Source organism: Roseburia porci, from assembly GCF_009695765.1.
In the GTDB taxonomy this organism is placed as follows: domain Bacteria; phylum Bacillota; class Clostridia; order Lachnospirales; family Lachnospiraceae; genus Roseburia; species Roseburia porci.
Genome location: NZ_VUNI01000020.1, coordinates 1 through 57,193, shown reverse-complemented (window position 1 = coordinate 57,193; position 57,193 = coordinate 1). Strand labels below are relative to the sequence as shown.

Annotated in this window: 57 protein-coding genes and 2 tRNA genes (1 of these 59 cut by a window edge); 8 read left to right on the top strand and 51 right to left on the bottom strand. The window is 42.4% G+C overall.

The features are described 5' to 3' along the window. From FYJ75_RS11135 to FYJ75_RS11125, 3 genes are all read right to left on the bottom strand, one after another. On the bottom strand, window positions 1–71 hold the start of the coding sequence (locus FYJ75_RS11135) for a C40 family peptidase (protein ID WP_235907089.1). Its footprint begins 1,201 nt before the window's first position; 71 of the gene's 1,272 nt are visible here — the first part of the coding sequence; the start codon lies at window positions 69–71; the stop codon falls past the left edge of the window. 173 nt (window positions 72–244) lie between these two features. Beyond that, on the bottom strand, window positions 245–772 hold the full coding sequence (hpf, locus tag FYJ75_RS11130) for a ribosome hibernation-promoting factor, HPF/YfiA family (protein WP_154430523.1): 528 nt from the start codon (window positions 770–772) through the stop codon (window positions 245–247). Between the two features lie 121 nt (window positions 773–893). Next, window positions 894–1,286 (bottom strand): BlaI/MecI/CopY family transcriptional regulator, encoded by a 393-nt coding sequence (locus FYJ75_RS11125; RefSeq protein WP_154430522.1) that lies wholly within the window; start codon window positions 1,284–1,286, stop codon window positions 894–896. 225 nt (window positions 1,287–1,511) lie between these two features. On the opposite strand from FYJ75_RS11125, the gene FYJ75_RS11120 reads away from it, so the two are divergent. Further along, window positions 1,512–1,583 (top strand) — tRNA-Glu (locus FYJ75_RS11120). A gap of 196 nt (window positions 1,584–1,779) precedes the next feature. Here FYJ75_RS11120 and FYJ75_RS11115 read toward each other — a convergent pair. The 3 genes from FYJ75_RS11115 to FYJ75_RS11105 all read right to left on the bottom strand — a co-directional run bounded on the left by FYJ75_RS11115 (window position 1,780) and on the right by FYJ75_RS11105 (window position 5,869). Further along, on the bottom strand, window positions 1,780–3,762 hold the full coding sequence (locus FYJ75_RS11115) for an ABC-F family ATP-binding cassette domain-containing protein (protein WP_154430521.1): 1,983 nt from the start codon (window positions 3,760–3,762) through the stop codon (window positions 1,780–1,782). Between the two features lie 39 nt (window positions 3,763–3,801). Beyond that, window positions 3,802–5,109, bottom strand: a complete 1,308-nt coding sequence (locus tag FYJ75_RS11110) for an ATP-binding protein (RefSeq protein ID WP_154430520.1) — start codon at window positions 5,107–5,109, stop codon at window positions 3,802–3,804. Window positions 5,110–5,197: 88 nt separating this feature from the next. Further along, entirely contained in the window at window positions 5,198–5,869 is a 672-nt protein-coding gene (locus tag FYJ75_RS11105; protein ID WP_154430519.1) for a Crp/Fnr family transcriptional regulator, read from the bottom strand. A 132-nt stretch (window positions 5,870–6,001) separates the two neighbouring features. Here FYJ75_RS11105 and FYJ75_RS11100 point away from each other — a divergent pair, with 132 nt between their 5' ends. Continuing rightward, window positions 6,002–6,709, top strand: coding sequence for an ATP-binding protein (locus tag FYJ75_RS11100; protein WP_154430518.1), 708 nt, complete (start codon window positions 6,002–6,004; stop codon window positions 6,707–6,709). 15 nt (window positions 6,710–6,724) lie between these two features. On the opposite strand, the gene FYJ75_RS11095 is transcribed toward FYJ75_RS11100, so the two are convergent. The 12 genes from FYJ75_RS11095 to FYJ75_RS11040 all read right to left on the bottom strand — a co-directional run bounded on the left by FYJ75_RS11095 (window position 6,725) and on the right by FYJ75_RS11040 (window position 17,406). Continuing rightward, a complete protein-coding gene (locus tag FYJ75_RS11095) occupies window positions 6,725–7,696 on the bottom strand; it encodes a polysaccharide deacetylase family protein (protein WP_154430517.1) in 972 nt (323 codons plus the stop codon). Continuing rightward, window positions 7,693–8,490, bottom strand: a complete 798-nt coding sequence (locus FYJ75_RS11090; RefSeq protein WP_154430516.1) for an N-acetylmuramoyl-L-alanine amidase family protein — start codon at window positions 8,488–8,490, stop codon at window positions 7,693–7,695. Before FYJ75_RS11090 ends, FYJ75_RS11095 begins: the two co-directional genes overlap by 4 nt. Before the next feature lie 94 nt (window positions 8,491–8,584). Beyond that, a complete protein-coding gene (locus FYJ75_RS11085) occupies window positions 8,585–9,898 on the bottom strand; it encodes a sensor histidine kinase (protein WP_154430515.1) in 1,314 nt (437 codons plus the stop codon). A 60-nt stretch (window positions 9,899–9,958) separates the two neighbouring features. Next, the gene (locus FYJ75_RS11080; RefSeq protein WP_154430514.1) at window positions 9,959–10,627 is read right to left on the bottom strand and encodes a response regulator transcription factor; all 669 of its coding nucleotides are present in this window, start codon (window positions 10,625–10,627) and stop codon (window positions 9,959–9,961) included. Between the two features lie 17 nt (window positions 10,628–10,644). Then, a complete protein-coding gene (locus tag FYJ75_RS11075) occupies window positions 10,645–12,423 on the bottom strand; it encodes a Na/Pi cotransporter family protein (RefSeq protein WP_154430513.1) in 1,779 nt (592 codons plus the stop codon). Window positions 12,424–12,531: 108 nt separating this feature from the next. Continuing rightward, the gene (locus FYJ75_RS11070; RefSeq protein WP_154430512.1) at window positions 12,532–12,783 is read right to left on the bottom strand and encodes a hypothetical protein; all 252 of its coding nucleotides are present in this window, start codon (window positions 12,781–12,783) and stop codon (window positions 12,532–12,534) included. Window positions 12,784–12,785: 2 nt separating this feature from the next. Further along, complete coding sequence (gene phoU, locus FYJ75_RS11065) at window positions 12,786–13,433, bottom strand: phosphate signaling complex protein PhoU (protein ID WP_154430511.1); 648 nt, start codon at window positions 13,431–13,433, stop codon at window positions 12,786–12,788. Beyond that, window positions 13,433–14,194, bottom strand: coding sequence for a phosphate ABC transporter ATP-binding protein PstB (gene pstB, locus FYJ75_RS11060; RefSeq protein ID WP_154430510.1), 762 nt, complete (start codon window positions 14,192–14,194; stop codon window positions 13,433–13,435). Before pstB ends, phoU begins: the two co-directional genes overlap by 1 nt. A 12-nt stretch (window positions 14,195–14,206) precedes the next feature. Further along, on the bottom strand, window positions 14,207–15,118 hold the full coding sequence (gene pstA, locus FYJ75_RS11055; RefSeq protein WP_154430509.1) for a phosphate ABC transporter permease PstA: 912 nt from the start codon (window positions 15,116–15,118) through the stop codon (window positions 14,207–14,209). Next, entirely contained in the window at window positions 15,115–16,047 is a 933-nt protein-coding gene (pstC, locus tag FYJ75_RS11050; protein WP_154430508.1) for a phosphate ABC transporter permease subunit PstC, read from the bottom strand. The genes pstA and pstC overlap by 4 nt, the downstream gene beginning before the upstream one ends. 16 nt (window positions 16,048–16,063) lie before the next feature. Next, the gene (locus tag FYJ75_RS11045) at window positions 16,064–16,966 is read right to left on the bottom strand and encodes a phosphate ABC transporter substrate-binding protein (protein WP_154430507.1); all 903 of its coding nucleotides are present in this window, start codon (window positions 16,964–16,966) and stop codon (window positions 16,064–16,066) included. Between the two features lie 366 nt (window positions 16,967–17,332). Beyond that, a tRNA-Pro gene (locus tag FYJ75_RS11040) sits at window positions 17,333–17,406 on the bottom strand. A 147-nt stretch (window positions 17,407–17,553) separates the two neighbouring features. On the opposite strand from FYJ75_RS11040, the gene ymfI reads away from it, so the two are divergent. Both ymfI and FYJ75_RS11030 read left to right on the top strand, forming a co-directional pair. Continuing rightward, window positions 17,554–18,285: an elongation factor P 5-aminopentanone reductase gene (gene ymfI, locus FYJ75_RS11035; protein WP_154430506.1), complete on the top strand. Its 732-nt coding sequence runs from the start codon at window positions 17,554–17,556 to the stop codon at window positions 18,283–18,285. 85 nt (window positions 18,286–18,370) lie between these two features. After that, window positions 18,371–18,781 (top strand): helix-turn-helix domain-containing protein, encoded by a 411-nt coding sequence (locus FYJ75_RS11030; RefSeq protein WP_154430505.1) that lies wholly within the window; start codon window positions 18,371–18,373, stop codon window positions 18,779–18,781. Between the two features lie 3 nt (window positions 18,782–18,784). Here FYJ75_RS11030 and FYJ75_RS11025 read toward each other — a convergent pair whose 3' ends face one another. The 4 genes from FYJ75_RS11025 to FYJ75_RS11010 form a co-directional block, all read right to left on the bottom strand. Next, window positions 18,785–20,866 (bottom strand): glycogen debranching protein, encoded by a 2,082-nt coding sequence (locus tag FYJ75_RS11025; RefSeq protein WP_154430504.1) that lies wholly within the window; start codon window positions 20,864–20,866, stop codon window positions 18,785–18,787. Between the two features lie 86 nt (window positions 20,867–20,952). Next, entirely contained in the window at window positions 20,953–21,747 is a 795-nt protein-coding gene (locus tag FYJ75_RS11020; protein WP_328596929.1) for a methyltransferase domain-containing protein, read from the bottom strand. Window positions 21,748–21,772: 25 nt separating this feature from the next. Continuing rightward, a complete protein-coding gene (locus FYJ75_RS11015) occupies window positions 21,773–22,276 on the bottom strand; it encodes a DUF3887 domain-containing protein (RefSeq protein ID WP_154430503.1) in 504 nt (167 codons plus the stop codon). 3 nt (window positions 22,277–22,279) lie between these two features. Further along, on the bottom strand, window positions 22,280–22,903 hold the full coding sequence (locus FYJ75_RS11010) for a phosphoribosylanthranilate isomerase (RefSeq protein ID WP_154430502.1): 624 nt from the start codon (window positions 22,901–22,903) through the stop codon (window positions 22,280–22,282). 168 nt (window positions 22,904–23,071) lie between these two features. Here FYJ75_RS11010 and FYJ75_RS11005 point away from each other — a divergent pair, with 168 nt between their 5' ends. Continuing rightward, window positions 23,072–23,530 (top strand): subtilin biosynthesis sensor protein SpaK, encoded by a 459-nt coding sequence (locus FYJ75_RS11005; RefSeq protein WP_154430501.1) that lies wholly within the window; start codon window positions 23,072–23,074, stop codon window positions 23,528–23,530. A 95-nt stretch (window positions 23,531–23,625) separates the two neighbouring features. On the opposite strand, the gene FYJ75_RS11000 is transcribed toward FYJ75_RS11005, so the two are convergent. Both FYJ75_RS11000 and FYJ75_RS10995 read right to left on the bottom strand, forming a co-directional pair. Then, window positions 23,626–24,009, bottom strand: a complete 384-nt coding sequence (locus tag FYJ75_RS11000) for a hypothetical protein (protein ID WP_154430500.1) — start codon at window positions 24,007–24,009, stop codon at window positions 23,626–23,628. Window positions 24,010–24,034: 25 nt separating this feature from the next. Further along, window positions 24,035–25,786, bottom strand: a complete 1,752-nt coding sequence (locus FYJ75_RS10995) for an ABC-F family ATP-binding cassette domain-containing protein (protein ID WP_154430499.1) — start codon at window positions 25,784–25,786, stop codon at window positions 24,035–24,037. Window positions 25,787–25,942: 156 nt separating this feature from the next. Here FYJ75_RS10995 and FYJ75_RS10990 point away from each other — a divergent pair, with 156 nt between their 5' ends. Next, window positions 25,943–26,206 carry a DUF4321 domain-containing protein gene (locus FYJ75_RS10990; RefSeq protein WP_154430498.1) on the top strand — a complete coding sequence of 88 codons (264 nt, stop codon included), beginning with the start codon at window positions 25,943–25,945 and terminating at the stop codon, window positions 26,204–26,206. A gap of 52 nt (window positions 26,207–26,258) precedes the next feature. Here the strand turns inward: FYJ75_RS10990 and FYJ75_RS10985 are convergent, their stop codons facing one another. The 23 genes from FYJ75_RS10985 to FYJ75_RS10875 form a co-directional block, all read right to left on the bottom strand. Further along, complete coding sequence (locus FYJ75_RS10985) at window positions 26,259–26,519, bottom strand: heavy-metal-associated domain-containing protein (RefSeq protein WP_154430497.1); 261 nt, start codon at window positions 26,517–26,519, stop codon at window positions 26,259–26,261. 113 nt (window positions 26,520–26,632) lie between these two features. Beyond that, on the bottom strand, window positions 26,633–27,811 hold the full coding sequence (locus FYJ75_RS10980; RefSeq protein ID WP_154430496.1) for a M20 family metallopeptidase: 1,179 nt from the start codon (window positions 27,809–27,811) through the stop codon (window positions 26,633–26,635). A gap of 92 nt (window positions 27,812–27,903) precedes the next feature. Then, complete coding sequence (locus tag FYJ75_RS14895; protein ID WP_154430495.1) at window positions 27,904–28,041, bottom strand: DUF2268 domain-containing putative Zn-dependent protease; 138 nt, start codon at window positions 28,039–28,041, stop codon at window positions 27,904–27,906. 143 nt (window positions 28,042–28,184) lie between these two features. Beyond that, window positions 28,185–29,090 carry an Abi family protein gene (locus FYJ75_RS10970; RefSeq protein WP_154430494.1) on the bottom strand — a complete coding sequence of 302 codons (906 nt, stop codon included), beginning with the start codon at window positions 29,088–29,090 and terminating at the stop codon, window positions 28,185–28,187. Window positions 29,091–29,891: 801 nt separating this feature from the next. Further along, window positions 29,892–33,968 (bottom strand): InlB B-repeat-containing protein, encoded by a 4,077-nt coding sequence (locus tag FYJ75_RS10965; protein WP_154430493.1) that lies wholly within the window; start codon window positions 33,966–33,968, stop codon window positions 29,892–29,894. A 306-nt stretch (window positions 33,969–34,274) separates the two neighbouring features. Next, the gene (locus FYJ75_RS10960) at window positions 34,275–35,087 is read right to left on the bottom strand and encodes a response regulator (RefSeq protein WP_154430492.1); all 813 of its coding nucleotides are present in this window, start codon (window positions 35,085–35,087) and stop codon (window positions 34,275–34,277) included. Beyond that, window positions 35,084–36,910 carry a sensor histidine kinase gene (locus tag FYJ75_RS10955; protein ID WP_154430491.1) on the bottom strand — a complete coding sequence of 609 codons (1,827 nt, stop codon included), beginning with the start codon at window positions 36,908–36,910 and terminating at the stop codon, window positions 35,084–35,086. The genes FYJ75_RS10960 and FYJ75_RS10955 overlap by 4 nt, the downstream gene beginning before the upstream one ends. Window positions 36,911–38,148: 1,238 nt before the next feature. After that, window positions 38,149–38,706 (bottom strand): zeta toxin family protein, encoded by a 558-nt coding sequence (locus FYJ75_RS10950; protein ID WP_154430490.1) that lies wholly within the window; start codon window positions 38,704–38,706, stop codon window positions 38,149–38,151. Next, a complete protein-coding gene (locus FYJ75_RS10945) occupies window positions 38,703–38,852 on the bottom strand; it encodes a hypothetical protein (protein WP_154430489.1) in 150 nt (49 codons plus the stop codon). The genes FYJ75_RS10950 and FYJ75_RS10945 overlap by 4 nt, the downstream gene beginning before the upstream one ends. A gap of 338 nt (window positions 38,853–39,190) precedes the next feature. Further along, entirely contained in the window at window positions 39,191–39,538 is a 348-nt protein-coding gene (locus tag FYJ75_RS10940) for a HepT-like ribonuclease domain-containing protein (protein WP_154430488.1), read from the bottom strand. Further along, entirely contained in the window at window positions 39,528–39,818 is a 291-nt protein-coding gene (locus FYJ75_RS10935) for a nucleotidyltransferase family protein (protein WP_195838996.1), read from the bottom strand. Before FYJ75_RS10935 ends, FYJ75_RS10940 begins: the two co-directional genes overlap by 11 nt. A gap of 62 nt (window positions 39,819–39,880) precedes the next feature. Beyond that, a complete protein-coding gene (locus FYJ75_RS10930; protein WP_154430486.1) occupies window positions 39,881–41,272 on the bottom strand; it encodes an SMI1/KNR4 family protein in 1,392 nt (463 codons plus the stop codon). A gap of 244 nt (window positions 41,273–41,516) precedes the next feature. Beyond that, a complete protein-coding gene (gene rpsI, locus FYJ75_RS10925) occupies window positions 41,517–41,909 on the bottom strand; it encodes a 30S ribosomal protein S9 (RefSeq protein WP_154430485.1) in 393 nt (130 codons plus the stop codon). Between the two features lie 21 nt (window positions 41,910–41,930). Beyond that, window positions 41,931–42,359, bottom strand: coding sequence for a 50S ribosomal protein L13 (gene rplM / locus FYJ75_RS10920; RefSeq protein ID WP_154430484.1), 429 nt, complete (start codon window positions 42,357–42,359; stop codon window positions 41,931–41,933). Window positions 42,360–42,553: 194 nt separating this feature from the next. Next, a complete protein-coding gene (truA, locus tag FYJ75_RS10915; RefSeq protein WP_154430483.1) occupies window positions 42,554–43,300 on the bottom strand; it encodes a tRNA pseudouridine(38-40) synthase TruA in 747 nt (248 codons plus the stop codon). A gap of 48 nt (window positions 43,301–43,348) precedes the next feature. After that, window positions 43,349–44,164 carry an energy-coupling factor transporter transmembrane component T family protein gene (locus FYJ75_RS10910; RefSeq protein ID WP_154430482.1) on the bottom strand — a complete coding sequence of 272 codons (816 nt, stop codon included), beginning with the start codon at window positions 44,162–44,164 and terminating at the stop codon, window positions 43,349–43,351. A 37-nt stretch (window positions 44,165–44,201) separates the two neighbouring features. Further along, the gene (locus tag FYJ75_RS10905) at window positions 44,202–45,047 is read right to left on the bottom strand and encodes an energy-coupling factor transporter ATPase (RefSeq protein ID WP_154430481.1); all 846 of its coding nucleotides are present in this window, start codon (window positions 45,045–45,047) and stop codon (window positions 44,202–44,204) included. A gap of 29 nt (window positions 45,048–45,076) precedes the next feature. Next, window positions 45,077–45,937 (bottom strand): energy-coupling factor transporter ATPase, encoded by an 861-nt coding sequence (locus FYJ75_RS10900; protein WP_154430480.1) that lies wholly within the window; start codon window positions 45,935–45,937, stop codon window positions 45,077–45,079. A gap of 1 nt (window position 45,938) precedes the next feature. Next, entirely contained in the window at window positions 45,939–46,442 is a 504-nt protein-coding gene (locus FYJ75_RS10895; RefSeq protein WP_154430479.1) for a tRNA (cytidine(34)-2'-O)-methyltransferase, read from the bottom strand. Window positions 46,443–46,453: 11 nt separating this feature from the next. Then, on the bottom strand, window positions 46,454–47,641 hold the full coding sequence (locus FYJ75_RS10890; RefSeq protein ID WP_154430478.1) for a pyridoxal phosphate-dependent aminotransferase: 1,188 nt from the start codon (window positions 47,639–47,641) through the stop codon (window positions 46,454–46,456). Further along, window positions 47,641–48,120: an Lrp/AsnC family transcriptional regulator gene (locus FYJ75_RS10885; protein WP_154430477.1), complete on the bottom strand. Its 480-nt coding sequence runs from the start codon at window positions 48,118–48,120 to the stop codon at window positions 47,641–47,643. Before FYJ75_RS10885 ends, FYJ75_RS10890 begins: the two co-directional genes overlap by 1 nt. Continuing rightward, a complete protein-coding gene (locus FYJ75_RS10880) occupies window positions 48,117–49,118 on the bottom strand; it encodes an AIR synthase family protein (protein ID WP_195838995.1) in 1,002 nt (333 codons plus the stop codon). The genes FYJ75_RS10885 and FYJ75_RS10880 overlap by 4 nt, the downstream gene beginning before the upstream one ends. 171 nt (window positions 49,119–49,289) lie before the next feature. Continuing rightward, on the bottom strand, window positions 49,290–51,020 hold the full coding sequence (locus FYJ75_RS10875) for a VanW family protein (RefSeq protein ID WP_154430475.1): 1,731 nt from the start codon (window positions 51,018–51,020) through the stop codon (window positions 49,290–49,292). Between the two features lie 313 nt (window positions 51,021–51,333). Here FYJ75_RS10875 and FYJ75_RS10870 point away from each other — a divergent pair, with 313 nt between their 5' ends. Next, window positions 51,334–51,921 carry a hypothetical protein gene (locus FYJ75_RS10870; RefSeq protein ID WP_154430474.1) on the top strand — a complete coding sequence of 196 codons (588 nt, stop codon included), beginning with the start codon at window positions 51,334–51,336 and terminating at the stop codon, window positions 51,919–51,921. Here the strand turns inward: FYJ75_RS10870 and FYJ75_RS10865 are convergent. Both FYJ75_RS10865 and FYJ75_RS10860 read right to left on the bottom strand, forming a co-directional pair. Continuing rightward, complete coding sequence (locus tag FYJ75_RS10865; RefSeq protein ID WP_328596927.1) at window positions 51,914–52,660, bottom strand: 3'-5' exonuclease; 747 nt, start codon at window positions 52,658–52,660, stop codon at window positions 51,914–51,916. The genes FYJ75_RS10870 and FYJ75_RS10865 overlap by 8 nt on opposite strands. After that, on the bottom strand, window positions 52,644–54,392 hold the full coding sequence (locus tag FYJ75_RS10860; protein WP_154430473.1) for a B12-binding domain-containing radical SAM protein: 1,749 nt from the start codon (window positions 54,390–54,392) through the stop codon (window positions 52,644–52,646). The genes FYJ75_RS10865 and FYJ75_RS10860 overlap by 17 nt, the downstream gene beginning before the upstream one ends. An 86-nt stretch (window positions 54,393–54,478) precedes the next feature. On the opposite strand from FYJ75_RS10860, the gene FYJ75_RS10855 reads away from it, so the two are divergent. Then, entirely contained in the window at window positions 54,479–54,760 is a 282-nt protein-coding gene (locus FYJ75_RS10855) for an ArsR/SmtB family transcription factor (RefSeq protein WP_154430472.1), read from the top strand. A 45-nt stretch (window positions 54,761–54,805) separates the two neighbouring features. On the opposite strand, the gene FYJ75_RS10850 is transcribed toward FYJ75_RS10855, so the two are convergent. Together FYJ75_RS10850 and FYJ75_RS10845 are read right to left on the bottom strand one after the other, a co-directional pair. Then, window positions 54,806–56,137 carry an ASKHA domain-containing protein gene (locus FYJ75_RS10850; protein WP_154430471.1) on the bottom strand — a complete coding sequence of 444 codons (1,332 nt, stop codon included), beginning with the start codon at window positions 56,135–56,137 and terminating at the stop codon, window positions 54,806–54,808. A gap of 313 nt (window positions 56,138–56,450) precedes the next feature. Beyond that, on the bottom strand, window positions 56,451–57,035 hold the full coding sequence (locus FYJ75_RS10845; RefSeq protein WP_154430470.1) for a manganese efflux pump MntP: 585 nt from the start codon (window positions 57,033–57,035) through the stop codon (window positions 56,451–56,453). Window positions 57,036–57,193 lie beyond the last annotated feature (158 nt).

The following is a 57,193-nucleotide window of genomic DNA, read 5'->3' as shown; positions in this document are numbered from 1 at the left end:
TATGCAAACACTGTCAAAAGCATAGTTCCTGATAATACTGCCGCCAGTCTTGCAATTACCTTCTTGTTCATTTCTTCTCCTTAATTGTTTCGCAAAATTTAAATTTGTTACAAACTTGTTACATTTTATTATACGCATTTTCCAATAAAATGCAACCCCCAATTTGTAATGCAGCAATATTCCCTGCACTACACAATAAAACCGGCAGGAGCAACCTCCTGCCGGTTTCTTCTTTCGTGTATCTCTAGCACTCTGGCTCGATTAATCCATATGTACTTCCTTTTCTCTTATATACGACATTGACCTCATCTGTCTCCGCATTACGGAATACAAAGAAATCATGTCCTAATAATTCCATCTGTACACATGCATCTTCCGGATACATTGGTTTGATTCCGAACTTCTTACTACGAACGATCTTAACTTCTTCTTCCTCTGTGTCAGCGTCCATAAAATCCGGTGTGAAATATGCTTCCGCATTCTGTTTCTTTGTAACGAGCTTGGTTCTGTACTTTCTAAGCTGTCTCTCGATTACCTCTTCTACAAGATCGATGGACACATACATGTCATTGCTGACCTGTTCAGAACGAATCATGTTACCCTTCATCGGAATTGTTACTTCAATCTTCTGACGTTCCTTCTCAACACTCAATGTAACATTTACATCGGTGTCCGGGGTAAAGTATTTCTCAAGCTTGCTCAGCTTGTCCTCTACTGCTTTCTTGATTCCATCTGTTAATTCAATGTTCTTTCCTGTGATCGTAATTCTCATGATGTCCAACCCCTTTGCCGTTTATTTGATACAGATATATCATGGTTTTATTATACCATAATCCATTGAAATAGCAAACTTTTTTGTGCAATTTTTATATAAATTTTAATTTTATAAACAATTATCTGTCTGTATTATCTATGATCTCGCGGATTTTCTCTGCTTCTTCTGCATTCAGGTTACTGTCACTGCAAAGCGCAGATATCATTTCTGTCCAATCACCATCAAACCAGAAGTTCACCGTATCCTGTAACATCCGGTTACGGTATTCCTCTTCACTCTGTGTCGGCCGGATGTAAGAAACCCGTCCCCTTCTGTAGGTTGTCACATAACCTTTCTCAACCAGTCTCTGTACAAAAGTAACCACCGTTGTTCTGGCATACTCCTTACCAAAACGTACTTTCAACTGCTCAATCGTATCCGGTGTTGAGATGTCATCCTTTGCTTCCCACACAACCTTCATGATCAGTTTTTCACAGTTTGTCAATTCTTTTGCTGCCTTATTGTTACTCATTTATACCACCTCATATGTCTAAAAAAGCTCTTATTTTTATATCACGTGCATTATAGTATAATCTTTTTTCTTTTTCAATAAAGTTTTGCCCCCATTTTTTACCTTTTTTTAATTTTTCTTTATATTTTTGTTTCTAATTGTATCGAATTTTGCGAATTCAATAAAAAAAATATTTTTTTCAAAAAAAGCTTGCATTTTTGAAAAAGCTTGTTATAATAAGTTCATGGCTTGTTGGTCAAGCGGTTAAGACGCCGCCCTCTCACGGCGGAATCAGGGGTTCGATTCCCCTACAAGCTGCTAGGAACAGGATATCCGATGGATATCCTGTTTTTTGTTTATCCAGCATATGCAAACAAGATCGACATAGCCTGCCCTTAAAAAGGCAGGTTTCCTTGCAACGTCAAAAGGGAATCCCAGAAGCGGGATTCCCTTTTTGTTCTTTTTCTTCTTATTTATATGGAAGAGTTGGTCAAACGTCTATAGCTATATAAGATCATCCTTCCGCCTGCATAAGTTCTTCCAGCTGCGAAGACAACTGTTCCCAGTTCTCCATATCTTCCATGATTGCTTCTTCCATCGCATCGATTTCATTCTGGATCTCTGTCAGCTTTGAATAGCTGGACTGGTATTCCGGTTTTAAAAGCTCCGCTTTCAGTTCGTCCAGCTTCGCCTCTTTTACCGCCAGTTCTTCTTCTGCCTTTTTGACTTTCTTCTCCATCTTCGAACGTTCCTTGCCTGGATTATAGTACGCCTTTTTCCCGCCGGTGGAAGCAGTCTGTGTATTCTGTGCTGCATGCTGACCACCATTTACACTGATCGCACCACCAAGCACCGGATTCCCTTTATAGGAAGAATCTTCTTTCGCAGCTTCTCTGTCCAGTTTTTCCTGATATTCTTCATAACCAAACTGATACTGATGAGTTGTACCATCTTCAAATACCAGAAGTCTTGTTGCAACCTTTTTCACAAAATAACGGTCATGCGATACAAAGATCAGTGTTCCTGCAAACTCGGAAAGCATGCTCTCGAGCGTTTCCTTTCCGACAATGTCCATATGGTTGGTCGGCTCATCGAGTACCAGTACATTCGGCTTTCTCTTTAAGATCTTGCAAAGCGCAAGACGCACCTTTTCGCCTCCGGAAAGCATATTGATGTTTTTGAACACATCCTCCCCGGTAAAAAGGAAAGCACCAAGTGCATTTCTCGCCTCTGTCTCTGTCAGATTCGGAAATTCATCCCAGAAATCATCCAGAACGGTCTTGTCGCTCTGATACATCGCCATCTGCTGATCAAAGTAACCGATCTGCACATTGGTTCCATAACGGAATTCTCCGGAAAGCGGTGGAATCTTCTCAACGATCGTCTTAAGGAACGTGGATTTTCCAAGTCCGTTTCCACCCAAGATTCCAAGCTTTTCGCCTTTTTTCAGATCCAGCGATACCGTAGAAAGCGGATGATCGTATCCGATCTCCAGATTATTTACCATAAGCACATCATTTCCGGTCTCTTTTGCCGGCTGGAAATTGGCATGAAATGTCCTGGTATCAAAACGATCCGGCGCCTCGATCTTATCCATATGCTCAATTGCTTTCTGTTTTGATCTTGCCATCGAAACTTTCGTAGGCTTGTTCTTAAAACGGTCTACCATATGCTGCAGACGTGCGATCTCTTTCTGCTGTGCGTTGTAATCCTTTAACTGCTTCTCATAATCTAACTTCTTCTGCTCCACAAAGTGTGTGTAATCACCCGGATAACGTTTGGCAGTTCCGTATTCGATCTCATAAACCACATCCACCACGTGATCCAAAAACATTCGGTCATGCGATACAACGACAACTGCTTTCGGATAGTTTTTCAGATAACCCTCCAGCCATTCGATCGTTGTGATGTCCAGATGGTTGGTCGGCTCGTCCAGAAGAAGAATATCCGGTTTACTCAATAGCAGCTTGATAAACGCGATCTTTGTCTGCTGTCCTCCGGAGAAATCCCGAAGCGGTTTCTTTCGTTCTTCTTCGGAAAACCCAAATTTGCGGATCAGGACCTCATATTCTTTTTCAAAGTAATAGCCTCCATCCTCACGGAATTTTTCTTCCATATTCGTGTATGCTTTTACTTTTTCTTCCGAATGATCGGTCTCAAGCTCTTTTGCAGCTGCTTCCAGCTGTTTTTTACGCAGTTCCATCGGTGCAAAAACCTTACGGATCTCCTGCTCCAGAGTGATCCCTGTATCTTCAAACGCGATCTGTTTGAGATATCCGATCTGAGGGTTTCCGGATTTTGCAATAAAGACATCCTCATCACTGTCTCTTTTTTCCAGATCCACTTCTCCGGAGATCAGTTTAAGAAGTGTGGTCTTGCCACATCCGTTTCTGCCGACAACTGCGATCTTTTCTGTATTTCGAATTTCAAAATTAATATGATGTAAAATGACATCATCCGCAAATGCGACTGCGCCATTACTTATCTGATATAACATAATTTCATCCTTATCCCGTTGGGAAAGCAGGGAAACTTCCTACATTTCCTGGCTCGCCAGATAATTGACAAACTGCTGGGCAGTACGTCCGGAAATTCCACCATGGCTGAGTTCCCATTTATTTGCTTCTGCGCGAAGTTCATCATCCGACATTGTGATTCCCTGTTTTCTTGCAAGATTTAATACAATGTCAAAATACTCCTTCTGCGTCGGTTTTGAGTAATTGATTGTAACACCAAAACGGTTTACCAGAGAAAGCTTCTCTTCTACCGTATCGGAATGGTGTCTGTCATTCTCGTGTTCCATATCGTTTCTGTCATTCCATGATTCCTTGATCAGGTGACGACGGTTTGAAGTTGCATAGATCAGAATATTTTCCGGTTTCGTCTCTACACCACCTTCGATGACTGCCTTTAAGAATTTGTATTCGATCTCAAATTCTTCAAAAGAAAGATCATCCATATAGATAATGAACCGGTAATTCCGGTTTTTGATGTCTGCGATGACTCTGGAAAGATCTTTAAACTGATGTTTGTAAATCTCGATCATACGCAGACCCTGATCATAATACTGGTTGACGATTGCCTTGATACTTGTAGATTTTCCAGTACCACTGTCACCAAACAGCAGACAGTTGTTGGCTTTTCTGCCCTGTACAAATGCTTCTGTATTGTCCACCAGCTTCTTCTTCTGGATCTCGTATCCAACCAGATCATCCAGCATTACCTGATCCATATTGTTGATCGGGCGGAAGATTACGCCGCCAGCCGGGTTCTCCTCGATACGAAATGCCTTGTTAAGTCCGAACATTCCAACGCCGTAATCCTTATAGAATCCGGTTACAACATCGAAAAATTCCTGTTCTGTTGTGGTGTTTTCCAGTTTTTTACTGAGTGCGCGCACCTTCTCACTGACGTTTTTGTTGTACATCAGATCCTTTTTGCTGATCGCATGATAATTGGAGATACGGCTGAAGCAGTCGATCCCAAGATCCTTCTCAATCTTTGAAAAATCATAGTCAAACAGGGATTTGAAAATGCGAAAATCGTTCTCCACAAGAAGATTTACGGTTCCTTCGCTGGCGCCGACTTTTTCACAGGTCATGCTGAACGGGTTCTCGCTCATCATAAGGAAAAACGTCAGATAATTGTGCCAGAGATTATCATCAAATCCATAATCGGTTGCCACCTTCAGTAAATGCTTGATCTGTGTATTAATGTCACGCACAAGCTCCATTCTATCATAATCACCCTTGTCGTAGCGGTGAAAAATCTCTCCAAGCTGATACAGGATTCCATCCTGATCCAGATCTCCATACATAAGTAACTGTGATAACTGTTTATACATATACCAATACCTCCTGTATTGTTTGCTTTAACTTTTGCGATGCTTTATCCTTTATTATGCCACAGCTGCCACATTTTGTAAATGCAGCCTACCCGAGCATTCCCTGTTTCAGTGTAAAATGGTTCTTCCGATATTCGATCAAGCCATCCTTTTTCATTTTGCCAAGCTCGGTGGACATTGCACTCCGGTCAACACTCAGATAATCTGCCAGCTGCTGTCTGTCCAGCGGAATATCAAAATCCGATCTTCCACATTCCAGCGCCTGCTCGGAAAAATAGGAAAGCAGCTTCTCCCGCGTTGTTTTCTGTGTCAGATGATCCATTTTCTGTGTCAGTTTATAATTGCGTTCTGCAAGCACATAGACCATATTCCGTATCATTTTGGAATGAAATTCGCAGGAATTTCCACATGTCGTAAGGATTTTCCCGACTTCCATAAAAAGAATGACCGACGGCACTGCCGCAAGCACCTCCATCTCCATTGGAATCGTCTTCATTCCCGCGTAAGCTTCCCCGAATATCTGTCCCGGCTCAATCACAGATATAATCTTGCGGTTGCCCCAGTAATCAATCTTTTCAATTCTGACAGCACCGGAAATCACAAGTCCGATCTTTCTCACCTGATCTCCCGGCCGGTAGATCACTTCATTTTTCTTAAAATGCTGCTCTTTTGCATTCAGACAGGGCAGCATTCCAACGATTTCATCATCACTCAAATTCCGAAAAATGGACGCGTCCCGCATTGCACTCGTAATTTTCATATTTCTTCCCCCTGTTTTCCTTTTTGTTGGAAAAACAACATACTTTCAATGATATCTGTATTATATTCGTATTGAAAATATTTATCAACGAAAAATTAAAGAAACAGTATTGATATATGGAGGATTTAACAAATGGTAAGAAGAGTGATTGAAATCAATGAAGAAAAATGTAACGGATGCGGGCTTTGTGTCAAAGCCTGCCATGAGGGTGCAATCGCCCTGGTCAATGGGAAAGCAAAGCTGATGCGTGACGATTACTGTGATGGACTTGGCGACTGCCTTCCAAACTGTCCGGTCAATGCGATCTCTTTTATCGAACGGGAAGCTGCCGCCTATGATGAAGCAGCTGTAAAAGAGCATCTCGCAAAAAGAAACGCAAAGCAAAAAGAAGCCCGGACACCGGTATTTCACGGTTGTCCAGGCTCCATGGCACGTTCTATGAAACCAGCTGCTCCGTCCGCTTCCTGCGACTCTGTTCCAAGCCAGTTATCACAGTGGCCAGTCCAGATCAAGCTTGTAGCTCCAAATGCGCCGTATTTTAATGATTGTGATCTTTTGATCGCTGCCGATTGTACCGCCTACGCTTATGGTAATTTCCATAATGACTTCATTAAAAACCGCGTAACGCTGATCGGCTGTCCTAAGTTAGACGATATTGACTACAGTGAAAAGCTTTCTGTGATCTTTTCCGAAAACAATATCCGTTCGATCACTCTGACACGAATGACTGTTCCTTGCTGTGGCGGACTTGCCATGGCTGTCGAGAAAGCGATTGCTGCCAGCGGAAAAAATATCCCGCTTCAGATCGTGACGATCTCACCGGACGGAACACTCGTATAAATATGCGTTTCCAGATCAGTCAAAGGCTTCCAGGCTGTAGCCTGCTGCTTTTGCCTGATCGATAAAGCTTCCAAGAATTGCAGTATTTGTCTCGGATTCTGCATGGAGCAGATAAATTGCTCCCGGATGCATACGGTCTACAAGCTTCTGCAAAGACTGTGTCTGATCCGGCTGATTATTGACATCATAGTCCAGATAAGCAAAACTCCAGAACACGCTCTTGTAATTGCAGTTATTGACGATTGCAAGAGACTGTTCGGAAAAAGCCCCGGTCGGATAACGGAACAGATGCATCGTATATCCAAAATGATCCAGTACATACTGATGACATCCCATAACTTCCTGCTGCTGTTGCTCCATCGTCTGGGAAGGCAGTCCCTTGGACGGATGTGTCACACTGTGGTTTCCTACGGTATGTCCCTCATCGATCATACGCTGAACCAGCTGTGGATTGTCTTCGGCATAAGGCTGTGTCACAAAAAATACCGCATGTACGCCCTTTTCTTTTAACGTATCCAGTATTCTTTCGGTACATCCGTACTCATATCCCTCATCAAATGTAAGATAGATAACCGGCCTGTTCTCACCAATAAAATTGGCATTGTATTTTCCGTAAGTCTCCTGATATTGTACAGCACTGATCGGACGATTATACTCATCGAACTGAACGCCCTGTCCCCATCCATAACTTGTAGTATCTAATGATTCCACATTCGGAATCGGTGTCGCTATAAACGGTTCTTCCGTCTCGGTCTCTTCCTGCGCGAGTGTCTCCGTCACTTCGGTCTCCTGCGTCTCCATCCCGATCGTCTCGGAGCTTTCCTCAATCTGCGTATTCTCCGCAGCCTTTCCGGAATCTTTGTGCTTTGCATTTTTCGACATCAAATGCCCTGCGACCAGCAAAATGATCACGACCGCCACTAACAGTATTGCGCAAAATACCGCCGCCATTGCACGGTCCATTGGTCTGTTATTATTTTCTCTCATAACCCACTTGAATCTCCTGTTTTCTTGTCCTGCTGATATGCCTGATAGGTCTCAATAATCGCATCTCCGATCGCCTTTGCATACGCTTCCTTCTGGTCATCTAAAAGCTTATTATCCTCTGAAGAATTGATAAATCCCATCTCAAGAATCAGCGATGGTGCATTGGAATGGGAATTGACATAATAATCGGAACCGTTCCCCTCTGAAGTTCCGTAAGACACTCCACGGTTTCTTGATATGCCTACCGTCTCAAGTCCCTTCATGATATTTTCAGCCAGGGAAATACTTTCATCGTTGGCATTGCTGTAGATCCAGCTTTCAATTCCATATCCTTCGCCTTTATTGCGATGCAGGGAAATGTAATAATCGGCTTTTGCATCATTGGATACCCGGCATCTGGCAGACAACTTCAAAAAGCTGTCATCGTCCCTCGTCATGACGACCTTCACGTTCTGTGACTGTAAATACTCCTGAAGAGCAAGTGCGAGTGTCAGATTATCGTCCTTTTCGTAACGTCCCTTATAATCACACCCGTTGTCTTTTCCACCATGTCCTGCATCAATGCAGACGGTGAATCCTGTCTGTTCTTCCTCTGTATCTGTAATTGCCGGTGTTTCCAGTAACGGCGTATTTTCCGGCTTCACCACTTCATTCTGTGCCATAAGTTTTGTCTCCACAAAACCGGAAAACATCTGTATTCCAATCAGCACAAATGCAAGCATGATCCCGCACGATGCCATTCGGATAGCACTGTCCAATGCTTTTTCCTTTGCACTTTTACGCCTTGCTGCCATTTTTCCCACTCCCCTTTATAACATTCTCAAAAGGCTCTTTTCTTATTCTAAGGCAATGGGACAATATGCACAAGTACCTATTTCTTAAGGTTTTTTAAAATTCAACGCGGATTGTGGTTCCTTTTCCCTCCTCACTCTCAAGTGTCAGGGATGCATCATGGATCGCAACAATATGTTTTACGATGGCAAGTCCAAGGCCGGTTCCTCCGGTCTGTTTCGAACGGCTTTTATCCACACGGTAAAAACGTTCAAAAATTCTGTCCTGATGTTCTTTTGGAATTCCGATTCCAGTATCCGAAACCAGAAGCACAGGTCTTCCATTTTCTGAAAAAACACGGATATCCACAGAACCGTTTTCGCGATTATAGCGGATCGCATTTTCACCAAGGTTGGTTACAAGCTCATTGATCAGATCCCGGTTTGCCCGGATCATACAAGGTTCTCCCTCAAAGCTGAATTCAAGATTTTTCTGCTGCGCATTCATCCGCAGTGTATCTGAACAGTTTTCCACAACTTCACAAAGATCCAGATTCTCAAACTGAATCTGATCCTCCGTTCGATCAAGCTCCGACAGATTAATGATGTCGTTGATCAACGAAAGCAGCCGCTCCGCATTATGACGGATCTCCTTTGCAAAATGTTCGAGCTGTTCTCCTTCGACCATCTTATTTTCGATCAGCTCTGCATATCCGGAAATGGCAGTAAGCGGTGTCTTTAATTCATGTGAAACATTAGCCGTAAAATCCTGTCTTACCTTTGCAGCCTCTAAAATATTCTCATGCTGCATGCGGATCGTTGTAAGGAACGGGACAAGCTCTTTGTAGACCGGTGTTCCACTGAAATCGTCCATGTTCCCAGCCATCTGCTCGATCGGCGCGATCAGCTTCTTCGTGAGAAAATGCGCCAGAATGATACTGATAACCGTCATAACCAGGATAATTACCGCAATCAGAGGGAAAGAAGATTCAAAAATGCTCCAGAAGCTTCCAGCTTCCCTTGCGACTCTGAGCACACTTCCATCTTCCAGTCTGACTGCATAATAAAACGTATTTGCGTTCATCGTATCGGAACGTCTGACCGTCTCACCCTCCCCATCGGAAAAGGCCTCCTCAACCTCAGGTCTTGTCGCATGGTTATCCATGGAACCAATATCTGCATCATTGTCATATAATACCGTTCCATCCTGACTGATCCATGTGATTCGAAGTTCAGATACTGCAAGATTTAATTTATCCATATGATCTTCGTCAAAAATCCCTGTACTGCATAATACCTGCGTTTCCAGACGAAGGTCTTCCTTTACCTGTTTCTGAAATACCTCATAAAAGATACTTGTCATCAGTACCATGGTTGATAAAATCGCGATCAGTGCAATTCCGATCAGCTGAATATTGATTCTGCGTTTCATTGTAACTCCTTCTTGTACAGTAACAGCCAGACCGAATCCTTCAGCCTGGCTGTTTTTCTCTTATTCCATTACATAACCGACATTTCGTACGGTCTTGATCTTACTTCCTGCAGCTCCAAGTTTCTGTCTTAATGTCTTGATGTGCATATCCACCGTTCTCGATTCACCCTCGAACTCGGTTCCCCACACATGCCGCATGATCACTTCCCTTGTAAGCACGACACTCGGGTTCGACATCAAAAGCCGGAGAAGCTCATATTCTTTAAAGGTCAGTTCCACCGGAGCATCATCTACATACACCATATGCCGTTCATTATCCAGAAATACATTGTCAATTCTTGCATATTTGCTCTCCTCCGGAGTTGTTCTCCTGAGAAGTGCCTTTACTCTTGTGATAAGCTCCATAATGGAAAATGGTTTCTTAATATAATCATCGGCTCCGTCATCCAGTCCTTTGATCATGTCCATCTCGGTCGTTTTCGCCGTAACCATAATGATCGGGATCTGTTTTGTCACCGGATTCTTCCGGAGTTTCTTTACGATATCATACCCGCTTTCATCCGGGAGCATAACATCTAAAAGCACCAGATCCGGCACCATGTCCTCTGTTTTCTTATAAAAATCTCTTGCTTTTTCAAATGCACTGACCGTATGTCCACTGTTTTTCAGTGCAATTGTTTCTATTTCCCTGATATTACTGTCATCTTCAACAATATAAATTAAAGCCATGCTTTTCCTTTCTATCGCTAATTGCTTTTCTTACCCGGGAGCCTGTATTTGCCCTGCAATGCAATATACTCATTGCGGAACCATTCGTTGCTTTCATCCTTTACAATATCCAGATACTCATGTGTCTCAAAACCATCTTCATTGATCTGTATCAGGCAGACCCCGATATTCGAACAATGATCCGAGATACGTTCAAAGTTCGCACAGATATCCTGAAGTACGAAGCCAAGCTCCATTGTACATTTTCCTTTACGCAAGCGCTTGATATGACGCTGTTTTACTTCCATGTTGAGTCCATCAATCACCTGCTCCAGAGGTTCAATATCTCTTGCTTTTTCCAGGTCATTTTTCATAAAGGCATCAACGGCCTCTCCTACGATATCTCTCACCGCAGAAGCAAACACTTCGATTTCTTCGATCGCCTTTGGTGAAAATTCCAGTTTTTCCCTGTGGATCTCATTCGCAGAATTCATAATGTTGACTGCATGATCCGAAATACGTTCAAAATCTCCGATGCAGTGTAACAAAACCGACATACTCCTGCTGTCACTCGTCGAAAGTTCTTTTCCGCTGAGCTTTACAAGATAGGTTCCAAGTGCATCCTCATAACGGTCTACATTATTCTCCATCTCAGAAACACGCTCTGCTGTACTTTTATGATAATCCGTTAAGAGCCCAATTGCAAGATAAAGCGAATCTCTTGCTTCCTCTGCCATGCGTACTGCTGCATTTCTGCAAAGCTCCATTGCAAACGCCGGCTGCTCCAGAAAACGTTCATCCAGAATTGCAAATTCATCCGGTTTCTTTTCCTCATGCCCTGCATGATCCGGAATTGCAAGTGTTGCGAGTTTTACCAGCCAGTCGCCAAACGGAAACAGTACGACTACCGCTCCGATATTGAATAAACTGTGGATGATTGCGATTCCTGCTGCATTTGCCGCATGTCCAAGGAATGTAAAATGTAAAAATGCATTCAGTGTATAGAATACGATCATGAATAAAATAGTTCCGATCATATTGAAAAAGAGATGGATCATCGATGCTCTTTTTGCATTTTTACTTGCTCCAACCGATGACATAATCGCAGTCACACAGGTTCCGATATTCTGTCCCATAATAATCGGGATCGCAGTACCAAAGCTCACTGCTCCGGTCGCACACAGTGCCTGCAGAATACCAACAGATGCCGAAGAACTCTGGATGACTGCTGTGAGAATCGTTCCAGCGATCATTCCGAGAATCGGATTCTGGAACATCAACAACAGATGCGTAAATTTTTCATTTGATGCAAGCGGCTCTACTGCGCCGCTCATGGTCTCCATTCCAAACATCAGAATGGCAAACCCAACAAGGATATTTCCGATATCCTTTTTCTTATTGTCTTTGGCTGTCATAGTAAGAATAATACCGACAGCTGCAAGAACCGGTGAAAATGAGGATGGTTTCAAAAGTTGAATCCAGATATTATTTCCTTCAATCCCGGTAAGCGAAAGCAGCCATGAAGTTACCGTCGTACCAATGTTGGCACCCATGATAATCCCCACGGCCTGATTTAATTTCATAATTCCCGAATTTACAAATCCTACGACCATAACTGTCGTAGCGGAAGAAGACTGGATCACTGCTGTCACTCCTGCGCCCAGAAGAACTGCCATAATTCTTCTGGAAGTCAGTTTCTCCAGCACCTGCTCCATCTTACCTCCGGATAACCTGGCAAGTCCATCGCCCATTGCGTTCATTCCATAAAGAAACAGGGCCAGACCGCCAATCATTGTCAGAATACCAAAAATGTCCATAGAAAGCTCCCTCTTAAGTTACATACTTTTTACATCATTCTTACAAAGAACACTATAACAAGTATATGTAAAACCGGAGGGTTATCTATGTAAAATCTATGTAAAATTTTATTCTGGCGTATTTCTCATCAGAAAAATGCATCCTCCGAGAAAACCGATAAAAACCGCAGCATAACCGGCAGCGATCAATGCGTAGCCAAGAAGTGTCCATCCAACCGGCATGCAGATGACTCCAATGAGAAAACTGATCAGGAATCCAATTCCCATCCACATAACGGTATTCAGAAAGAGAAATATCCTTTGCTGCCACTCTTCCCTGCATATGTTATTTTTTATATTTTCCCAAAGCCATCGCATCATAATCAACCCTCCCGGTTTTTATCATCCAGAGCAAAGATTACCCACTCTGCAATATTTGTTGCATGGTCTCCAATACGTTCAAAATATTTTGCAACCATCAGAAGATCCGTCGCCTGTTCTCCACAATCTGCGTTGGCATGGATCATTGCGATCAGATCCTTCTTTACCTCAAGGAAAAGTTCATCGATCACATCGTCATTTTTGATAATCGCTTTGGCTGCTTCCATATCCTTGTCTACGTATGCCTGTATGCTCTTCATCAGCATCTGCACGGTCTCAGAAGCCATTTTCTGAATATGATCCAGCTGTTTTACATAAGTATTGTCCGCGATCAGGATCGTCATTTCCGAAATATCTGCCGCATGATCTCCAATACGTTCCATATCGGTAACCATTTTCATTGCTGCCGAAATAGTTCTTAAATCTCTTGCAACCGGCTGTTGCTGCATCAGAAGATTAAAACAGATATTCTCGATTTTTTTCTCTTCACGGTCAACATCCGTATCATTGTCCATAATGATTCTGGCAAGCTCTGTATCCTGTTTCATAAAGGCTACCACTGCCTTCTGAATCTGTTCCTCGATCATTGTGCCCATATGCATGAGCTCCTGATTCAGCTGATTAAGCTGCTCGTCGAATTTTGTACGCATCAACCAAACCTCCCTGTAATGTAATCCTCTGTTCTCTTGTCCTTCGGATAGGAAAAGACGGTCTTGGTATCACCAAATTCTACCATTTCTCCTACCAGGAAAAATGCTGTATCATCCGATACTCGTACTGCCTGCTGCATATTGTGTGTTACCACAACTACGGTATATTTTTTCTTCAGATCTTCCATCAGTTCTTCTACTTTTGCGGTAGAGATCGGATCCAGTGCCGAAGTCGGCTCATCCATCAGAAGTACTTCCGGCTGAACGGCAAGTGCTCTTGCAATGCAGATACGCTGCTGCTGTCCACCGGATAATCCAAGCGCTGATTTTTTCAGTCGATCCTTCACTTCATCAAAAATTGCAGCTCCGCGGAGGCTTTCCTCCACGATCTGATCCAGTTTTTCTTTGTCCTTGATTCCATGGACTCTCGGTCCATATGCGATATTGTCATAAATGCTCATCGGAAATGGATTTGGCTGCTGGAATACCATACCGATTTTTTTACGCAGAACCGTTGTATCCACGTTCTCATCGTAGATATCCTCTCCATCAAGGTACACATTTCCCTCGATCCGGACATTATCCACAAGATCATTCATGCGGTTTAATGTTTTTAAAAATGTAGATTTACCACATCCGGATGGACCGATAAAAGCAGTGACACTGTTGTCCTTGATGTCCATATTTACACCCTTCAAAGCATGGTTTTCTCCATAATATAAATGGAGATCGCGTACTTTGATCTTTGTTTTTTTCTCCATATTTCCTCCTGGTTACTCTCTGGTGTGCACATCGAACCTGCGCGCCAGAAGTTTTGTTAACATATTGATCAAAAGGACGATCACAAGCAGTATAACTGCGATTCCGAATGCCACATCATACTGTCCCTTTGACATGCTCAGATAAAGCTGAATGGTCAGTGTTCCTCCGGAAGCAAAGATTTTATCCAAAAACTGTTTTACTGTAATTGGAAGCATTCCGTCACTTCCTGCCGTAAATAAAAGCGCTGCTGATTCGCCAACAATTCGTCCGATTGCAAGGATAACACCTGTGATGATTCCAGGCATTGCAGACGGAAGAAGAATTGTCCGGATCATATACCATTTTCCTGTTCCAAGTCCGATTGCACCCTGTCTGTAGCTGTCCGGAACTGTCTTTAATGCTTCCTGCGTGTTACGGATTACAAGTGGAAGTACCATAAGCACAAGCGTAAGTGCACCGGTCAGAATACAGTAACTCAGATGAAGTGTCTGACCGAAAAAGATCATTCCGAAAAGTCCGAATATGATCGATGGGATTCCGGAAAGGATCTGGGTTGCAAATTCAATGGCTGTAACCAGTTTTCCAGGTTTTGCATATTCGTTCAGATATACGGCTGCTCCGATTCCGATCGGCGTAGCAATGAGCATTGTTAAAACGATAATATATAATGTATTCAAAATATTTCCGGCAATTCCAACGGTATCATTTAATACACTCGTCACACCGGTCAGGAAACTCCAACTGATCATAGAGTATCCCTTCACAAGTACATAACCGATAATTCCAACAAGAAGTAATACAGAAAATGCTGCACTTGCATATATACCAATGTATGCGAGTACATCTGTCGGTCTCCTGCGTCCTTTTGTGATGCTTCCTGCGGATACCACCGGTCTTGATTTCACAACAGCCTCTGTTGTCATACTTCCTGTTCTCCTTTCTTAATCAGTCTGGTCAGAATCAGATTGATTACCATAATAAATACGAAAAGTACCAGTCCAATCGTAAACAGAACCTGTCTGTGTGTTCCCTGGGAATAACTCATGTCACTTACGATTGCTGTTGTCAGGAAACGAACGGAATTAAACGGAAGCGGAATGTTGACCGCACTTCCGGATACAAGGCTGATTGCCATTGCCTCACCAAGCGCACGTCCGATTCCCAGTACAATTGCGGTCATAATTCCGGATTTTGCTGCCGGAAGAACAACTCCGAATATCGTCTGTATTTTCGTTGCGCCAAGTGCCAGAGATGCCGATTTCATCTGCTGTGGCACAGCTTTGATGGAAGATACGCTGATGTTGATTACGGTCGGAAGAATCATAATTGCAAGCACGATCACTGCCGAAATCAGATTGGCTCCGCCTGTAAACTGATGGGTCTGTGATCCGGCAAATATTTTCTTTTCAAGTCCATACATCCATGGTGTCAGAATCATAAGTCCGAGAAGTCCATAGATAACGGATGGAATCGCTGCCAGAAGCTCTACTGCCGGCTGAACGATTGCTGCAAGTTTTTTCGGTGCAACTTCTGCAAGAAAAACTGCAGTAAGAATGCTGACTGGAACTCCGATCAGAATTGCCAGCGCAGTTCCTACAATCGATGTAAGAATAATATATAAAATTCCAAAATGTGGTTCTGTCGCAGTCGGTTCCCAAACAGTTCCAAATAATATGTCGGTCACCCCGACACTCGCAAGTGCCGGGGTTCCTTTTAAGATCATGTAAACTGTGATGGAAAGAACTGCAACTATTGCGACTACTGCGGTTGCCAGAAAGATCACTCTCGCGGTACTTTCTACAATGGAACCCGCTCTCTTTTTCCCAATAATTGATACTGTGTTAGTTTCCATACAATCCTTCCTATTCTTACTGTGGTAAAATCAGACCAGCTTTTTTGATTACTTCCTGTCCTTCATCTGACTGGATATAATCAAAGAATGTCTGAACAGCTTCGCTCTGCTCTGAAATCTCACCTTTGGTAGCCATTACGAATGGACGGGATAATTTGTATTTTCCTGCAACAATGTTATCTTCTGTTGCTTCTACATCATCAATTGCAAGAGCTGATACTGAATCATCTAAAACATCCAGTGAAATATATCCGATTGATCCAGGAGTAGATGCTACTTTTGCAAGTACTGCACCGGTAGAATCCAGTTCGTTTGCATATTTGCATTTATCTTTAATATCAAGGAGTTCCTCAAATGCTCCTCTTGTTCCGGATGCTGCTTCACGTCCGACTACTACGATTGCCTCATCCTGTCCGCCAAGTTCTTTCCAGTTTGTAATCTCTCCTGTATATACTTTTGCAAGGTCATCGGATGAGATCTTTGTTACGTCGTTTGCAGTATCTGTGATAACTGCGATTCCATCGATTGCTACAACATTTTCAACGATACCCTGGGATTTTTCATCATCGCTGAGTTCTCTGGATGAGTTACCGATATCAACGCTTCCTGCCTCTAAGGATTCAATTCCGGCAGAAGATCCTGTAAATTCTGCTGTTACGGAAATTCCCGGATATTTTGCTCCGAAAGCTTCTTTCAGGGAGTTCGCAAGCTTCTCCATGGAAGTACTTCCTGCCATTGTTACGGTTCCTGTTATATCTTTTGCATCTTTGCTGTCTGAAGCTGCTGCCTGTGTATCTCCTGATGCTTTGTTATCTGCATTTGAATCAGCTGTTCCACTGTTTCCACATCCTACCATACTTGCTGCTGCAATGGTAAGTGCTGTTGTAACTGCTAATGTTTTTACGATTTTCTTTTTCATTTTATTTTCCTCCTGAACTCTCTGTTCGTTTTACAGGAGTTATCATATCGGACATAAGTAAAATCCAATACCATTCCACGGTAAAATCCATGTCAAAAAACGGTAAAACCAATCGCAGTTACTATTTTGAAATTAAAAATTGCACCAAGCAGTGACTATTCTGTTCCATTGTTCAAAAATAAAGTGTGCGCTTACTGCACACTTTCGCGCGCGAGCGGTATGTTCAACATAAACTTCATCTCCGCGAGCTGCGCATCCCCGCGGAGCGTTTTTAAATCATAGGAAGGAATTTCCTATGATTTAAAAAAAATCCTCAGAACTTTGAAAGTTCTGAGGATCTGACATCTTTGTGCCCCTGCCAAGGAATCGGAATGACGTGATTCGAACACGCGACCTCTTCGTCCCGAACGAAGCGCTCTACCAAGCTGAGCCACATTCCGCTATATGAAATTCATCCGGCGTTCTCTACCGTACCCGATTATGTTATCACAATGTTTTGTTTTTGTCTAGAATTTCTTTTATTTTTTTGCTATATTTTATGTAAATCCAGAAACGAATTTATAATAAGAAAGAAGGATATATTTTTTATGAATAAAACTGCAATTATTACCGGAGCTTCCAGAGGAATCGGTGCTGCTTCAGCTTATGCATTTGCACAGGCCGGCTATCATCTTTCCCTCTGCTGCAGCCACTCTTCTTCTGATCTCAAGCAGCTTGCTGCAAAGCTGCAGGCCGAATTCCATACAGAAGTCCTGACTTTTACCGGAGACGTGGGAGATCATGATTTTGTGCATGAAATGGTAAATGCAACGATCTCACACTTTGGACATGTTGACATGTTGATCAACAACGCCGGAATTGCCCATATCGGTCTGCTCAGTGATATGACGATTGAGGAATGGAATCATATCATCGCCAATAATCTGACCTCGGTCTTCTCCTATTGTAAATATGTAATTCCACAGATGGTCTCCCGACAAAATGGTAAAATCATCAATATCTCCTCCGTCTGGGGCAATGTCGGAGCATCCTGTGAAGTTGCATACTCAGCCTGCAAGGGAGGCATCAATTCCTTTACCAAGGCTCTCGGAAAAGAACTTGCGCCAAGTAATGTGCAGGTGAATGCCATTGCCTGCGGTGTGATCGACACTCAGATGAATGCATGCTTCGACGAATCCGAGCGTGCTGCTCTCGCAGAAGAGATTCCAGCCGGAAGATTCGGGTCTGCGGAGGAAGTTGCTCATCTTGCGCTCCAGCTCGCTACCGGAAATGAATACCTGACCGGTCAGATCATCACACTCGACGGCGGATGGATCTGATTTTTTGTTTCTTAGAATTCAAGAATCCAGTTGACGTATTGCTCATTTTACAGTTTTTTCCAAATGATTTGTATACAATCAGCTTATGGGAAAAAATACGAAAGATAAGCCGGTCGGCAAAAAAGAACAATCAAACACAAAAACGGAAAGCAACAATCTGTTTGCTTCCCGTTTATGTTATAGTATGGAAATCCGTCAGATGAGTGTACGCGAGCTTGCAGATGCACTCTATGTTTCTACGTCCACAGTCAGCGCCTACCGAACCGGAAGACGTCTTCCAAATATCCAGACTTTATCTGCGATTGCGAATATCTTACACTTTTCCACCGATTATCTGCTTGGTCTGACCGACTATCCTGACATGGTTCACGGCAAACTTCCACGTCAGGATGAACAGTTTCTTTCCCTGTTTCATACCATTGATGAAACAACCCGTTCTTCCGCTCTGGTCATTCTCCGCCAGCTTCAGGCATCCAATCCAGCTTCCGAATCATAATCTTTATTTTGCGACAAGAATAATTGTCGTACGCGCAGGTATCCGGATTGTATACGGTCCAAACCATTCTGTCATAGCGTGATAATCCAGCCCGTCTTCATACTGACAGTTGGTATTGACAACTACCTTCCATTCCATTCCGTTCTGCAGAACCGGCAGTTGCGCCGTAAGCGGTTCCCAATAAGAATTCATCGCATAAAAAATAATATCATCACCCGTGTTTTCCTCATTGCGTCCTGCATACATAATTCCGATCAGATGTGTTGTATAATCCGTTGCTTCCTGGTTCGGATATCCGTTATGAATGCTGATCTCCGGGAACTGACAGGCTGCAGACTCTGTTGTTTTCCGGAGGATCGGATGATCTTTTCGAAAATGGATCATAAATCGTGCGAAATCATGGATCTCCCGATACTCATCCAGACGGTTCCAGTCCAGCCATGACACGATATTGTCCTGACAATATGCATTGTTATTGCCATACTGGGTATTGCAGAATTCATCTCCCGCAAAAAACATTGCAGGGCCTCTGCTGCACATCAGCGCCGCAAACGCATTTTTGATCAGACGTTTCCGAAGTCCTAAAATCTCTGGATCTTGTGTCTCTCCTTCCCATCCGCAGTTCCAGCTGTTTCCATTGTTGTCTCCATCGGTATTATTCCAGCCGTTTTTCTCATTATGCTTCTCATTATAAGAATAAAGATCATACAGTGTAAAACCATCATGACAGGTCAGGAAATTGACCGACGCGCTGTTTCCACGGTAAGTTGGATCATAGAGATCCTTCGAGCCCGTAATACGTGTAATTGCTGCTCCCGCGGTTCCATCGTCACCTTTTAAAAACCGGCGCATGTCATCCCGATATCTTCCGTTCCATTCTGCCCATCTGCTCCAGGACGGGAAACTTCCTACCTGATAGAGTCCGCCGGCATCCCAGGCTTCCGCGATCAGTTTTACTTTTCCAAGTACGGGGTCAAACGCCAGTGCCTCAAGAATCGGAGGGTCCGCCATTGGCGCACCATTCTGATCACGTCCCAGAATCGAAGCAAGATCAAACCGGAATCCATCCACACGATAGTCAACCACCCAGTGTCTCAGACAGTCGATGATAAACCTTCTTACGATCGGATGATTGCAGTTCATGACATTCCCGCATCCACTGAAATTGTAATAATGTGCATCCGGCGTCAGCATGTAATAAATATTGTTGTCAATGCCCTTAAATGAAAAACACGGTCCGAATTCATTGCCCTCTGCCGTATGGTTAAATACCACATCGAGAATAACCTCGATTCCGTTCTCTTTTAACTCATAGATGAGTCTCTTTAACTCATTCCCTTCCCTGTTGTGTTCCTCATTAAATGCGTAACTCGTGTTTGGTGCAAAAAATGCAACCGTATTATAGCCCCAGTAATTATAGAGCTTCTGTCCGTCCACAATCCTTGCGCTCTCCATCTCATCGAACTCAAAGATCGGCATTAATTCTACTGCGTTGATTCCCAGATCTTTCAGATACGGAATCTTCTCCCGAAGTCCTTCGAAAGTTCCGTTCGCTTTCACACCGGATGATGCATCCTTCGTGAAGCCTCTGACATGTGTCTCATAAATAACCAGATCTTCGAATGGATGCTCAAGCTGTTTCGTATCTCCCCAGTCGAACTCACTCTGTACAACTCTGGCTTTGTATACAAAATCCTTGCCGCCCTCCGGTCTCTCACCCCAGTTACGCTGACCGGTGACAGCCTCCGCATAAGGATCCAGTATGATATTGTCTTTATTGAATATCTTTCCCTTTTCCGGTTCATATGGTCCGTCAAACTGGAATGCATATTCAAATTCTTCTTTCCGCAGATCATATACGACCATGGAATATGTATTCCCCAGATGGCAGCTTTCCGGAAATGGAAGGGTTGCATACGGTTCTGACTCCTGTGGATGAAAAAGCAGAAGCGTGCATGATGTTGCGCCGTGCGAATTGATTGTAAAGCAAATTCCATCTTCCTGCTGAATCGCACCATTCACCCGAAAAACGCCCGGTCTTACCAAAAATCCATTGATGTCCTGATATTTATTCCATTTTGCCATGGGAATACCTCCAATTCCAATCACGTTGGGAATCTGTCCGTTTCCATATAGGGTTAGTGTAACACAAACCTATCCTTCATTCAAGGTTACAGCGGCTTGCGCAGAATGTCCACTGTATGGCTGCTCGCCCCCATCAGATCCGATCTCTCACAGGTTGCAAGATGATATGCCACAAATGCCTGAAATTCCTCTTCATCCAGCGCATTCAGATACTGTCTCAGATAGTTTGCTGCTCCATCTGCGGCAATGATCTGTTCCCGCCTGAGTGCTGCTTCCTGATCCAGTTTCTCAATTTCTTCGAGCCGCACCATACTGTATAGTGGATTCCCTTTTTTCGTCGTATGATAGGTCTCATCCAGCATTCCCTCTGCCAGAGCCTCTTTGATATGACGTTCCTTAAAAGCATACGTAATTACGCTGAATTCATTCATAATATATGCTGCCAGAATGATTCCCCCCGGCTTTGTCACACGCTTTGCTTCTAAAAGCGCCTGCCTTTTTTCATCTTCCTCATGCAGATGATACATCGGACCAAATAACAGTGTCAGATCAAAGCTGTCTTCCTCAAATCTCGATAATTTCAGTGCATTTCCCTGAAAGGCTTTCACAGTACTTCCTTTTGCCTTGAGCCGTCCAAGGTTATGTTTTACAAGTTCTACTGCAGTCACATCATAGCCTTCTTCTGCAAGCGGCACACTGTAGCGTCCGGTTCCTGCCCCGATATCCAGGATTCTGATCTCACCGTTTGATCTGCCTTCGCGGATCTTCTCCAGATATTTGTGGATGTATTTCATGGAAGTGATGTATTCCACCTGTCCATGTCTGCTGTTTAAACGTTTTTCCTCGTTAAATTTGCCGTAATATTCTTCTAATTCTGTCACGGTTTCTTCCTCATTTTCTATGATTTTATTTCAGATACAGACCTGCAAGCTTCATATCCTTATCAAATGTCATCGTTAGTATGACATCGGTATTCTCATAAGACGTTCTTATTGAGATAATGGCAAATGTATGCCCCATCTGTGTAACCTGTCTGGCATTGTGCTCGCCAAATGCCACCAGTTTTCCCCAGTCTTCATTGACTCCCTGATATGCCTCTTTCAGTTTCTCATCATCCAGTGCTTTTCTTAACGTGTCATTCCCCCAGGTATTTAAAATCGTATCATAATCCTGGTTTCCCATCAGTCTGGCAATCTGTCTGGCATCCTCCAGAACCGTCACCTCATCAAATGGGCTTCCAGATGTTCCCAGCGCCTTTGTTTTCGGCACCGCATACCAGATAATGACCGCGACGAGAATTACGACCGTCAGAATTCCTGTAATGATCCGATATAAGCCGGGTTTCTTTTTTGTTTTATTGCTGCTCACCGCTTTTGCCTCTTTCTGTCTATTCTTTTTTCCCTCTGCCATTCCTTACTTCTGTTCGGCACCTGAAACGTTTCGGCATGCCTCTGCAAATGCGCGGATCTTATCCAGATTCTTTCCGATTCCATTGTCATTTTCAACACCGGAGGACACATCTACTCCATCCGGGTGTACACGTTTCACTGCCTCCGCCACATTTTCCGGGCAGAGTCCTCCTGCAAGAATCAGAAGTTTCTCATCCCTTGGAATCTGATCTATCAGGCTCCAGTCAAATGTTTTTCCGCTGCCTGCCTCCTGTGCATCAAATACATATCCGGCAATGACCGGGTCATTATGATATGTTTCGTACTGCCCCAGATCAGATACGTTAAACGCTTTCAGCACCGGAATCGTGATGACATCCGCAATTCTATCCGGAAGTCTGCCATGAATCTGGATATAATCAAATCCGGTTTTCTGAATATCCTTTATCTGCTCCAACGTAGGCGATACCACGACCGCAACGGATTTTACCGTGCTGCTCAGACTGTCAAGGACAAGTCCTGCCTGTTCCAAAGTGATATTGCGCTTGCTTTTTGGAAAAAATAATACCATTCCCGCAAAATCAACATGATTCTCATTCACATATTGTGCTTCTTGTGGTGTCATCAGACCACAGATTTTTATTTTCATATAGATTGCCTCTTTACTTTCTGATATGTGCCTCAATTCTACCACAGAACGCTTTCCTGCGTCAAAAAAGTGAAAACAGCTTTCGCCTCGTTCTCTTGCAGAAACAGGAGATTCCTTATATAATAAAATTTACCCGGTGATTTTCAATAATAAAGGAGATATTTTTCTATGAGTTTTCATACAACAAACGAACTTGAACATTTTCGATTTCAGGGAGCTTACCTCGGTGAGATTCAGCTTACCCCAGGCTCTTTTGTGCTCTATCTGGACAATGTAATCATTCTTCCGGATAACAGCACGAACCGCGATATCCGCGAGATGCGATGCAATAACCTCGAACTGCGCATCGCTGAGGGCAAACTTCTCCGCTGCATCGAAGAAGGCTATAAAGAATATGATGCCGACGGCAATCTGATGGCACAGTATGAAGATACGGTTGTCGCACCAGAATCCTACAAAGACACCTTTCAGCATTTATGCGAGACCGAAAGCATCATTTATTCTATCGAGAAAAAAGACTCGCTTTACACCATTGCCATCGATGGTGAAGAACGTACCTACACACTTGAAGTCAGTGGAACCGACAATACCGAAAGCTGGGACCGCTATCTGAACATAAGTGAATAATTGATATTTCAAGTAAAAACCCCTTAATCAGATTCGGTCATTACCTTATCCGCTTAAGGGGTACATATCTTTCTTATTCAAACGAAAGCCTGCAATCAGCGTACAGTTTCTCTTTCACTCTTATCGTTAATTCCACTGCCGACATATTCCATATCTGTTACCCTGTCATCACTGCAGGTCAAAGCCAGACTATTTAAATCCATGACAAAATTCACCAGTTTCTCCCCTTTGTAGATCAGTTCCACACGGACATTTCGATTCTCTGCAGCTTTTAAATGTTTCAGGATCTCCTCATAGGAGCCATCTTCATACATGGCTTGTTTTTTTAATGTATAAGACGCATTCAGATATTTCATGTTTCCGTCGATTGCACCATACATCTCCAGTGTAACAAATCCAGCTTCCATCTCTTCTGCATTCTCGATCAATACAAATGGCAGATTTATTTCTTTCCTTGTCTTTTTTGAAAATAATCCCATTTTATCCCTCTTTCCATAAACCTGACTACTTCTGCATCGCTGCGATCAGCTCGCCCATCTGATCGGATAAGGTTCTTGCTGTCTCATAGTCCCGCTTTCCAAGAGCCTGATAAATGCGCACTTCCGTCTCTTTTTTCTTCTTTTCCAGTTCCAGATAATCCTTGTCGAAGTGATCTGCATAGATCATCTTACGGAATTTACGCGCACTGACTCTGCGCACCGTCTTATCCTCTACGTACAGCACATAATCCACACAGTTTGCAATGGTGTAAAAATCATGGGAAACCATAAGAACTGCACCATTGTAGCCAAGAATTGCCTCCTCAAGTGATTCCTGTGCATAAATGTCAAGATGGCTGGTCGGCTCATCCAGAAGCAGCAGGCTTGCGTTGCCTCTCGATAAAACAGCAAGCTGCAAGAGATTTTTCTCTCCTCCGGACAAAGAATCAATCCGCTGTTCTAACATATCTTCTGCAAAGCCATATGGGGAAAGGTATTCCAGTACTTCCTTTTTCGTCTCAAGTCCGGTCGCATCCATGATCTCAAGTACCGTCTGGGATTCATCCATGGTCTCGCCCTGCATCTGAGACAGATATGCGACTTCCGCTTCCGGCGCGATCCAGATTGAATCATTGCCTCCATGCATGATCTCCCTGAGAAGTGTTGTCTTTCCGGTTCCATTGCTTCCTACGATCGCAACCTTGTCTTTGGGTCCGATTTCAAAGGAAACATGCTCTAACAGCTGTTCGTCAAAACTCACACTGTAATCTTCTACTTTTAAGACCACATCTTCCTTTTCTTCCTCCACAAGGTCCGTGTGAAGATTAATCTGTGGATGTGGTACTTCAATAAATGGCGATCTGGTCTTTCTCGCCTGTAAACGTTCCAGAAGTGAAACTCTCGCATGAAGTGCTCTTCCTCTTGCCGCACTTACGATCAGTGTTGCCTGTTTTCTGAGTCTCTCTACAATCTTCTGATTACGTTCGATTTCTGCAAGGTCGGACGCAGCAAGTTCCATCTGCTCGATCTTTGTCTGAAGCATCAGATAATGATAGTCAACATAACTTCCATCAAATTCCTGAAGTTCGGTATTCTCCAGATGAAGGACTTTGTCAAAGCAGTGGTTTAAAAGATAGCGGTTATGTGTGACTACAAGAAGCGTTCCCTTATGCTGATTGATCAGATTTCTCAGTGCATTGACATTCTCAAAATCCAAAAACGCATCCGGCTCATCCATAATTAACAGTGCCGGACCGGTCAGCATCTCGCGTATCATGGAGATCAGCTTGTATTCACCGCCGCTTAGCTCCGATGTTTTAAGCTGTGCAGCCTTCTCAAGGCCTGCAAGTTTCAGCTGTTTTTTGATGTTGACCTCATAGTGATCTCCGTCCATTGCATTAAATACATCCCATTCGGTCTGATACTGTTCAAACAGCTCATCCATATTCTCTCCGTGTTCCATTTCCGCACAGATCTGGTTAATTTTCTCCTGCTGTCTGACAAACGGTTCACTGATATAATCAAAAACCGTCTGATCGCTGTTTTCATTTTTCCCCGGGAACTGACTGACATATCCAATGCGGCTTCCAGGCTCGATCTCAATCTTTCCTTCATATAAATATTCCTGTGGTTCAAGAAGCATCTGAAGCAGCGTGCTCTTTCCGGTTCCATTGGTTCCGATCAGCACACAGTGCTGCCCGTCCTCCACGGTAAATGATATTTTATTGTATAAATCCTTCTGGGGAAATCCATACGATAACTCAGTAACTTTTAACATATTCTGCCCTTTCTGTATCCTGTCCGGTCATTACCGGACGCATATCTCTATTATTATATGGGATTTTTCTGTGGTTCACAAGAATAGGATTGTTGGAAAATCCAATTTATGGTACACTTAGAATAATATTTCATCATGATACGAGAGGACAGACAAATGAGTAAAGGAATTGCAGGAAAAAATACATGGGCGCTTGCCCTTTTAATTTTGATCGGTGTTGTGATCGGAGGACTGATCGGACAACTGGCATCCGGTGTTCCGGCGCTGGCATGGCTGAATTACGGACAGACGTTCGGACTTACTTCGCCTGTGGTTCTGGATCTTGGTATCCTTGTGATCACTTTTGCATTAACGATCAACATCACCATTGCCGGAATCCTTGGAGTCGTTGTAGCAATCATCATCTACCGTTTTTTATAATGAAAATCCCGGGCAGCTTTGTAACTGCCCGGGATTTTCATTGATTCCTGATCTATTTCTTTCCAAAATGGAAAAATCCTTTTTTCTTCTCGTATGGTTCACTCTCATAAGAAACCAGTTCATATCCGATCTCTTTGATCTGTTTCTTCGCCCAGGGAATGTCGATCGGTTCTTCACTGATGATCACCGTCTCGCCATCCGAAGCGGAAGAATTCACTTTGTCCACCTTGAAATTCTTGCGGATCAGATCATTCATATGAGACTCACACATGCCACACATCATGCCGTTAATTTTTAATACTGTCTTTATCATTGCAATTCCTCCTGTATCCATACATTCGAACAACCTCACATTATACCCCCAAGGGGTATAAGTCAATCATTGAAACTGCTAATGATATTTTTTCTCATTTTAAAGATTGCTAGTTATTCTTTATGTGCCGCGAGCCAGCGCACAGCACAATTGGCCAGACAGGCTGACCCGATCGGGCACACATCCTCATTGAATTGTACCTTTGGATGATGCGCCGGATAGGTTCCTCTCTCATCCTGATAACCGGCAGAAAGATACATAAACGTACTTGGTACTTTCTCAGCGATCACTGCAAAGTCCTCTGATGCACTCGCAGAAACGTCAGGATATGGGGTAAGTCCTGGGATATTCATTTCATTCATATAGCCGACGATCTCGTCCGTCATCTTTGGATCACAGATGAGCGGCGGTACTTCCGAGATCATCTCGATCTGCGCCGTTCCTTTATATACTTCCGCCGTTTTCTCAGCGACTTCCTTCATTCTGCGCACAAGGAGTTCTCTTGCCTCTTTATGATTTGTTCGTATCGTTCCCTGAAGTACTGCGGTGTCCGGAATGATATTTGCCGCCGTTCCAGCCTGAAACTGCCCGATTGTGAGAACACACGCATGCGCCGGATCACTTTCTCTTGCAATCAGTTCCTGCAATGCGAGATGGATGTGCACTCCGATATTGATTGGATCTACTCCGACATGTGGATACGCACCATGTGATCCCTTTCCGGTAATCGTGATCTTAAATCCGTCCACCGAATACATCATCGTATCTTTATCATTGTACATATAAAGCCCTACTGGCATCTTTCCCGGCGAAACATGATATGCAAGCGCTGCATCAACCTTTGGATTGTCCAATATGCCATGTTCGATCATATTCTTACTTCCCTCAAAGGTCTCCTCCGCAGGCTGAAACATAAATTTAACCGTTCCTTCGAGCATATCCTCATTCTCTTTTAACATCTTTGCTGCAGTCAGAAGCATTGCCGCATGAAAATCATGTCCACACGCATGATCCGCTGCTCCTGTCGGACATGCAAAGCTCTCTCCACTTTGCTCCGGCATTGGAAGCGCATCCATATCCGCCCTAAGAAGCAGTACTTTTCCACCTTTTCCAAGCATTGCGGTTACTCCGTCCCCGCATTCTTCCGGTTCTAATCCGTATTTCTTCAGCCTGTCCATGACAAATGCCTTTGTCTTTGGCAGTTTTAAGCCTGTCTCCGCATTCTTATGAATATACCGGCGGTTCTCAATGGTCTCTTCTTTTAATTCCACCGCTCTCTTATAAAAATCCATATGATTCCTCCTAATCCGGCATTTTATGCCTCTGTTACCTTCAATTTGCCTCATTTTATGTATTCTCATACGAAAAAATGATCTATTTTTGCTTATTTCCAGAAATCCTCTGATTGTCTCATAATTTCTTCCGTCGGTGTAATAGTCGCCTCATAAATAGATATCCCTGTTTTTTTCAGAAAATGCCTAATCAGCGCATATCCACAGGCATAACCGCCACAGTATGGCATACCAATGTAAAGCCTCCATATAATTTTTCATGTTCGAACATAGCTCATCATATACTATGACGTAACGTGAGAGCCAAAAAAAATCGGGAACGAGTGAATACCCATTCCCTACAAAAATTTAATTTTTTTATCGTGTGATTATATTAACATGATTCATTCATATAGTCAATAACTTTTTTCACAAATGTGTAGGCCGTTTTTATACATTCATTTTTTTCAAAATACTCTCTATTTTTTATTACACGACCATCTATAAATTCCTGTATTTGCCTAAATCTTTTCTCTTTTACAATATTTACGTTGATAAATTCATTATAAACATAAAGCAACGAAATAAAATCATACAAAAATTTGTTACTCAATTTATTTGTTCTCATAGATGTACCTATTCCATCTATATTTGAAACAAATTTAATAATTTTTACAGACGGCTTGTTTGTTCCTTTTTGCAATTTGTTTATCAAACAATTACTATGAGCAGTTGCATTTCTCAAATCTCTGATAGAATACAACAATTCGCTATCCTTCAAACGTCCTGAATATCTCTCGGAATAATATTCATATAGTTTTACCATATCACCAAAAGATATTAATTCCACAAACACCCATGCTGGAAAATACGGATAATACTTTTCAATCAATTCTCGACAATATTCACTAGATTTATGTTTCTGTATGTTTTGACAACTTCTGTCATATTTTGTAATAAATCTTCTAATAATATCATAACCATCTTCTTGCGGATTATCCTCTATATCTTTTAACAATCTAGTTTTTAAAGCATGTTCAACATCAAGGCACATTTGCAATATTAAATACCGTAAATGCATATCGATTGTTGACAATTCCTGCAAGTAGGCAAAATCAAGATTTATATACTCACCATTACTTTCGCGTTTGTCATAATTTGCCCTATAGGAAGCCAACTTCATATAGTAATTATTATTTTGGAGAAATATTTTTGCGTCTTCTTCCTTTACTATATTAAATTTTATTCCTTTTATTTTCATATGTGATATTAATTCATCACTCGTTTTAAGCAATTTCATATAACATCCTCTTTACTCCTTTTTTACTATTATGCAGCATTAATTTTGACAATAAAAGACATTTTTCTTTATGTCACACTGGATTCAAATAGTAATCAGAGGATTATAGCAAATGTATGAAACAACTTGTAAGTTATGCGTTAGTTACGTGTTAGCTGCCGATACAATTTCGCGACAATCAATACGATTTCAACAAGCCCTGTAGTATAAAAAACCCTTGAAAAACTGGATTTTCAAGGGTTTTACAAATTTCTTCAATTTGATTTTTATTATCGTTTTGAGAGCGAGAAAAGCCCTGAAACAAGGGATTTGTTGGTAGCAGTGTTGCATATGTGTTTTATGTTGAGGACTGCCCACAACTTCCTTTAGCTTCCATATATTTCAAATCTATTTGTCAATTTCACTTTTAATTGTTTCCTTCAAATTATTTTTATTGCATACTAACCATTTTACTGTTATCATTAATTTGGTGCTACCCTATTCGGTAGGCGGTTAGTTCTTCAGCAGAGGGACTGTGCCCCTCTGATTACATAGAAATCATCTTGTATGAAATCTTTCAAAGGAGGGATGCCAATGTTGACTCTTGAAAGTCTCATTGCAGTTTTAAGTTTTGGCTTAACCTGCTTTGGACTTGGATATACACTCGGTAATAAATCACGAAAAAAATAATCGCCCCCGGTCTGGTAAACTGAGGCGATTATTTTAATCAATTCATAAACTGGACTAACCGTCTATCGGTAGCACCTTTTATGAGATAATAATAACATCATTAACAAAACATGTCAAAAGAATTTTCATACATTATTTAAGTTTTTTTCTTTTGTCATTCAATTCTGCCAATGCTACAATTGACAAAAGGAAAAGTGCTGTCCAAAGTGTTGGATTGCATTCATCACCTGTTTCCGGTTTATTCTTCTTTGTTTCAGTCTCTGTTTCCGATTTAGGTTTCTTTGCTTCAGCCTCTGCCCCCTGATCATTATCGGTCTGGGGCTCGTTTTCGGCAGAAGCGGATTTCTGAAACCGAGCATAATAAGTAGCCTCCCCTGTGGTGGTGTAGCTGATAGTATTTCCATTGTTGATCAAAATATCTTCATCAACCTTTTTACCTTCTGCATCATACCAGCCTACGAATTTGTGTCCCTTCCCTGCTGTTGCGGTGGAACTGGCTGTTGCTCCCACTACATCCGTATGCGTATAGCAGTCAAGAGTTGCTATACTGTCATCCGTGGTAACCTTCCAGTTATCTCCATCCTTTACTTGACGGATGTAGGTCTGGGTCACGGTTTCGGCTGCTTTGATTTTCTGAAACCGGGCATAATATGTAGCATTCCCAGTTGTGGTATAACTCAGGGTTGTTCCATTGTTGCTTATCATATCACCCGCAACCGGATTTCCTGATACATCATACCAGCCCACGAATTCATAACCTTCTTTCGCTGTTGCAGTGGAACTGGCTGTTGCTCCCACTACATCCGTATGCGTATAATAGTCAAGGGTTGCTATTGTGTCATCCATGGTATTTCCCCAGTTATCTCCATCCTTTACTTGACGGATGTAGGTCTGGGTCACGTTTTCGGCAGATACGACTTTCTTAAACCGGGCATAATATGTTGCGCTCACAGTTGCTGTGTAGCTTAGGATGTTACTGGTTGCCCCCAGCATGGATTCTGCCACTGCATTTCCACTTTCGTCATACCAGCCCACAAACTCATAGCCTGTTCCTGCCGTCGCTGTGGAACCGGCTGTGCTTCCATACTCAACTATTAAGCTTTCAGGAGCGACAGTTCCGACGTTGGTATCGCTGGTAGCTTCCCATGTTTCCCCATTCTTTACCTGTCTCTTATAAGTCTGGGTTACCTTGACTTTCTGGAATCGTGCGATATATGTAGCATCTCCCGTTGCTGTATAACTCAGGCTGGTTCCTGTTGTTGCCGTTTCTGCTACACCGGTTGTTTCCACTTTATACCAACCCACAAACTCATAGCCTGTTCCTGCCGTCGCTGTAGCTCCAGTTTCACTTCCATACTCTGTAGTATGGGTGTAGCGGCTTAAAGTTCCGACAGTGTCGTCATCCGTATCATTCCATGTTTCCCCATTCTTAACCTGTCTCTTATAGGTCTGGGTTACCTTGACTTTCTGGAATCGTGCGATATATGTAGCATCTCCCGTTGTTGTATAGCTGATGGTTCTTCCATCACTACTTAACCCGACAGTTACCTTATTTCCTGTGGAATCATACCAGCCCACAAACTCATAGCCTGTTCCTGCTGTCGCTGTGGAAGTAGCAGTTGCTCCCACTACATCCGTATGGGTATAATTGGTCAGCATTCCTACTTTATTATCTGTGGTTTTTATCCATGTACTTCCCTCTAATATCTGACGGTCAAAGGTCTGGGTTACTGTTTTTTCAAATCTTGCAATATAAGTGGCATTTCCGGTTGTTGTATAACTGATGGTTTTTCCATCACTACTTAATCCTGTTGTCACCTTATTTTCTGTGGAATCATACCAACCAACGAATTTATAGCCTTCTCCTGCTGTCGCAGTAACACTAATGTCCTTTCCTGCTACATCAACATAAGAATAACGGTCCAGGTTTCCTGCGTCATCATTATTTTCGCCCTGAATCCCTTTCCAGTTATCCCCATCCTTTACCTGGCGCTTATAGGTCTGGGTTACTGTTCCAGAAAATCTTGCATAGTAAGTGCCAACATTTTCTTTCATTTCGGTAAAACTGTAGGTTGCATGCGTCGTAATCAAATTTGCATCACTGCCGGTACCATCATACCAGCCCTCAAATACATAACCCTTTTTTGCCGTTGCCTTGGCAGTTACAATTTCATCCGTTTCGGCAAAATAAGCTTTTCCACCTTTTCCACCGTTTTCATTATATGCATCCACATAATTGGCATTCGTATTTGGTACACTGGTGATCTCAACCGTTCCACCTTTATCAGAATTGGTATATTCTTCACCACTATTTATTTGCGGAAGAAATGCCTGCCGCCACCGCCACTGGGCAACCATAGTAAGACCTTTGTGGATATTGGCATAACTAAGTGTTGCACTCGAATCATTTGTGGTCCATTTTATATATGTTGAGTCATTAGTCTCCTTCTTCAGGTCAGACTCATCAATTTTCTTATCCCATATTTGAAAATACTGTTCCTTCTTCGTACTTTCTCCACTAAAATCACAAGCAATGGTATGCTCTGCCGGAAGCAGTAATGAACCTAGTTTATCAGCATTTACCTTAACCGTATCCTGCGGTATATCACTCACTGTATCACCGGTCAATAACCATCCCATAAATTTCCAGCCATCATTTTTACCTTCTGCTGCCTGGGATACATAGGGAGAAATATATATAAATTCATTTTCCTTACCCGTTTTAGGAACCGGCTTGAAGCTGTATACATTACAAGCTTCATCCGTATTATAAGTCCTTTCAACAGTATAGACACTTCCCCCATTCGGGTCATAAGTCACTGTAGGACTCTTGATAAAGACAAAATGCAAATCTGTTGCCGTAGTGATATTATCCAGATAATAGGTATAAATGATATCTCCGCCATCGTTAGTATATTTTATCCATTTATTCTTCTTTTCTTCATTTGTCAAATTATCCTGATAATCAATCTCATTTCCATCTTTTTTCAAAAATGTAGTTCCCAAATTTCCCGATGTATCCTGTACCGTATAATATAATCCGACAAATTCACATCCTTCATCAGCATCCTTTTTCTTAATAACCGCCTGGACCTTCAAGGGTTCCCCATCCACGGCATAGGTAATCAGATGATTGTCCACTGTAATCTGGTGTCCTGAACTTATAGCCGATTCGCCTGATGTTGCTCCAGTGCTGTCACTAACCACACCGCTTCCGTGAAGTGTCGAACTTCCTGACAATGGATGAAATATCTTAAAATTAATATTGTCTAGGAAATTTCCAAAAGTCTTTTGTGTACTATGAGTACCTGATGCATCCTTAACACCTCCAACAGACACAAATCCAAATATAGTTTCTGTCTGATCAGCAGGTACAGTATAGAAATAATCTCCACTCAGGTTTCCCCCTGTACTACTGTTATCGGGATCATTGGCACCATATTTGCCCCATGGATTCGTACCATTTGAGGTATTTCTGTCTGCTATAATCCAGATTTGCCATTCTTCCGTATAGATGGCGCTTGGTTTCAGACTGAAAGCATTATTTCCGGAATTATTTGCAAAGGTACCATTTGCAGCAAATTTCTTACTGTAAACTGTAAGATGTTTCTCTATACCTTCAGATGCCTTTACAGACGTCTTTCCCTCGGCAATCAGCCAGTCTACCATCTGCATCAACTGATCCCGTCCGCCTTTATCCGGTTTTCCATCGTTATTCGTATCCTGTTTTGATGGATCCACAGTCTGTTTTGGTCCGATTACCAATGCCATGGTATCCGCATAATTACGGGCACCATGATCCAATCCCCATTCATAGATACTGGCGGGAGTTGTAGCAACATTTTGATACAATGTACTCTCTTCTTCAGCATTTAACTCTGCCGCAATAGTACCTGCTGAAGGTATTAATTTCACACCATTTATATAAGTACCCGTATTTTCTTTAAATAATTCTATTTTTCCATCAGTGGCTGTTGTGTTCCATGCTGTAACCTTTTCTTGGGTTGGTGATGCGTAACAGCCCTTAAACGTAACACCGTCAGCAATATTTTCAAAGCTACCGTTTAACAGCATTTTATTATTTGCATCGGTTGCCTCTTCTGCATTTGCTACATGAAGACTCATACCGGTAACAAAACACAGCTCCAGTATAAGTGCGAATAATATAATCAAAAAATGATTTTGTTTATGTTTTCTTTTGTACCACATAGTTTTGCCTTTCCCATTTACATCTATCAAGCATAAATACTGTTCAAAAGAATTACCTTAGTTTTTCCTCAGTATATGGCTTTCACAGACATAACGGATATTTCTACATTTGTCACAAATCAGTCTACACTCGGTAGCATATTATCACACCCGCCCTTACAAAAACCTTACACTTTGGGTTTTTACTAATATTTTACAATTTTTACTTTATCTTCAAATGTCCAAAACGTAAAAACAACACAATACAGATAGCTCCTACTACCTATATTGTGTTGCTCATATTGTCATAGTTTTTTCATATTTTAATTATTTTTCGCTGCCGGTATCCTTTTCCCATTGGATTTTCTGCTCCGCAAGCTGGGCATTCCGTTCCTCTGCCCAGCTAAATCTTTTTAAATATGCCCCATGATAATCCGCAATCGCATCTTTCTTTCCCGATAATATCCGGTACAGGTCACATTCCACCTGATCCGTACGAAGATATTTCGTTTTTCCGTCTGTTCCGATAATATTGTCAATCCCCACTTCCTTAAGCTTATCCTTAAGCCTCGACATGGTAACCCAGTAAATGCTGTCTCCTACGGTCTTATCCGGCCACAGACAGGCAATCGCCTCTCCTCCGGTAATTCCCACGTCTCCTCTGTCAACCAGCAGTGCAAACAACTCCTCCTGCTTTGTGTGCCCCAAATGCAGTGGACTGCCATTTACCGTCACAAGCAAATCCGGCATGGTCTGTATTTCTATCTTCTTCTTTGGTCGTGAACCAATATAAGAGGCCTTCTCCAGTTCCTTCTCTACATCCTCCCTGAAATAAGGCTTTAGAAGATAGCCAATAGCATCTACCCCAAAAGCCTCCAACGCATACTGCTCATATGCAGTCACAAAGACAATACGGATATTCCGGTCTATGCCTTTCAACCTCTTCGCCAGTTCAATACCATTGATTCCCGGCATCTGAATATCTAAAAAAGCCACCTCCACAGGATGATCCTGTGCCCATTTCAAAGCTTCCTCGCTTTTACGGAACAGGTTTAGTTCCTCCACCATGGATAACCCTTCAACCGTCATGCGGAAATTATCCAACAATGCGGTCTCATCATCTACATATATTACTTTCATTCCGCCTCCATTAGTATTTTTATAGTTACTTTCGTCCCCTCCCCGGGAGTACTGTCAATAGCAAGGCTTCCGCCTGCCATGTTCTCCAGACGGTATCGGACATTTCGGATACCTACGCACTCCTTGGATTTTATCTCCTGTGGAACGAATCCTACACCGTCATCCACAATCGTTATCACAACCATCTCTCCTTCCCGCTCTGTCCGGAGTATCACCATTCCGCTGCGGTCTTGTTCCAACAGCCCATGTTTGATGGCATTCTCCACAAGTGGCTGCACGGTAAGAGGCGGAATCCTGAAATTCATTTCCTCTATGTCCTTAGAAAACAGAATCTTGTCAGGGAAACGCATCTGCTCCAACGCAACATAATCCTCCAACTGCTCCAGCTCTGCTGAAAAATCAATCATACCTTCTTCCTCAATGATTTTTATATTCTTTCGCAGATATCTGGAAAAACGAATCAACGCTTCATCCGCCTTTTTTGCATCAGACTTGCAAAAACCGCTGATTGTGGTCAGAACATTGAAAATGAAGTGTGTACGTATCTGACTCATCATAACGGCGATACGCCGTTCCGTCAGCTTCCGCTCCGTCTCAGCCAGTTCCTTCTCCTGATTGGCAAGCTGTCTTTCCTGCTCTGAAATCCTTATCTCCTGTTCACTGTAATTATACATAGTAGCAATACCTAAAAATACAATATAAAACAAAAACGCCATCAGCGAAAATAGTAGTCCGGAAGAATTACCCTTAATATAAAAAGCTGCCACATCTGCCAGCACCCCTGCCACAAACAGATAGGAAAGTCTTCTGGCTGCCGGTATTTCCTTCTTCCGCGGATACTTTTTCCGTTCCTGCACTGCAATACCAATCATTATGACGGCATCTATTCCAATCAGGATATGTGTAAGCACTAGCATTTCCCGAAAATCTAGAATGCCGCAGATTTGTAACAAAACCTGAACAAGACATGCAAGTGCATCCACAATGCAGCAGACATCCAGCACCTGCCGCCCTTCCTTCTCAAAATATTCCCCAAACCATTTCATCAGAGGTATCATCCCCAGCATTAACATACAGATAGACACATAGAAGAGAAAGACAGGTTTCTCCGGCAGGATAAAAGGGGTGAACCTTGTATCCGTCAGCCTCCACAAACCTATCATTGTAGAAAACAACCCTAAAGAAATCAGGCTCTTACCCCGTCCCTTTTCAACTACATTGTAAGTTGCCACGCAGAGAAAAACAATTCCCACAAATATCGCCATGATACCAAGAATAATCTGCGGCAAATCCAATGCCAGGCGATAACGGTAAATGGCAAGTGATGAACCAAAAAGGAACTCAACCTGCCTGTCCCGGAAGCTTTCATAGACTGGAGTAATCTCCACACGAATTTCTTTTCCAGCATCCTCCCTGTAAAGTGGTATCATAACCCAGTTGCTGCCGGCTGTTTTGATGGTACTTCGTTCCTCCACAGGTTCCATCCGGAAAACACACTCTCCCTCCAGATACACCTCCACATTCTGATGCACGGTATAAAACGCAAGGCTTGCATCGTGATCACTCCTCTGGTCCAGGAAAAACACATATTCCTTTTTGATACCTATAGGTGCTTCGGCATCCTCAATCTCCTGGCAGGCCACCTCCTCCAGCACCTCATAACTACAATCCTCTCTGCTCTGATAAACCTCAATATTATCCGTTACTCCCAGCCACAACAAAAAGCCTGCCATTGTAATCCCCGCTGCTATCGACAGCAAAACGGAAATTTTTGACAAGCTATCACTTTGTTTTGAATTATAATGACTTGCTAAATTCGGCATGGTTTTTTTCCTCTTCTGTAAAAGGTGGATTTGGATTTATCTTGTTTCCATGATACCACTCCTTTATCGTCTCATTTTATGATATCGTTTATTGTATCATTTAACAACTCATTTTATTCGTTCGTCTATGATTTTCCCACGTTATCTGCGAACACAAGAAGAACATCGATTCCGCTTCGCTTCATCTCGGTCATTCTTGCGTTCCTATGTATTGCATATGTGTTTTATGTTGAGAACTGCCCACAACTTCCTTTAGCTTCCGTATATTTCAAATCCTATTTGTCAATTTCACTTTTAATTGTTTTCTTCAAATTATTTTTATTGCATACTAACCATTTTACTGTTACCATTAATTTGGTACTACACTATTCGGTAAGCGGTTAGTCCTTCAGCAGAGGGACTGTGACCCTCTGATTACATAGAAATCATCTTGTATGAAATCTTTCAAAGGAGGGATGCCAATGTTGACTCTTGAAAGTCTCATTGCAGTTTTAAGTTTTGGCTTAACCTGCTTTGGACTTGGATATACACTCGGTAATAAATCACGAAAAAAAATAATCGCCACCGGTCTGGTAAACTGAGGCGATTATTTTAATCAATTCATAAACTGGACTAACCGTCTATCGGTAGCACCTTTTATGAGATAATAGTAACATCATTAACAAAACATGTCAAAAGAATTTTCATACATCGTTATTAAAATATCCGGTTTCTTCCCATACTGGAGCTATGTCAAGACTTTGGACATTGAAAATCAACAACATTTCCATCCTCATAATATTCAATTCCTCTATCTAAAATGTGCTGTCTAATAATGTATACTAGTTCATATTGTATCATACTTATTTTTCAAAGCCATATTCCGTCTTTAATCTTTCAAATATTTCAAATGCAACCAGACAAACCTGAACAGCCTCCAACATACTATACAAACTATGTAAACGTTCTGGCTGGTTTGTAGATGCATCTTTCTTTATATCAGATAAAGGTATACTCCCATAATAGCACTTACAACAATTTCTACATCTACTACAATCATACTCTTCAAACAATTTATTGTGTAATTTGGCAAATTGCTCATCTAATTTTTTTCATCTGCACTACACTTCAAAAACGTGCGGAACTCCAAATTTTCTCTTTCCATTTTCTCCGCCATATGTTTTATCTTTCTTGGTGCTATCATAATTGTCCTTCCCTGCATATAAATATTTTCACTATAAGTAATTTTACCACAGTTATCATAAAAAACACCCCAGAACAAAAGTCCTGGAGTGTAATATATCCTTTTCTGCCCAATACTCATTTGGATAAATCGATATATCATCTTTATGCTTTCGAATAATTCTTGTAGGTGTTTCTGTATTATCATAAACATGCATAATATCACATATTTCGAGCAGTTCTTTAATATTATTGATTGATTTGTAAAATCTTTCAATCACTTTTGAACTTTCAACACTATGACCACCCGATGCCACTCGTGATTCTATTCTAGTGATATTGATTTTAGGGTCAATAGTTAATACAAATACACACTTAATAAAATAGCCTTCTTCCTTTGCCTTTCTTAATATGTTTAATTTGTACTGAGATGATAATACCGTTTCAAAAGTAAAATCTTCTTTTTTATCAATAGACTCGTATCTCATTTTATCTACTAATATGGCTGATTCCATGTTATCCATTCCAGTTGCTGCAACAATATCATCCGCATTCGTGTATTTACCAACTTTGTCAAAAAATGTTGTGATTGTACTTTTACCAGAGCCATTAGGACCTGCTAACACAAGAATCATTGGCTTTTTGCTTTGTTTATAGCTGCTTTAACAGCCTCTGTAGCACGAGCATCCATTTCACTATCAGATACTGTCAGCGTAGTTTTCTCTTCTTCACTAGATACAACTTTTATCACTTTTCCACTCTTTGTACTTATGGTTGTCATAACTATGCTCCTTTCATGTAGATGCACTATCTATATTATGATTACTATCCAAATATACAAATATTCAATTATTTCATACAAATACATTTTACCACAGTTCTCACAAAAAAACACCCCAAGACAAATGTCCTGGAGTGTAATATACTGTTCTGAAACGTCCTGAGACGTTCTGGATTGTGAAATTGATTATCTCTTTGAGAACCAAAACTAACGTTTTGAGAGATGGAAAAGCCCTAAAATACAGGGTTTGTGGTTTTGGTTGTTGCATATGTGTTGCATACTGAGGGAGGCTGAGGACGGCTCAGCAAGCCCCATTGAAATCACAACAGCCACTCCGATTATTCTACATCACTTAATATATTCATTATCTCCTGCTTTAATTCAGGTAAATCAACTTGAATTGTATCCCAGGTAGACTGATAATCCAAATTTGAATATTGATGTGCAAATATATCCCTTATGCCGCACCATTGTCTCCAAGGAATTGTAGTATTTTCTTCACGAAGTTCTTCTGAAATTAATTTACAGAGCTCACCAATTTGAAGTACACACATACAGCAGGAATTTGTAAACACTGAATTTTCAACAAATGTTTCATAATCGTTATCAAACATTTTACTTGCCTCTTCCGCTTGATTACAATACACTAATATTTTCTTAAGAAGTATGATATCTTTACTCTTCATATAGTAATATCTCCGTTCCACTTATCGCTGTTGCAAATTCGGCTTCAATACCTGTAGTTGTAACTACATCCACTGATCGTTTCATTTTTTCTTCAACATCCTGACGAAAACCAGATAATTTGAGAAGTGACATTGGTTTTCCTTTCTCAATCAACAAATCAATATCACTATCTTCGTTTGCCGTTCCCTTTGCAAATGACCCAAAAAGATAGATTCTTTTTAATCCATATTCAATTGCCAGTGGTCTGATCATTGCTTTGATTGTATCAATTTCAGGCATATTACCAACCTCCATTCTCAACTATTATACTCATATTCTACCACAGTTATTAAAAAATAACATTATCTCTTTATCATATCATCCAAAAACATCCAAAAAGAATCCCAAATCTCTTCATACGTGATTTCTCCCATAAGATATCGAGCTACCTTACCGTCTTTTAAAAGAATCAACCAGTCGCCATCCACTGTTTTACCGATGACCTTTACATCATCTGCTACCTCTGTCAATTGTTCTTTAGCGTAATCACTGTCAAATTCTACTTGTGCATTTATTTGTTCCTCTATTGAAAAAATCTGACATTCCTCTCCTATGTAGAATCCATTACTAATTTTATAAACGGATTGTAACGATTCAATTGCAGTTTCCAGCACATCTTCTTTTCTGACACCTTTTGAGAAAAATCGAGGGCATGCACGTTTTTCTTCGCGAAGCAAATGTAAAGCCATTTTTTCTGAAATCTCATATGGTAGACGACTACTATTTATATATAAATCATATTGCTTTTCTCGATACTTCTCAACATCTGCGTCTTCTAACAATTCATTTTTCTTTCGAACTGCTTTATGTAGCTTTGATAATTCACTATTGTCATTAAATACTACAAATGTTTCCTCATCATTGCACAAAAGCACCGGTTCAAAGGCTCGCACAGAAATCACCTTTTGTTTTACTAATTCTTCTTTTACCCTACGACTCACAAGATAATGATTATCAACCATTATGATATCCTTGCCTTCCAACAACGAACGATTCACTATCATTGGTACAGATAGCATAGTCATATCAGTTCTTTTCGGATAATTTTCTATAATGTTACTTACCACTTTTGAAAATGGTTCTAAAAATGTTATTAGCTCTTTTTTAGATTTTTTGATAATTCTTTCGTCTACGAAGCCACCAAAATACCCATCTATAGCTTCATCCAAATATAGTCCATAGAAAGGCTTTGATGCATACCGTCCACTGTCAACAATCCATTTGGTATGACAGCCCTTTACTTCGAGTTCCTCTAAAATAGCATTTACTTTTTGACTGATTAAACACGGACCGAACGTATTATATATATGTTCTCTTAACTTATACCCTTTTACAGCATCGATATACTTCTTTGTTCTAGGTACTTTTTTCTCTTCTAGTTCAACAAAAGGAAGATTGTTTAAAATATACCATTCTATCGATTCCTCATCCTTAATCTTTATATCACATATTGTTCGTATTTTTACATTTTCATCTTGCGCCTTTGTTAATATCTTTTCAAATACATCTTCCGTAATAGTATCTTCTTTGATCCATCCCACAGAATCTGATTTAAAACCTAATTCACTCATAAAATTTCGATTGTAAGCATACTCTTCATCATCAACCAAATTTTTTCGACCAACATGAGCCCCATCCACAATCGCATGCAGTTCTAATTCATATTTATATTTTGAAAAATCAAGATGCTTCATAGTCCCTTAATCCTTTCAAGATACATAACTACTCTTTTTTATTACATAATATCTTTTATTTTTTATATTCATATATTAATTTTACCACAGTTTTTAGCAAAATAATACCACTGAGGATAAAACTATTGTTGCATACCTGCTGCATATATGTTGCATAAATACTTAATATTATATTCTCTATCATGAGAAAAACCCCAGAAACCGAAGTTTCTGAGGTTTGTAAAATACATATATAATTCTCTGACTAACGTTTTGAGAACTGTGGAGCACGACGAGCTGCTTTGAGACCGTATTTCTTACGCTCTTTCATACGTGGATCACGTGTTAAGAATCCAGCAGATTTTAATACTGGTCTGTAATCAGCGTCAACTGTTAATAATGCACGAGCGATACCATGTCTGATAGCTCCAGCCTGTCCTGTGTATCCGCCACCTCTAACGTTAACGATAACGTCGAATTTATCAGATGTCTCTGTAGCAACTAATGGCTGACGAACAACAACCTTTAATGTCTCTAATCCTAAATATTCATCAATGTCTCTTTTATTGATTGTGATCTTACCTGTTCCTGGTACTAAATATACTCTGGCAACAGATGATTTTCTTCTTCCGGTTCCGTAATACTTTGTATTAGCCAATGTAATTTACCTCCTTACCAATTAAAATGTTAAAGCTTCAGGTTTCTGAGCTGCATGTTTGTGATCTGGTCCAGCATATACAAATAATTTTGTATACATCTCGCGTCCTAAAGGTCCCTTTGGAAGCATGCCTTTTACAGCGAACTCAATAACTCTCTCTGGATGTTTGTTTAACATTTCTCTTAAAGTAGTCTCTTTCAGTCCACCTACGTATCCTGAATGATGATAGTAAACTTTCTGATCTAATTTCTTACCAGTAACTTTGACTTTCTCAGCGTTAACTACGATTACGTAATCACCTGTGTCAATGTGTGGTGTAAAAATTGGTTTATTCTTTCCTCTTAATACTTTAGCAACTTCTGATGCTAAACGTCCTAATGTCATTCCTTCAGCGTCAACTACATACCATTTTCTGTCGATTGTAGCAGGACTAGCCATAAATGTTTTCATCGGTTTTCCTCCTTGATTCATTCACAATAACTTACAATTGAGCTTCCGAGATCCCGTATGTCCGGACGTTATCTCTGCTCTCTTATACTTTATAGTTAAAATGCTCGCCGGGGCTTTGGCTTACATTTCTATACTATTCACAGACTTACATATTATAGTACACGTCACCTTGTGTGTCAAGCATAATTTCGACTTTATATGCTCTTTTCATATTCCAGTCCGATCATGGTAAGACCGTGTGCCGGAGCGGTCGGTCCCGCTGCACTCCGATCCTCTGCTGCAAGAATATCTTTCATCTGTTCGGGCTCCAGATCTCCGGCGCCGACCTTAATCAGCGTACCCGCAATAATGCGCACCATGTTATATAAAAATCCATTGCCTTTTACACGAATTGTGATAATATCTCCTGACTTATCCACATCACAGCTGTAGATTGTGCGGATAGATGTCTCGGACTGCATTTTCACAGAGGCAAAGCTCTTAAAATCATGCTCTCCAACCAGATAGGATGCTGCTGCTTTCATTTTCTCCACATCCAGATCGTAATGATAAAAGTACGTATCCAGCCTTCTTGTCGGCATGCGGAATTTCCGGTTCAGGATACGGTATTCATAGGTTTTCCGGCTTTTACTGAATCTCGGATGAAAATCCATCGGCACTTCGCAGGAGTCCTGTACAACAATGTCCTCCGGAAGTCTCTGGTTGACCGCATAGGAGATCTTCTCCGCCGGCATTCTTGTCTCCGTATCAAAAATGCAGACATTCCCAAGTGAGTGAACCCCTGCATCTGTCCGGCTTGCGCCGGTTACTTTAATTGACTCTCCTAACAGCGCTGAGAGTGCTTCGTTTAATTTCTGCTCGATGGTAACTCCGTTTGGCTGTATCTGCCATCCAGAGTAATTGGTTCCATCGTAAGCAACGATCATTTTTACACGTTTCATATCATGTGCTCCTGCTTTTTGTATTTCACTCTGATACGTCTTACCAGATTACATCGGGAACGGGAGTACAATTCTTGCCGCGATCACAAGTATCAGAAATACAATAACAAGCAGATAGGCTTTCCGGTCCTGTGCATTGTATTTCAGCGGTTTCATCTTTGTTCTTCCCTCTCCGCCATTATAGCAGCGGGCTTCCATCGCCATCGCAAGGTCATCTGCCCTGCGGAATGCGGATACAAATAACGGAACCAGAAGCGGAATCATCGCTTTTGCTTTCTGGATCAGATTGCCGTTTTCAAAATCAGCGCCTCTCGCCATCTGCGCTTTCATGATCTTATCCGTCTCTTCAATAAGGATCGGGATAAAACGAAGGGCAATTGACATCATCATTGCGATCGCATGAACCGGAACATTGATCTTTGCAAGTGGAGCAAGCGATTTTTCCAGACCGTCTGTAAGCTGGTTCGGTGTCGTAGTCAGTGTCATCAGGGATGTTCCGACGATCAGATAGATTAGGCGGATCACCATCACAACTGCATTTTTGATACCGCTATCAGATATCTGGAAAACGCCCCATTTCCACAATGTCACATCTCCAGGTGTCAGAAGCAGATTAAATGCCGCTGTGATTAAAAGCAGTACAACGATTGCCTTTAACCCCTTGACCATGAAGGAAAATGGAACTTTTGACAGCTTGATTACTGCCGCAAGTGCTGCGGTGATGATCACCAGTCCAAGCACTCCCTTAAAACAGAACAATGCAATAATATAAATTAATGTGGTAAATAATTTCACACGCGGGTCCAGCTTATGAATCGGCGATTCTGCCGGATAATACTGACCTATCGTAATATCTCGAATCATATCTTATCCTTATTCTCCTGTACAAATTCGATTGTTTTTATCTGAGTGCTGCAAGAATGCTGTTTCTTGCCTCTTCCACTGTTGTGGCATCCAGATCAACATCCAGACCTTTTTCTTTCAGTTCATGCATCAGATATGTCACCTGCGGTGCAGCAAGTCCGACTGCTTCCAGTTCTTTATAATGATGGAAAACATCTTTGGGAGTTCCATCATACATCACTTCTCCGCTGTTCATCACAATGATGCGTTCCACATATTTTGCCACATCCTCCATGCTGTGTGAAACAAGGATAACCGTAATTCCAAGTTCTTTGTGCATTTTGGCGATCAGGTTTAAGATCTCATCACGTCCGGCTGGATCAAGTCCTGCGGTCGGCTCATCTAATATCAGCACCTGCGGCTTCATCGCAAGCACACCTGCGATTGCGACTCTTCTCTTCTGACCGCCGGACAGATCAAACGGTGACTGATCATACAGTTCATCCGGGAAACCGACGTTATGAAGTGCCTCAAATGCCCGAAGTTCAACGGTCTTTTTATCCAGGCCCTGATTTTTCGGGCCAAAACATACATCCTCAAAAATCGTTGTCTCAAACAACTGATGCTCCGGATACTGAAATACCAGTCCCACCTGGCTGCGCAGATCTTTCATATTGTAATCATCCGCATAGATATCTTCCCCATTAAAATAAATGGTTCCTGAGGTTGCGCGGATCAGTCCGTTCAGATGCTGGATCAGTGTTGATTTTCCTGATCCGGTGTGACCGATGATTCCAATAAACTGACCATCATCGATCTTCAGATTGATGTCTTTTAATGCCTGAATCTGATATGCAGTTCCCTGACTGTAGCAATAATTGATTTTATCTAAAATAATTGGCATTTTTCGTTCCCTTTCTCATCTCACATCCATTACATGTGATTCCGGCATTTCATAATGCATTCCACAAGTTCTTCCCTTGTCAGAACGCCAAGCGGAATATCGAGTCCTGCATTACGGAGTTCATCCGCCAGAAGTGTGATCTGTGGAACATCCAGACGATGCTCCTTAAGCTCATCCACTCTGGAAAAAATCTCACGTGGTGTTCCCTGCATAACCACGTTTCCTTTTTCCATAACATATACATAATCAGCGTCTACGACTTCTTCCATATAATGTGTGATAAGAATGACCGTTACACCCTTTTTCTTATTCAGAGCATGTGCTGTCTCCAGCACTTCTTTCCGTCCGTTTGGATCTAACATGGCTGTCGGCTCATCAAATACGATGCATTTTGGTTCCATCGCAACCACTCCGGCGATTGCCACACGCTGCTTCTGTCCTCCGGAAAGTTTGTTCGGCGAATGCTTGCGGTATTTGGTCATTCCGACTGCATTTAAGCTGTAATTGACCCTTTCCCAGATCTCATCGGTTGGAACTCCGATATTCTCCGGTCCGAATCCAACATCTTCCTCTACAACACTGGCGATGATCTGGTTATCTGGGTTCTGGAAAACCATTCCTGCAGTCTGGCGGACCGGAAGAACATTCTCTTCCTTTGTCACGTCCATGCCGTCTACCCAGAGTGATCCCTCACTCGGTGATAAAAGCGCATTGATATGCTTTGCAAGTGTGGATTTTCCAGAGCCATTATGTCCAAGAATCGCAATAAACTGTCCTTCTTTGACATCCAGATCTACATGGTCAAGCGCCGTTGTAATTGCGGCTACATTGCCTTCTTCATCTCTGCGGATATATTCATGTACTAATTTGCTTGCCTTGATAATTCCCATACTAATCCTCCCATTTCAGACGATGCAGCTGGCCTTCCAGTTTCATATGGTCAAAATTATTCTGGCGTAAAGCCTCATAAAGTACAATTGCAACCGAATTGGAGAGATTTAAAGACCTTGTCTCTCCGATCATCGGAATGCGCACACAGGTATTCGGATTCTCTTTTAAGATCTCCTCCGGAATTCCTGCACTTTCTTTGCCAAACATAATATAACAGTCTGATTCATAATGCACATCCGAGTATACATGTCTTCCCTTTGTCGTTGCATAATAGATTTTCGCTCCCGGATTACGGTCACAGAAGTCCTCCCAGTTTACATAAGTCGTAACATCAAGATCCTTCCAGTAATCCATTCCCGCTCTTTTTAAATGTTTCTCATCCAGAGAAAATCCAAGCGGCTCGATCAGATGAAGTCTTGTTCCTGTTGCGACACAGGTCCTTCCGATATTTCCTGTATTAGCCGGGATCTCCGGCTCATGAAGTACAATGTTTAACTTAGCCATTTTATCTTCCTTTACTTTGTTTTCGTGGAATCTTTCTTTTCCCGAAGCTCTGTAATAAATTCTTCAATTCTTCCGAGTGCAACTTTTAAGTCTTCCAGTGAATATGCGTAGGAAACACGTAAAAATCCCTCTCCACAGTCACCGAATGCGGTTCCCGGTACAACTGCGACTTTCTTTGCATTTAACAGTGCTGTCGCAAATTCTTCCGATGTCATACCAAATTCTTTGATACATGGGAACATGTAAAAAGCACCAAACGGCTCAAAACATTCGAGTCCCATTTCTTTAAAACGATGCAGCAGATAACGTCTTCGTCCGTTATATTCTTCACGCATTTTCTGTACGTCTTCGTCTCCGTTTTTCATCGCATCGATTGCCGCATACTGGCTGGTCGTCGGTGCACACATGATTACATACTGATGGATCTTTAACATCTGTTTGATGATAATCTCCGGTCCGCATGCATATCCAAGTCTCCAGCCTGTCATTGCATGGGATTTGGAAAACCCGTTGATTACGATCGTACGCTCTTTCATTTCCGGAAGCGAAGCTATGGATACGTGGTTATCCGTATAAGTCAGTTCCGAATAGATTTCATCGCTCAGAACATACAGATCATGTTTTTTGATGATCTCGGCAATCGCCTCAAGATCTGATTTTTCCATAACTGCTCCGGTTGGATTGTTCGGATATGGAAGTACCAGAAGCTTTGTTTTCGGTGTGATCGCAGCCTCTAATTCTTCCGGTTTCAGACGGAATTCATTCTCTGCCTTCAGTTCGATAATGACCGGTGTTCCGTTTGCAAGTATACAACACGGATAATACGACACATAACTCGGCTGCGGAATCAACACTTCATCACCCGGATCAAGCATTGCACGCATTGCAATATCAATTGCCTCACTGCCTCCGACTGTAATCATCATTTCTTTGTTAAAATCATATTCCAGACCATAACGGCGGTGTAAGAATTTCGCGATCTCCATTCTCAGCTCTTTTAAACCTGAATTGGATGTATAAAAAGTTCTTCCCTTTTCCAGGGAATAAATCCCCTCATCGCGGATATGCCATGGGGTATCAAAATCCGGCTCACCAACTCCAAGTGAGATTGCATCCTTCATCTCACTTACGATATCAAAAAACTTACGGATTCCTGATGGCTGGATGGTAACGATTGTTTTTGATAATGGGTCTCTCATTAGAACATCATAATCCTTTCATCTTTTGCTGGTTCTGCCATAACAGTTCCGTGGTCTTTGTATTTTTTCAGAATAAAGTTGGTCTTTGTGCTGAGCACTGCATCAAGCGGAGACAGTTTATCAGATACAAACTGGGAAACCTCTCTTAATGTTTTTCCCTCGATCGTAACCATAAAATCAAATCCGCCGGAAATCAGATATACGGAATTGACTTCCGGATAATTGTAAATACGCTCTGCAACCTTATCAAATCCCATGCCTCTCTGTGGTGTAACACGTACTTCGATCAGAGCGGTCACTTTCTCGATTCCTGCCTTATCCCAGTCGATCAGGGTATGATATCCACAAATGATACGTTCCTTTTCCATTGCTTCAAGCTCGTTCATAACCGATGCCTTATCCACACCAAGTATAATTGCAAGCTCCTCTAAATCGATTCTGCTGTTTTTCTCTATAAATGTTAAAATCTTCTCTCTCATGACAAATCTCCTATTTTATTGATTTCATCCGTCTGCGGTGTCTCTAAAAATCTCCGCTCATCCTCATTCAATAACACACGGTCATTGCTGTCCGTGGCTTTTCCGATGATGGAAGCTGTACCGCCGGCTTTTTCAATTTCTCTTACGATAGCATTGCCATCCGCGGCTGCCATCAGCATACAGCCTCCGGAAACCAGTTTATATGGATTGATTCCGAAAAACTCACAGATCTCCACGGTTTCCTGACGAAGCGGTATCTTCTTTAAGTCGATTTCAAGTCCGACGCCAGATGCTTCTGCCATTTCCCAGAGTGCGGCAAAAATTCCGCCTTCCGAGACATCGTGCATTGCACTCACGCCAGACATACAGGCGACTGCGGCCTCCGAAAGAATCGGAATGTATACTTCGAGTTTCTTTGCTTTATCTATGAACGGCTGTGCATAACGCGTCCGAAGCTCCTCTTCCTTCGCGTTTGCGATCCGTACAGTTCCTTCTAATGCGATCCAGTTTGTCGCAATGATGTCCATTCCCGGCTTTACCCCTGATGTCCGGACAAGTTTGTCTTTCTGTGTGCGGCCGACACCGGTTACTGTAATCACCGGTTGATTTACCGCCCTTGTAACCTCAGTATGTCCCCCAAGGATAGCAAGCTTCTGTGCCTGACATGCTTCGGAAAGCTTCTGTATCAGAGTCCGAAGCTGTGGTTCATTGGCGCTGGTCGGAAAAAGTACAGTGACCATGATTCCAACCGGAGCTGCACCTGCGGATGCAAGGTTATTTACCGCTCTCCAGACGACACGTTTCGCCAGTTCTTCCGGCTGTTCCAATGATCCAAAAACAGGATCAGAAGACAACACAACGGTATTCTGATCTCTCAGGTCGATTGCAGCACAGTCTTCCCCTACTGCAGCACCCAGCAGTACCTCTTCAGATTCTGTATGCAATTGTCTGAGTACGGAACGTTTCAGTACCGATTCTGCAATTTTACCTGCTTTCATAGCTTCCTCCATGTCGCTCTGTCACTTATTATCGCATATCTTCATTTATGCACGCAAGGCTGTCCCGGGATTCCGGGGCAGCCCATAGCGGACCACAGCGTCTTTCCTGTGTATCCTCGTAACTTTTTTATTTTCTTTTATCCCATAATCGAATTGGGTTCTCAGACACTCTTATGGATTCGTAGCAGCCTGCGCATTTGGATCTGTTGTTCCGCTTGTCTGATCTGCTGTTCCACTTCCCGAATCGGTTGTGTTGGTTCCCTGATCTGTTGGTGTCGTCTGCGTATCCGTCGATTGCTGTGCATTTGGATCCGCTGGCTGCTGTGCATTCGGATCGGTTTGCTGTTGATCTGCCGGCTGTTGCGCATTCGGATCGGTTGGCTGCTGATCCGGATTCTGCGCATTTGGATCTGCTGCAGCTGCAATTTCTCCCTGTACCGCAGCAATTGCACCCTGGATCTGTGCTTCATCATTGGAGCCCACAGCGCCCTGAATCTGCGCAGCCTGTTCTTCGGATGCACCTCCGGTTCCAACTGTTATAATCTTCGGTGATGCCTTATACGTACTATTGTTAAATACTTCACGGCTCTGCTCCACACCATCCACAGTTACCACCTTCCACAGGCGTGCTTTGTAACCGGTATGGGAAGACTGATCCACATGATAGTATCCAACCGGCTGTGAAGATGTCACATTGTACTGTACTTCCGGATTAATTGTTTCAAGTGTCTCACTCTCAAAAGATACCTGACGGTTCGCAGGTCTTGTCTCCTCACCGTAAACCGTAAATGTCAGCACTCCGCCGGAGCAGCTTCCCTCAATATAAATTGGGGCATCACTGTTATTTACAAATTTAAAGTCTTTATAATCACCTGCGATTGCCGCATCAGCGGAAAGATCCACATATCCAACGGTCATAGAATGATTGAATCTTGCTGTCACTTCCAGTTCTGCACGGATAACTGCATTGTAAAGTGTCGTAGACACCTGACAGATACCACCACCAAATGATTCGACTGTCGTGCCATTTGAATAAGAGGCTGCAAGTGCATATCCGTTGTCTTCTGTGTACGGACGCATTGCCGCATCTGCAGAAAATTCTTCTCCAGGATATACCACGCTGCCATTGATGCTTTCACATCCACGGGTAACATTCTGTGTACGCCCTGCACTGTTTAACGGGAACGTTGTTGTAAAGGTTCCGAGTACATCCTTTACCTTTGCAAGTTCTTCCTCTGAACCTTCCGGTTTCACATCATTTACGACAAGCTGGATCGTATTATTGCTTCCATCCCACTGATCAACCAGAAAATCATTGATTGCGTAAACAGACTGTACATAATCCACTTCCTGTCCATCCTGTCCGTCAATGATCGTAAATGCACCGTTTTCTCGTTTAAGTCCCATATTGACTGCTTTCACATTCAGGGAATCTCCATTGGCATAAAGGAGGTTCGCAGTCTTCTGCTTATCTACCTGAAGTTTCATATCAATCACAACATCGGACTTCTCAAGTTCCTGTGTTTCTTTATATCTGCGGATCAGGCTTCCGGATTTTCCAACTGCCCGGGCTTTCTCCACTGCGGAATCCACATCAGCGGTAACACCCATATCCTCTGCTGTCGCTTCCACAGTCTTATCCTCTGCCCCTGTCAGGGTAAATGTTGCTGCCTTCAGACTGTTTATGTATTCCGTGACCGCATTTTTTGCATCACTGCCTGTCATTCCACTGACATCCACAGAACCGATCTTCACACCGTCTGCAATCGTCTGGGCATCCTGCGAGCCAACTGCTGAACCTGTGTCTTTATCGTCTGCCTTTACTTTTTCTGAGTTTCCAAATGCCAGCACAACCGCAACTGCAAGCGCTATGAGCGGCATCCAATTCTTGATTTTTTTCATTCTATATCCTCTGATTTATTTTATACATGCTACGGATTATTTTATAACATACCGGTGCATATTTTCAAGGTTGAATATCCACAAAACAATATGCATGATTCGGCTGTTTTGGGTGACAATTCACAGTTCGCAGTATCCTTAAATAAACAGGCAGGAAAGGATGGTTGTCACAAGCATTGCCGCTGCGACGATCAGTACGATGACTGCTATTGCTTTCTTTTTCTTTGGATTTCCATTAAAATTATACATTTTGTTCACCTCGTCCTAAAAATCGGTTATACTATCATTATCATATTGAAAGGAGCTTTTCTTTATGCTTCCATTTTTAACCTTTTGTATCCTTTTTGTTCTGGTCCTTGCTCATTTCCGCCGGAAAAACGATGCCGCCCAGTCCAAAGTCGAAGAAGACTTCTGGAGCCGCGAATATGAATCTAACGCAACAAGACGTCAGGATATCAGCGAATTAGATTATATTACCATACCTCTGGGAAAATTACCACTGGATCTGGACACCGATTCTTCCCGCAGGATCCAGTCACTTGCCAGTGAAAAAATGATCGATCTGAGTTCTTATACCAACACCGATCTGAAATTAAAATACGGTGCTGCCAACCTTGAGACGCTTTCCAAATACGAATGCAATTACGTAGACCTCGAAAAAGCGCTCGACATCTATGCTTCCGAACTTCTGGATCATGACCGTACACAGGATGCGATCACCATACTCGAATACGCTGTTGCGATCGGAAGCGACGTCGGACACACCTATCTGACGCTCGCTGATCTTTATCATGATACCGGCGAAAACGCCAAAACCCAGGAACTGATCACGCATGCCAGAGAACATGCTTCGTTAAACCGGCAGCCATTTCTTGACAAAATGCAGGATTATCTTACCTGATTTTCTGTGGTCTTCCATAGGCTGCATAATACTGGTCGATCAGTCTGGATGCCTGGCTTCTTGTCAGCGTATCCCAAATAATCTCATCTTCTATCTGATAGTAATCAATCAGCTCCCGCAGACGCTCCACCTGATGGCTGGTGGCAGGCGTCTGTTTTTTGACTTTGCACTGTAAAACGGCTGGTTTCAGATATGCCTCTTTATCCCGTTCCTTCAGTTCCGGGCGTTTTGCGATCTCATTCATAAGGATCTCAAACAACCGCTGCGTCTGGATTGCGTCATCCAGTGCACGATGTCCCTGTTCCCGCCTGATCTGATAATAACTGCACAAAGCCTCGAGATTTTTGGGTTGTTCCTGCGGAAGCAGTTTTCTCGCAAGTTTCAGCGTATCCAGTGCTTTCAGTTCGAGTGGTCTTTTCCGGTTTACTGCCCATTGTTTCAGGAAACTGTAATCAAAGATCACGTTTTGTCCCACGATCACATCTTCTCCGATAAAATCAATAAGCCCACCGATTGCTTCATCTGGTTCCATGGCATTTTCCACCATGGCATCTGTAATTCCGGTGATTTCCGTAATCCTTTGCGGAATCGGCCGGTGCGGATTTACAAGCATCCCATACGTATCTGCGATCTGCCCGTTTTGCACACGGACAGCACCAATTTCCGTGATCCGATCCTCTTTTACCGAAAGTCCGGTCATTTCCAAATCGATCACCGTATAATCATTCCACATTTCCATCTACATACTCCACTTCTGCCTGATGATCCAGCGGATCTCTCCGGTCATAATGAAACAGCGCCCAAACCGGTTCTTTCTGATATTCCGGAAGTGCCGTCAGCGTACGCTCTGTCTTTTGGGGGAAAATATAATGAAACGGTTCCACATGTGAGATCTTTCCGTTTTTACAATAAAGATGTGTAACCTTCCTAAATTCCGATGGATCTGGCGCCCACGCCGGACGGCTCTTGCAATTCTCCCTGTAATAAAGATCAAATGTCAATGCCTCCTGCATCATGTCAAGCAGCTCCTTTTGTTTTTCTTGTTCCTGCAAAAACTCCAGAAGGATCTCCGCACGTCGGTTTCTGGAATGGTTCATGCCAAAATAACCCTTACGCTCGTAGAATTCTCCAAGCCTCTGGAACATCCCGAATGCACTTGCAAAGAAAAGTTCCATAACTTTGATCGAAATCTCAAACTGTCCGCTGTTATAATATACCTCTAACATTTCCTCCACCTGTTTGATCCTTAGCACATCCGGATAGGGAAGCCATCTGGTCGAAAGCACCTCATATGGTGCCTTGTCATGATAACGGATGTCGTATTCCTCTGCGTGTTCATACATGTAAGAACCCTTCAGCACCTTTAAAAATCCAAGCTGGAGCTGGTTTGGTTTCAGCGCATAGATCTCATCAAAAGATTTCTGAAACGTCGGATAATCCTCATAAGGGAGTCCTGCGATCAGATCCAGGTGTTCATGGATGTTCGCACCCTTTTGTATTCTGCGCACGATCTGTTTTAACACATTCAGTTTCATCGTCCGGTGTATTTCGTGGATTGTAACCTCATTTGTAGACTGCACGCCGACTTCCAGCTGGATAAGTCCCGGTCTCATATCTGATATCAGCTCCAGTTCTTCTTCATTGAGCAGATCTGCCGATATCTCAAAATGAAAATTCGTAACTCCATTGTCATGTTCCTTCACATAACGCCAGATCTCCATCGCATGTTCATGATTGCAGTTGAATGTACGGTCTACAAATTTGATCTGCGGAACCTTCTGATCGATAAAAAACTGCAGTTCTTCCTTTACAAGATCCAGATTGCGGAAGCGGAGCTTCTTATCAATGGAAGACAGACAATAGCTGCAGGAAAACGGACAGCCTCTGCTGCTCTCATAATAAATGATACGATTGGAAAAATCCTCCATTCTGTCATAACAGAATGGGATTTTGCTCATGTCTGTGATTCCACGCGCTTTTGTAAAATGCACGTTCTCTTTCCCTTTCTCATTTGAGAAAGTTTCTCGATACGCAATTCCTGCGATTCCAGAAAGTCCTGCATCTGCAGTCTGGCTGTTCTGTGTCCGGTCATAAAATTCGCATAATTCCCGAAAAGTATCTTCGCCCTCACCAATCATAACGCCGGTGATCCATGGGTGCTCCAAAAGAAATGTTTTCACTTCGTAAGAGACCTCCGGTCCGCCAACCCAGATTGGCACTTCCGGGCAGATCTTATGGAATTCCTTTGAGATTTCCAGCACATAATCAATGTTCCAGATGTAGCAGGAAAAAAGAAGCACATCCGGCTTCGCCTTATAAACATGCTCTAAAATATAGTCTTTCTGATTGTTGATCGTGAACTCTGCAATCTCAATATTTTCCTTTTCCTGTCCTGCACAGGCCCTCAGACTGTAAACCGCAAGATTCGAATGAATATATTTGGCATTAATTGCCGTCAGTAAAAAGTTCATATATGCTCCTTGTTTGCATTCAATGCATTTTTATGGTATTTTTATTATTAGAATGATCGATGTTAGAATGAACGGAAGGTAAATGAATGTCAACAGAAGAATTTGAATCTCTTGCACAATTATTTAAAATATTTGGCACACCGACAAGACTGCAGATCCTGTTTTGTCTGATGGGTGGTGAGAAATGTGTCTATGACATTGCTGATGAGCTTGGTATGTCCCAAAGTGCAATTTCTCACCAGCTCAGTATTTTAAAAGAGAACCGCCTGATCAAGAATCGCCGTGAAGGAAAGACGATTTATTACTCCCTTCTCGATTCCCACGTCATGACGATCATCGAACAGGGGCTTGACCATGTTCGTGAATAGTACTGGTCTTTTCCAGGTATCCATGCTCCGGTGATCCGGAGCTTTTTATTTTGCTGGAAAATTCATCCCATCCATATAGAGTGTCTGAAAAAGCGGATGCTCCGCCAATACAACTTCTTCTGCCATATCTGCAATCTGTTCCATCTTCACTCCTGCTGCTTTGGGAATCTCCAGATAACGTTCTGCACCGTCTAACGAACTGTTTCCAATCGCCTGAATTTTCCCCTCAAATTCTTTTGGGAGAAGTCCGATTGCAATGGCATCTTCCGGATTCAGATAATATCCCATCCCTCCCGCGAGATAAACCTTATCCACATCCGCCGGACGAATACCGCAGGTTTTCAACAATATCTGTACACCGGCGTGGATTGCTGCTTTTGCCATCTGGATATCGCGGATGTCCTCCTGTGTCATTCGGATTGCGTTCCTGGTTCCAACCGGATAACCTTCTTCAAAAAATGGATCTGCAAGAAGCCCGGTCTCATCCATTACTCCATCTGTAAGCATCTGACGCAGTGCTTTCATGATCCCAGAGCCATAAATATGCTGTGCCAGCTCACTTCCTTCAAACGCCGGTCCTGCGGATGCCGATGCAACAAAAAGATGGCGGCTGTTTCCGATTGCCATCTCGCCATTAGTTCCAAGATCCAGAAACAATGAGATCTTCTCACTCTCTGTCATCCCGCACGCATAAATTCCACTCACAATATCCGCCCCGACAAACGCTGAAATTCCTGGAAGGAAAACCAGTCTGCTTCCTTTTTTCATGCCTGCCATACCGCCATCCAGCTCATGCAGCTTCAGTGTCACCGGCTGAAACGGTGCTGCCCCGAGTCCCACACAGGATAATCCCTCCAGCAGATGCTGCATTGTCGTATTTGCTGAAATAATAACCGGCGATGCGCCGCCAACCGCCTTCTGTAAAGACTCTGCGATCAGCTTTTGCAGTTTCTCTCCATTTCCTTCTACAGCTGCACGGATCCTGCTCATGACGTCAGCCCCATATACCCGTTGTGGATTCGTAAACTTCTGTTCCTTCACATCTCCATCTGAAAAAATGCGCACTGCTACTGTCGTTGTACCAATATCCACTGCGGCGCCATGTATGTCCGGATTCACATTACGTAAGTCTTCCGTCTCACGTTTTTGGGAATGATTCTGTGTGGAAGTAACCGCATCAAATTCCGTCTGTTTCGGAATGGTCACCTCATACATTCCCGGTTTGCAAAACTGGCAGGCTTTCACTTTTCCAATTCCATAAACCATCACCTCACACCTGCCACAGGTTCCGTTCCCACCACATGGTGCATCCATATTCACTTGTATTCTCTGTAATGCTCCAAGCATTGTCTCGCCCGGAAAAACCATAATCCTCATATGTCTGTTATTATACTCTGCCTGCAACAAAAAAACCAGCTGTATCCTTCCAGCTGGTCTCTATCTGAATCTGTATACGGCTCCTCCGCTCTACAGAACTGTATTTAGACGGAACTAGTAAAGCCCCAACCCCCTGTTCACCTTTGCGAACCGTTAAAACCTTGTAGTCCCTATGATATGTAAAAGAACCTTCCCCGGTTCTTTCCATCTGAATTGATCACCCTCAATTCATGCTTTTATTATATCGAACAAATATGTACAGAATGTGTGCAATTTCGAAACGATTTCTAAAAAAGCAAAAGATTTTCTTAATTTAAAGAATATCCATCACGCAGCGCACGGTCACATCGACTCCGGCGATCCATAAAAGAACCGCTCCGATCACATATGCTTTGTTTTTAAATTCAAATCCATAATGATATCCGGTATACATTCCTGCTACAACTACGACAACACTAAACAGGATGATAAATGCGACTAATCCAAGAAAACTTGTCCCCAGGAGTCCAAATGCTACTCCTGTCAAAAGTGTATAGAGGCTGGTCACTGCTACCATTCTGACAAAACGTTTAAATCCAAGATTCGTCTCACAGTGCTCTTCGATCCGTTCATTTTTTACGGCTTTTACCATGAGGCGGATGCCAAGTCCAAAGAAGATTACGATTGCGATCGCATGCCCAAGAAACATCTCACTCTGCTCCGATGTTCTGATATAGATCCAGTCCGACAGAAAATGTCCGACAAATAACGCTGCCAGCTGCCATAATGTCACCAGTCCACAGATGATTGCAAGATGCACTTTATTAATTTTTTTGACCAGCGAACCCTGACATTCTACTGCTCCAAATATGTCCAGGGATATTCCTGCGATGATCAAAAGATTCTCTATCCAGCTCATGTTTATCCTCCTCACTTGAGCAACTTAATTTACTAAAACTTCCCACACCGATACGATGTGTTGAACCTTGAAAATTCAATATTTCAGCCAATAAAAAAGGCATAAACCTGTTCTGTTTGGTATAATGGAATTGACTAGAAACCATTTTAACAAAGGAG

What these genes read in the sequence shown, in the direction of transcription:
- FYJ75_RS11070 (WP_154430512.1), bottom strand. Translation starts at nt 12,783, where the DNA reads ATGATGCGATGGCTTTGGGAAAATATAAAAAATAACATATGCAGGGAA.
- FYJ75_RS11045 (WP_154430507.1), bottom strand. Translation starts at nt 16,966, where the DNA reads ATGAAAAAGAAAATCGTAAAAACATTAGCAGTTACAACAGCACTTACC.
- FYJ75_RS10850 (WP_154430471.1), bottom strand. Translation starts at nt 56,137, where the DNA reads ATGAGGATTATGGTTTTTCCGGGCGAGACAATGCTTGGAGCATTACAG.
- FYJ75_RS10865 (WP_328596927.1), bottom strand. Translation starts at nt 52,660, where the DNA reads ATGGAAATGTGGAATGATTATACGGTGATCGATTTGGAAATGACCGGA.
- FYJ75_RS10945 (WP_154430489.1), bottom strand. Translation starts at nt 38,852, where the DNA reads ATGACAACCATAAGTACAAAGAGTGGAAAAGTGATAAAAGTTGTATCT.
- FYJ75_RS11025 (WP_154430504.1), bottom strand. Translation starts at nt 20,866, where the DNA reads ATGGCAAAATGGAATAAATATCAGGACATCAATGGATTTTTGGTAAGA.
- FYJ75_RS10955 (WP_154430491.1), bottom strand. Translation starts at nt 36,910, where the DNA reads ATGCCGAATTTAGCAAGTCATTATAATTCAAAACAAAGTGATAGCTTG.
- FYJ75_RS11100 (WP_154430518.1), top strand. Translation starts at nt 6,002, where the DNA reads ATGGTAAGAAGAGTGATTGAAATCAATGAAGAAAAATGTAACGGATGC.
- FYJ75_RS10905 (WP_154430481.1), bottom strand. Translation starts at nt 45,047, where the DNA reads ATGCCAATTATTTTAGATAAAATCAATTATTGCTACAGTCAGGGAACT.
- FYJ75_RS10890 (WP_154430478.1), bottom strand. Translation starts at nt 47,641, where the DNA reads ATGAGAGACCCATTATCAAAAACAATCGTTACCATCCAGCCATCAGGA.
- FYJ75_RS11085 (WP_154430515.1), bottom strand. Translation starts at nt 9,898, where the DNA reads ATGAAACGCAGAATCAATATTCAGCTGATCGGAATTGCACTGATCGCG.
- FYJ75_RS11105 (WP_154430519.1), bottom strand. Translation starts at nt 5,869, where the DNA reads ATGAAAATTACGAGTGCAATGCGGGACGCGTCCATTTTTCGGAATTTG.
- truA (WP_154430483.1), bottom strand. Translation starts at nt 43,300, where the DNA reads ATGAAACGTGTAAAAATGATCGTTGCTTACGATGGAACCAATTACTCT.
- pstA (WP_154430509.1), bottom strand. Translation starts at nt 15,118, where the DNA reads ATGACAACAGAGGCTGTTGTGAAATCAAGACCGGTGGTATCCGCAGGA.
- rplM (WP_154430484.1), bottom strand. Translation starts at nt 42,359, where the DNA reads ATGAAAACATTTATGGCTAGTCCTGCTACAATCGACAGAAAATGGTAT.
- FYJ75_RS14895 (WP_154430495.1), bottom strand. Translation starts at nt 28,041, where the DNA reads ATGCCATACTGTGGCGGTTATGCCTGTGGATATGCGCTGATTAGGCAT.
- FYJ75_RS11010 (WP_154430502.1), bottom strand. Translation starts at nt 22,903, where the DNA reads ATGAAAATAAAAATCTGTGGTCTGATGACACCACAAGAAGCACAATAT.
- pstB (WP_154430510.1), bottom strand. Translation starts at nt 14,194, where the DNA reads ATGGAGAAAAAAACAAAGATCAAAGTACGCGATCTCCATTTATATTAT.
- FYJ75_RS10935 (WP_195838996.1), bottom strand. Translation starts at nt 39,818, where the DNA reads ATGCCTGAAATTGATACAATCAAAGCAATGATCAGACCACTGGCAATT.
- FYJ75_RS11080 (WP_154430514.1), bottom strand. Translation starts at nt 10,627, where the DNA reads ATGGCTTTAATTTATATTGTTGAAGATGACAGTAATATCAGGGAAATA.
- FYJ75_RS10885 (WP_154430477.1), bottom strand. Translation starts at nt 48,120, where the DNA reads ATGAGAGAGAAGATTTTAACATTTATAGAGAAAAACAGCAGAATCGAT.
- phoU (WP_154430511.1), bottom strand. Translation starts at nt 13,433, where the DNA reads ATGCGTACAAAATTCGACGAGCAGCTTAATCAGCTGAATCAGGAGCTC.
- FYJ75_RS10875 (WP_154430475.1), bottom strand. Translation starts at nt 51,020, where the DNA reads ATGAAAAAAATCAAGAATTGGATGCCGCTCATAGCGCTTGCAGTTGCG.
- FYJ75_RS10930 (WP_154430486.1), bottom strand. Translation starts at nt 41,272, where the DNA reads ATGAAGCATCTTGATTTTTCAAAATATAAATATGAATTAGAACTGCAT.
- FYJ75_RS10960 (WP_154430492.1), bottom strand. Translation starts at nt 35,087, where the DNA reads ATGAAAGTAATATATGTAGATGATGAGACCGCATTGTTGGATAATTTC.
- FYJ75_RS11110 (WP_154430520.1), bottom strand. Translation starts at nt 5,109, where the DNA reads ATGTATAAACAGTTATCACAGTTACTTATGTATGGAGATCTGGATCAG.
- FYJ75_RS11015 (WP_154430503.1), bottom strand. Translation starts at nt 22,276, where the DNA reads ATGGCAGAGGGAAAAAAGAATAGACAGAAAGAGGCAAAAGCGGTGAGC.
- FYJ75_RS10855 (WP_154430472.1), top strand. Translation starts at nt 54,479, where the DNA reads ATGTCAACAGAAGAATTTGAATCTCTTGCACAATTATTTAAAATATTT.
- ymfI (WP_154430506.1), top strand. Translation starts at nt 17,554, where the DNA reads ATGAATAAAACTGCAATTATTACCGGAGCTTCCAGAGGAATCGGTGCT.
- FYJ75_RS10900 (WP_154430480.1), bottom strand. Translation starts at nt 45,937, where the DNA reads ATGGGAATTATCAAGGCAAGCAAATTAGTACATGAATATATCCGCAGA.
- FYJ75_RS10965 (WP_154430493.1), bottom strand. Translation starts at nt 33,968, where the DNA reads ATGTGGTACAAAAGAAAACATAAACAAAATCATTTTTTGATTATATTA.
- FYJ75_RS10870 (WP_154430474.1), top strand. Translation starts at nt 51,334, where the DNA reads ATGCTTCCATTTTTAACCTTTTGTATCCTTTTTGTTCTGGTCCTTGCT.
- FYJ75_RS10970 (WP_154430494.1), bottom strand. Translation starts at nt 29,090, where the DNA reads ATGAAATTGCTTAAAACGAGTGATGAATTAATATCACATATGAAAATA.
- FYJ75_RS10845 (WP_154430470.1), bottom strand. Translation starts at nt 57,035, where the DNA reads ATGAGCTGGATAGAGAATCTTTTGATCATCGCAGGAATATCCCTGGAC.
- FYJ75_RS10880 (WP_195838995.1), bottom strand. Translation starts at nt 49,118, where the DNA reads ATGAAAGCAGGTAAAATTGCAGAATCGGTACTGAAACGTTCCGTACTC.
- FYJ75_RS11000 (WP_154430500.1), bottom strand. Translation starts at nt 24,009, where the DNA reads ATGGGATTATTTTCAAAAAAGACAAGGAAAGAAATAAATCTGCCATTT.
- pstC (WP_154430508.1), bottom strand. Translation starts at nt 16,047, where the DNA reads ATGGAAACTAACACAGTATCAATTATTGGGAAAAAGAGAGCGGGTTCC.
- FYJ75_RS11030 (WP_154430505.1), top strand. Translation starts at nt 18,371, where the DNA reads ATGGGAAAAAATACGAAAGATAAGCCGGTCGGCAAAAAAGAACAATCA.
- hpf (WP_154430523.1), bottom strand. Translation starts at nt 772, where the DNA reads ATGAGAATTACGATCACAGGAAAGAACATTGAATTAACAGATGGAATC.
- FYJ75_RS10950 (WP_154430490.1), bottom strand. Translation starts at nt 38,706, where the DNA reads ATGATTCTTGTGTTAGCAGGTCCTAATGGCTCTGGTAAAAGTACAATC.
- FYJ75_RS11075 (WP_154430513.1), bottom strand. Translation starts at nt 12,423, where the DNA reads ATGGACATTTTTGGTATTCTGACAATGATTGGCGGTCTGGCCCTGTTT.
- FYJ75_RS11005 (WP_154430501.1), top strand. Translation starts at nt 23,072, where the DNA reads ATGAGTTTTCATACAACAAACGAACTTGAACATTTTCGATTTCAGGGA.
- FYJ75_RS11090 (WP_154430516.1), bottom strand. Translation starts at nt 8,490, where the DNA reads ATGGCAGCAAGGCGTAAAAGTGCAAAGGAAAAAGCATTGGACAGTGCT.
- FYJ75_RS11115 (WP_154430521.1), bottom strand. Translation starts at nt 3,762, where the DNA reads ATGTTATATCAGATAAGTAATGGCGCAGTCGCATTTGCGGATGATGTC.
- FYJ75_RS10940 (WP_154430488.1), bottom strand. Translation starts at nt 39,538, where the DNA reads ATGAAGAGTAAAGATATCATACTTCTTAAGAAAATATTAGTGTATTGT.
- FYJ75_RS11125 (WP_154430522.1), bottom strand. Translation starts at nt 1,286, where the DNA reads ATGAGTAACAATAAGGCAGCAAAAGAATTGACAAACTGTGAAAAACTG.
- FYJ75_RS10860 (WP_154430473.1), bottom strand. Translation starts at nt 54,392, where the DNA reads ATGAACTTTTTACTGACGGCAATTAATGCCAAATATATTCATTCGAAT.
- FYJ75_RS10895 (WP_154430479.1), bottom strand. Translation starts at nt 46,442, where the DNA reads ATGGCTAAGTTAAACATTGTACTTCATGAGCCGGAGATCCCGGCTAAT.
- FYJ75_RS10910 (WP_154430482.1), bottom strand. Translation starts at nt 44,164, where the DNA reads ATGATTCGAGATATTACGATAGGTCAGTATTATCCGGCAGAATCGCCG.
- FYJ75_RS10980 (WP_154430496.1), bottom strand. Translation starts at nt 27,811, where the DNA reads ATGGATTTTTATAAGAGAGCGGTGGAATTAAAAGAAGAGACCATTGAG.
- FYJ75_RS11095 (WP_154430517.1), bottom strand. Translation starts at nt 7,696, where the DNA reads ATGAGAGAAAATAATAACAGACCAATGGACCGTGCAATGGCGGCGGTA.
- FYJ75_RS10990 (WP_154430498.1), top strand. Translation starts at nt 25,943, where the DNA reads ATGAGTAAAGGAATTGCAGGAAAAAATACATGGGCGCTTGCCCTTTTA.
- FYJ75_RS10985 (WP_154430497.1), bottom strand. Translation starts at nt 26,519, where the DNA reads ATGATAAAGACAGTATTAAAAATTAACGGCATGATGTGTGGCATGTGT.
- FYJ75_RS10995 (WP_154430499.1), bottom strand. Translation starts at nt 25,786, where the DNA reads ATGTTAAAAGTTACTGAGTTATCGTATGGATTTCCCCAGAAGGATTTA.